General features: G+C 38.1%; 61 protein-coding genes and 1 other RNA gene (2 of these 62 running past the window's edge). 18 read left to right on the top strand and 44 right to left on the bottom strand.

All coding sequences use genetic code 11. From position 1 onward, the window contains the following. The 12 genes from gatB to CDOM15925_RS04485 form a co-directional block, all read right to left on the bottom strand. Nucleotides 1-1,381 carry the 5' portion of an Asp-tRNA(Asn)/Glu-tRNA(Gln) amidotransferase subunit GatB gene (gatB, locus tag CDOM15925_RS04540; protein ID WP_169941539.1) on the bottom strand. The gene continues 38 nt to the left of window position 1, outside the view, so only the first 1,381 of its 1,419 coding nucleotides appear in the window; the start codon lies at nt 1,379-1,381; its stop codon lies off the left edge, out of view. 177 nt (nt 1,382-1,558) lie between these two features. Beyond that, nucleotides 1,559-2,239 carry a F0F1 ATP synthase subunit A gene (locus tag CDOM15925_RS04535; protein ID WP_169941537.1) on the bottom strand — a complete coding sequence of 227 codons (681 nt, stop codon included), beginning with the start codon at nt 2,237-2,239 and terminating at the stop codon, nt 1,559-1,561. 102 nt (nt 2,240-2,341) lie between these two features. Beyond that, a complete protein-coding gene (locus CDOM15925_RS04530; protein WP_169941535.1) occupies nt 2,342-3,103 on the bottom strand; it encodes a TSUP family transporter in 762 nt (253 codons plus the stop codon). A gap of 134 nt (nt 3,104-3,237) precedes the next feature. After that, complete coding sequence (locus CDOM15925_RS04525) at nt 3,238-3,774, bottom strand: superoxide dismutase family protein (protein WP_169941533.1); 537 nt, start codon at nt 3,772-3,774, stop codon at nt 3,238-3,240. A gap of 118 nt (nt 3,775-3,892) precedes the next feature. Continuing rightward, the gene (locus CDOM15925_RS04520) at nt 3,893-4,657 is read right to left on the bottom strand and encodes a TIGR02757 family protein (protein WP_169941531.1); all 765 of its coding nucleotides are present in this window, start codon (nt 4,655-4,657) and stop codon (nt 3,893-3,895) included. After that, entirely contained in the window at nt 4,654-6,510 is a 1,857-nt protein-coding gene (gene flgK, locus CDOM15925_RS04515) for a flagellar hook-associated protein FlgK (RefSeq protein WP_169941529.1), read from the bottom strand. The genes CDOM15925_RS04520 and flgK overlap by 4 nt, the downstream gene beginning before the upstream one ends. 1 nt (nt 6,511) lies before the next feature. Continuing rightward, on the bottom strand, nt 6,512-6,946 hold the full coding sequence (locus tag CDOM15925_RS04510; RefSeq protein ID WP_169941527.1) for a flagellar export chaperone FlgN: 435 nt from the start codon (nt 6,944-6,946) through the stop codon (nt 6,512-6,514). Between the two features lie 41 nt (nt 6,947-6,987). Further along, nucleotides 6,988-7,197 carry a flagellar biosynthesis anti-sigma factor FlgM gene (locus CDOM15925_RS04505; protein ID WP_169941525.1) on the bottom strand — a complete coding sequence of 70 codons (210 nt, stop codon included), beginning with the start codon at nt 7,195-7,197 and terminating at the stop codon, nt 6,988-6,990. Between the two features lie 52 nt (nt 7,198-7,249). Continuing rightward, nucleotides 7,250-7,555, bottom strand: coding sequence for a rod-binding protein (locus CDOM15925_RS04500; RefSeq protein ID WP_169941523.1), 306 nt, complete (start codon nt 7,553-7,555; stop codon nt 7,250-7,252). Beyond that, complete coding sequence (locus CDOM15925_RS04495) at nt 7,555-8,604, bottom strand: flagellar basal body P-ring protein FlgI (protein ID WP_169941521.1); 1,050 nt, start codon at nt 8,602-8,604, stop codon at nt 7,555-7,557. Before CDOM15925_RS04495 ends, CDOM15925_RS04500 begins: the two co-directional genes overlap by 1 nt. 247 nt (nt 8,605-8,851) lie before the next feature. Continuing rightward, the gene (gene rsmD / locus CDOM15925_RS04490; RefSeq protein WP_169941519.1) at nt 8,852-9,430 is read right to left on the bottom strand and encodes a 16S rRNA (guanine(966)-N(2))-methyltransferase RsmD; all 579 of its coding nucleotides are present in this window, start codon (nt 9,428-9,430) and stop codon (nt 8,852-8,854) included. After that, nucleotides 9,427-9,777 carry an ornithine carbamoyltransferase gene (locus CDOM15925_RS04485; protein WP_169941517.1) on the bottom strand — a complete coding sequence of 117 codons (351 nt, stop codon included), beginning with the start codon at nt 9,775-9,777 and terminating at the stop codon, nt 9,427-9,429. The genes rsmD and CDOM15925_RS04485 overlap by 4 nt, the downstream gene beginning before the upstream one ends. A 154-nt stretch (nt 9,778-9,931) precedes the next feature. Here CDOM15925_RS04485 and flaG point away from each other — a divergent pair, with 154 nt between their 5' ends. The 4 genes from flaG to CDOM15925_RS04465 are packed head-to-tail and all read left to right on the top strand — an operon-like array spanning nt 9,932 to nt 12,633. After that, complete coding sequence (flaG, locus tag CDOM15925_RS04480; RefSeq protein ID WP_169941515.1) at nt 9,932-10,303, top strand: flagella length regulator FlaG; 372 nt, start codon at nt 9,932-9,934, stop codon at nt 10,301-10,303. Nucleotides 10,304-10,305: 2 nt separating this feature from the next. Continuing rightward, nucleotides 10,306-12,036, top strand: coding sequence for a flagellar filament capping protein FliD (gene fliD / locus CDOM15925_RS04475; RefSeq protein WP_169941513.1), 1,731 nt, complete (start codon nt 10,306-10,308; stop codon nt 12,034-12,036). A 7-nt stretch (nt 12,037-12,043) separates the two neighbouring features. Then, a complete protein-coding gene (gene fliS / locus CDOM15925_RS04470; RefSeq protein ID WP_169941512.1) occupies nt 12,044-12,412 on the top strand; it encodes a flagellar export chaperone FliS in 369 nt (122 codons plus the stop codon). A 2-nt stretch (nt 12,413-12,414) separates the two neighbouring features. Further along, nucleotides 12,415-12,633 (top strand): hypothetical protein, encoded by a 219-nt coding sequence (locus tag CDOM15925_RS04465; protein WP_169941511.1) that lies wholly within the window; start codon nt 12,415-12,417, stop codon nt 12,631-12,633. A 220-nt stretch (nt 12,634-12,853) separates the two neighbouring features. Here CDOM15925_RS04465 and rnpB read toward each other — a convergent pair. The 5 genes from rnpB to CDOM15925_RS04440 form a co-directional block, all read right to left on the bottom strand. Next, nucleotides 12,854-13,182, bottom strand: an RNA gene (gene rnpB / locus CDOM15925_RS04460) — RNase P RNA component class A. 5 nt (nt 13,183-13,187) lie between these two features. Continuing rightward, on the bottom strand, nt 13,188-13,802 hold the full coding sequence (locus tag CDOM15925_RS04455) for a Type 1 glutamine amidotransferase-like domain-containing protein (RefSeq protein ID WP_169941510.1): 615 nt from the start codon (nt 13,800-13,802) through the stop codon (nt 13,188-13,190). Next, on the bottom strand, nt 13,799-14,149 hold the full coding sequence (locus tag CDOM15925_RS04450) for a hypothetical protein (RefSeq protein ID WP_169941509.1): 351 nt from the start codon (nt 14,147-14,149) through the stop codon (nt 13,799-13,801). Before CDOM15925_RS04450 ends, CDOM15925_RS04455 begins: the two co-directional genes overlap by 4 nt. A gap of 9 nt (nt 14,150-14,158) precedes the next feature. Further along, nucleotides 14,159-15,283: a tRNA pseudouridine(13) synthase TruD gene (gene truD, locus CDOM15925_RS04445; protein WP_169941508.1), complete on the bottom strand. Its 1,125-nt coding sequence runs from the start codon at nt 15,281-15,283 to the stop codon at nt 14,159-14,161. Then, complete coding sequence (locus tag CDOM15925_RS04440) at nt 15,261-16,082, bottom strand: thiamine-phosphate kinase (RefSeq protein WP_169941507.1); 822 nt, start codon at nt 16,080-16,082, stop codon at nt 15,261-15,263. The genes truD and CDOM15925_RS04440 overlap by 23 nt, the downstream gene beginning before the upstream one ends. Nucleotides 16,083-16,169: 87 nt before the next feature. On the opposite strand from CDOM15925_RS04440, the gene CDOM15925_RS04435 reads away from it, so the two are divergent. After that, nucleotides 16,170-17,210 carry an HdrB C-terminal domain-containing protein gene (locus CDOM15925_RS04435; RefSeq protein WP_169941506.1) on the top strand — a complete coding sequence of 347 codons (1,041 nt, stop codon included), beginning with the start codon at nt 16,170-16,172 and terminating at the stop codon, nt 17,208-17,210. 31 nt (nt 17,211-17,241) lie between these two features. Here CDOM15925_RS04435 and CDOM15925_RS04430 read toward each other — a convergent pair whose 3' ends face one another. The 15 genes from CDOM15925_RS04430 to CDOM15925_RS04360 all read right to left on the bottom strand — a co-directional run bounded on the left by CDOM15925_RS04430 (nt 17,242) and on the right by CDOM15925_RS04360 (nt 30,952). Beyond that, entirely contained in the window at nt 17,242-17,670 is a 429-nt protein-coding gene (locus tag CDOM15925_RS04430) for a helicase IV (RefSeq protein WP_169941505.1), read from the bottom strand. Nucleotides 17,671-17,698: 28 nt separating this feature from the next. Then, nucleotides 17,699-18,394 carry an ABC transporter ATP-binding protein gene (locus CDOM15925_RS04425; RefSeq protein ID WP_169941504.1) on the bottom strand — a complete coding sequence of 232 codons (696 nt, stop codon included), beginning with the start codon at nt 18,392-18,394 and terminating at the stop codon, nt 17,699-17,701. Further along, nucleotides 18,391-19,155: an ABC transporter ATP-binding protein gene (locus CDOM15925_RS04420; RefSeq protein ID WP_169941503.1), complete on the bottom strand. Its 765-nt coding sequence runs from the start codon at nt 19,153-19,155 to the stop codon at nt 18,391-18,393. The genes CDOM15925_RS04425 and CDOM15925_RS04420 overlap by 4 nt, the downstream gene beginning before the upstream one ends. Next, nucleotides 19,152-20,183 (bottom strand): branched-chain amino acid ABC transporter permease, encoded by a 1,032-nt coding sequence (locus tag CDOM15925_RS04415; protein WP_169941502.1) that lies wholly within the window; start codon nt 20,181-20,183, stop codon nt 19,152-19,154. The genes CDOM15925_RS04420 and CDOM15925_RS04415 overlap by 4 nt, the downstream gene beginning before the upstream one ends. Continuing rightward, nucleotides 20,184-21,080 (bottom strand): branched-chain amino acid ABC transporter permease, encoded by an 897-nt coding sequence (locus tag CDOM15925_RS04410; protein ID WP_169941501.1) that lies wholly within the window; start codon nt 21,078-21,080, stop codon nt 20,184-20,186. A gap of 29 nt (nt 21,081-21,109) precedes the next feature. Beyond that, a complete protein-coding gene (locus tag CDOM15925_RS04405) occupies nt 21,110-22,228 on the bottom strand; it encodes an ABC transporter substrate-binding protein (protein ID WP_169941500.1) in 1,119 nt (372 codons plus the stop codon). A 251-nt stretch (nt 22,229-22,479) separates the two neighbouring features. Then, complete coding sequence (locus tag CDOM15925_RS04400; protein ID WP_169941499.1) at nt 22,480-24,291, bottom strand: menaquinone biosynthesis decarboxylase; 1,812 nt, start codon at nt 24,289-24,291, stop codon at nt 22,480-22,482. A gap of 19 nt (nt 24,292-24,310) precedes the next feature. After that, nucleotides 24,311-25,018, bottom strand: a complete 708-nt coding sequence (locus tag CDOM15925_RS04395) for a hypothetical protein (RefSeq protein ID WP_169941498.1) — start codon at nt 25,016-25,018, stop codon at nt 24,311-24,313. Beyond that, nucleotides 25,015-25,953 carry a hydroxymethylbilane synthase gene (gene hemC, locus CDOM15925_RS04390; RefSeq protein WP_169941497.1) on the bottom strand — a complete coding sequence of 313 codons (939 nt, stop codon included), beginning with the start codon at nt 25,951-25,953 and terminating at the stop codon, nt 25,015-25,017. Before hemC ends, CDOM15925_RS04395 begins: the two co-directional genes overlap by 4 nt. A gap of 9 nt (nt 25,954-25,962) precedes the next feature. Beyond that, nucleotides 25,963-26,385 carry an FxsA family protein gene (locus tag CDOM15925_RS04385; protein WP_169941495.1) on the bottom strand — a complete coding sequence of 141 codons (423 nt, stop codon included), beginning with the start codon at nt 26,383-26,385 and terminating at the stop codon, nt 25,963-25,965. Continuing rightward, nucleotides 26,379-28,082 carry a proline--tRNA ligase gene (locus CDOM15925_RS04380; RefSeq protein WP_169941613.1) on the bottom strand — a complete coding sequence of 568 codons (1,704 nt, stop codon included), beginning with the start codon at nt 28,080-28,082 and terminating at the stop codon, nt 26,379-26,381. Before CDOM15925_RS04380 ends, CDOM15925_RS04385 begins: the two co-directional genes overlap by 7 nt. Then, on the bottom strand, nt 28,082-29,374 hold the full coding sequence (hemA, locus tag CDOM15925_RS04375) for a glutamyl-tRNA reductase (RefSeq protein WP_169941493.1): 1,293 nt from the start codon (nt 29,372-29,374) through the stop codon (nt 28,082-28,084). The genes CDOM15925_RS04380 and hemA overlap by 1 nt, the downstream gene beginning before the upstream one ends. After that, nucleotides 29,374-30,267 carry a polyprenyl synthetase family protein gene (locus CDOM15925_RS04370; RefSeq protein ID WP_169941490.1) on the bottom strand — a complete coding sequence of 298 codons (894 nt, stop codon included), beginning with the start codon at nt 30,265-30,267 and terminating at the stop codon, nt 29,374-29,376. Before CDOM15925_RS04370 ends, hemA begins: the two co-directional genes overlap by 1 nt. Nucleotides 30,268-30,279: 12 nt before the next feature. After that, entirely contained in the window at nt 30,280-30,702 is a 423-nt protein-coding gene (locus CDOM15925_RS04365) for a hypothetical protein (protein WP_169941488.1), read from the bottom strand. Continuing rightward, the gene (locus CDOM15925_RS04360; protein ID WP_169941486.1) at nt 30,695-30,952 is read right to left on the bottom strand and encodes a DUF2018 family protein; all 258 of its coding nucleotides are present in this window, start codon (nt 30,950-30,952) and stop codon (nt 30,695-30,697) included. Before CDOM15925_RS04360 ends, CDOM15925_RS04365 begins: the two co-directional genes overlap by 8 nt. Before the next feature lie 268 nt (nt 30,953-31,220). On the opposite strand from CDOM15925_RS04360, the gene CDOM15925_RS04355 reads away from it, so the two are divergent. Continuing rightward, the gene (locus tag CDOM15925_RS04355) at nt 31,221-31,943 is read left to right on the top strand and encodes an alpha/beta hydrolase (RefSeq protein ID WP_169941484.1); all 723 of its coding nucleotides are present in this window, start codon (nt 31,221-31,223) and stop codon (nt 31,941-31,943) included. Between the two features lie 130 nt (nt 31,944-32,073). Here the strand turns inward: CDOM15925_RS04355 and CDOM15925_RS04350 are convergent, their stop codons facing one another. Together CDOM15925_RS04350 and CDOM15925_RS04345 are read right to left on the bottom strand one after the other, a co-directional pair. Further along, nucleotides 32,074-32,697, bottom strand: coding sequence for an HAD family hydrolase (locus tag CDOM15925_RS04350; protein ID WP_169941481.1), 624 nt, complete (start codon nt 32,695-32,697; stop codon nt 32,074-32,076). Next, nucleotides 32,694-33,029 carry a hypothetical protein gene (locus CDOM15925_RS04345; RefSeq protein WP_169941479.1) on the bottom strand — a complete coding sequence of 112 codons (336 nt, stop codon included), beginning with the start codon at nt 33,027-33,029 and terminating at the stop codon, nt 32,694-32,696. Before CDOM15925_RS04345 ends, CDOM15925_RS04350 begins: the two co-directional genes overlap by 4 nt. 149 nt (nt 33,030-33,178) lie before the next feature. On the opposite strand from CDOM15925_RS04345, the gene CDOM15925_RS04340 reads away from it, so the two are divergent. Together CDOM15925_RS04340 and CDOM15925_RS04335 are read left to right on the top strand one after the other, a co-directional pair. Then, a complete protein-coding gene (locus CDOM15925_RS04340) occupies nt 33,179-34,453 on the top strand; it encodes an O-acetylhomoserine aminocarboxypropyltransferase/cysteine synthase family protein (RefSeq protein WP_169941477.1) in 1,275 nt (424 codons plus the stop codon). A gap of 342 nt (nt 34,454-34,795) precedes the next feature. Then, nucleotides 34,796-35,086 carry a hypothetical protein gene (locus tag CDOM15925_RS04335; RefSeq protein WP_169941475.1) on the top strand — a complete coding sequence of 97 codons (291 nt, stop codon included), beginning with the start codon at nt 34,796-34,798 and terminating at the stop codon, nt 35,084-35,086. Here the strand turns inward: CDOM15925_RS04335 and CDOM15925_RS04330 are convergent. From CDOM15925_RS04330 to CDOM15925_RS04320, 3 genes are all read right to left on the bottom strand, one after another. Further along, nucleotides 35,083-36,537, bottom strand: a complete 1,455-nt coding sequence (locus CDOM15925_RS04330) for a potassium/proton antiporter (protein WP_169941473.1) — start codon at nt 36,535-36,537, stop codon at nt 35,083-35,085. The two genes, CDOM15925_RS04335 and CDOM15925_RS04330, sit on opposite strands and share 4 nt — an antisense overlap. A gap of 141 nt (nt 36,538-36,678) precedes the next feature. Further along, a complete protein-coding gene (locus tag CDOM15925_RS04325) occupies nt 36,679-37,065 on the bottom strand; it encodes a heat shock protein transcriptional repressor HspR (protein ID WP_169941471.1) in 387 nt (128 codons plus the stop codon). 1 nt (nt 37,066) lies between these two features. Further along, on the bottom strand, nt 37,067-37,972 hold the full coding sequence (locus tag CDOM15925_RS04320) for a DnaJ C-terminal domain-containing protein (RefSeq protein WP_169941469.1): 906 nt from the start codon (nt 37,970-37,972) through the stop codon (nt 37,067-37,069). Nucleotides 37,973-38,155: 183 nt separating this feature from the next. Between CDOM15925_RS04320 and CDOM15925_RS04315 the strand changes: the two genes are divergently transcribed. From CDOM15925_RS04315 to CDOM15925_RS04305, 3 genes are all read left to right on the top strand, one after another. Then, a complete protein-coding gene (locus CDOM15925_RS04315; RefSeq protein WP_169941466.1) occupies nt 38,156-39,559 on the top strand; it encodes a Do family serine endopeptidase in 1,404 nt (467 codons plus the stop codon). Nucleotides 39,560-39,657: 98 nt separating this feature from the next. After that, nucleotides 39,658-40,335 carry a response regulator transcription factor gene (locus tag CDOM15925_RS04310; protein WP_169941464.1) on the top strand — a complete coding sequence of 226 codons (678 nt, stop codon included), beginning with the start codon at nt 39,658-39,660 and terminating at the stop codon, nt 40,333-40,335. Nucleotides 40,336-40,347: 12 nt separating this feature from the next. Then, nucleotides 40,348-41,589 carry an ArsS family sensor histidine kinase gene (locus CDOM15925_RS04305; protein WP_169941462.1) on the top strand — a complete coding sequence of 414 codons (1,242 nt, stop codon included), beginning with the start codon at nt 40,348-40,350 and terminating at the stop codon, nt 41,587-41,589. Nucleotides 41,590-41,602: 13 nt separating this feature from the next. Here CDOM15925_RS04305 and CDOM15925_RS04300 read toward each other — a convergent pair whose 3' ends face one another. Next, on the bottom strand, nt 41,603-42,799 hold the full coding sequence (locus CDOM15925_RS04300) for an ABC transporter permease (protein WP_169941460.1): 1,197 nt from the start codon (nt 42,797-42,799) through the stop codon (nt 41,603-41,605). Nucleotides 42,800-42,880: 81 nt separating this feature from the next. After that, the gene (gene secA, locus CDOM15925_RS04295) at nt 42,881-45,484 is read right to left on the bottom strand and encodes a preprotein translocase subunit SecA (protein WP_169941458.1); all 2,604 of its coding nucleotides are present in this window, start codon (nt 45,482-45,484) and stop codon (nt 42,881-42,883) included. 88 nt (nt 45,485-45,572) lie between these two features. Between secA and lolA the strand changes: the two genes are divergently transcribed. Continuing rightward, nucleotides 45,573-46,085 carry a LolA-like outer membrane lipoprotein chaperone gene (lolA, locus tag CDOM15925_RS04290; protein ID WP_169941456.1) on the top strand — a complete coding sequence of 171 codons (513 nt, stop codon included), beginning with the start codon at nt 45,573-45,575 and terminating at the stop codon, nt 46,083-46,085. A gap of 22 nt (nt 46,086-46,107) precedes the next feature. Here the strand turns inward: lolA and CDOM15925_RS04285 are convergent, their stop codons facing one another. Together CDOM15925_RS04285 and CDOM15925_RS04280 are read right to left on the bottom strand one after the other, a co-directional pair. Beyond that, nucleotides 46,108-46,629 (bottom strand): hypothetical protein, encoded by a 522-nt coding sequence (locus CDOM15925_RS04285; protein ID WP_169941454.1) that lies wholly within the window; start codon nt 46,627-46,629, stop codon nt 46,108-46,110. Beyond that, nucleotides 46,626-47,948 (bottom strand): ATP-dependent DNA helicase, encoded by a 1,323-nt coding sequence (locus tag CDOM15925_RS04280; RefSeq protein ID WP_169941452.1) that lies wholly within the window; start codon nt 47,946-47,948, stop codon nt 46,626-46,628. The genes CDOM15925_RS04285 and CDOM15925_RS04280 overlap by 4 nt, the downstream gene beginning before the upstream one ends. Nucleotides 47,949-47,999: 51 nt before the next feature. Between CDOM15925_RS04280 and CDOM15925_RS04275 the strand changes: the two genes are divergently transcribed. Next, nucleotides 48,000-49,991 (top strand): bifunctional C40 family peptidase/M15 family metallopeptidase, encoded by a 1,992-nt coding sequence (locus CDOM15925_RS04275; protein WP_249934687.1) that lies wholly within the window; start codon nt 48,000-48,002, stop codon nt 49,989-49,991. Between the two features lie 63 nt (nt 49,992-50,054). Here the strand turns inward: CDOM15925_RS04275 and CDOM15925_RS04270 are convergent, their stop codons facing one another. Beyond that, nucleotides 50,055-50,912 (bottom strand): D-amino-acid transaminase, encoded by an 858-nt coding sequence (locus tag CDOM15925_RS04270; protein WP_169941450.1) that lies wholly within the window; start codon nt 50,910-50,912, stop codon nt 50,055-50,057. Between the two features lie 142 nt (nt 50,913-51,054). Between CDOM15925_RS04270 and CDOM15925_RS04265 the strand changes: the two genes are divergently transcribed. After that, nucleotides 51,055-51,564 (top strand): hypothetical protein, encoded by a 510-nt coding sequence (locus CDOM15925_RS04265; protein WP_169941448.1) that lies wholly within the window; start codon nt 51,055-51,057, stop codon nt 51,562-51,564. A 27-nt stretch (nt 51,565-51,591) separates the two neighbouring features. Here the strand turns inward: CDOM15925_RS04265 and CDOM15925_RS04260 are convergent, their stop codons facing one another. Beyond that, on the bottom strand, nt 51,592-51,876 hold the full coding sequence (locus CDOM15925_RS04260) for a hypothetical protein (protein WP_169941446.1): 285 nt from the start codon (nt 51,874-51,876) through the stop codon (nt 51,592-51,594). Continuing rightward, complete coding sequence (gene rsmH / locus CDOM15925_RS04255; RefSeq protein ID WP_169941444.1) at nt 51,866-52,798, bottom strand: 16S rRNA (cytosine(1402)-N(4))-methyltransferase RsmH; 933 nt, start codon at nt 52,796-52,798, stop codon at nt 51,866-51,868. Before rsmH ends, CDOM15925_RS04260 begins: the two co-directional genes overlap by 11 nt. A 62-nt stretch (nt 52,799-52,860) precedes the next feature. On the opposite strand from rsmH, the gene CDOM15925_RS04250 reads away from it, so the two are divergent. The 4 genes from CDOM15925_RS04250 to ftsZ form a co-directional block, all read left to right on the top strand. Then, nucleotides 52,861-53,448, top strand: coding sequence for a class II aldolase and adducin N-terminal domain-containing protein (locus tag CDOM15925_RS04250; protein WP_169941442.1), 588 nt, complete (start codon nt 52,861-52,863; stop codon nt 53,446-53,448). A 123-nt stretch (nt 53,449-53,571) separates the two neighbouring features. After that, nucleotides 53,572-55,035 carry a peptidylprolyl isomerase gene (locus CDOM15925_RS04245; RefSeq protein ID WP_169941440.1) on the top strand — a complete coding sequence of 488 codons (1,464 nt, stop codon included), beginning with the start codon at nt 53,572-53,574 and terminating at the stop codon, nt 55,033-55,035. A 5-nt stretch (nt 55,036-55,040) separates the two neighbouring features. Further along, entirely contained in the window at nt 55,041-56,462 is a 1,422-nt protein-coding gene (gene ftsA / locus CDOM15925_RS04240; protein ID WP_169941438.1) for a cell division protein FtsA, read from the top strand. Nucleotides 56,463-56,480: 18 nt separating this feature from the next. Continuing rightward, a protein-coding gene (ftsZ, locus tag CDOM15925_RS04235; protein WP_169941436.1) for a cell division protein FtsZ crosses the window boundary here: on the top strand, nt 56,481-56,724 show its 5' end (the start). The gene runs 899 nt beyond the window's last position; 244 of the gene's 1,143 nt are visible here — the first part of the coding sequence; it begins with the start codon at nt 56,481-56,483; its stop codon lies beyond the right edge, outside the window.

Here is a 56,724-nt window from a genome sequence, read left to right as displayed (position 1 = left end):
GATTAAAGGCACCTTTACCTTCCTTCATAACCTGACCGACAAAAAATCCAAATAGCTTGTCTTTACCGCTTTTATACTCGGCAACCTTATCGGTGTTTGCATTTAAAATTTCATCTATAATCGCAAGTATAGCTCCATCATCACTAACTTGCTTAAGCCCCAATTTCTCTATCGCATCATCTACGCTTATATCGTTTTCCATAAGAAAATCAAGAATCTCCTTAGCAGCCTTTCCGCTTATAGTGCCGTCCTCTATTCTGGCTAAAAGAGTTGCCATTTTAGCGCTATTTACAGGAGAGTTCTCTATAGTAACGCCGTTTTTAAGCCTTCCTAAAAGCTCCACAAGCAGCCATGTGGAGCAGAGTTTTGGAGATATGTTAGCGCCCACCAAGTCCTCAAAATACTTTGCCATCTCGGCAGAACTTACTAAATTTTTAGCATCCTCTTCTTTGATATCGTAATCTTTTATATATCTGGCCACTTTTTGCTCTGCAAGCTCAGGGATTTTAATCGCCTCATTATACATATCTTCAGGAATTTCTACGGGCAATAAATCAGGATCGGGGAAGTATCTATACTCGGCGCTATCTTCTTTACCGCGCATTGATTTTGTAACCAAATTTACCGTATCAAAAAGTCTTGTTTCTTGATAAACTTCCTCATCGTATTTGCCATCTTCCCACGCTATACTTTGGCGCTGCACTTCGTAATCAATAGCTTTTTGAATAAATTTAAAGGAATTTAAGTTTTTAATCTCAACTCTTGTGTAAAGTTTCGTATCGCCCTTTGGTCTAATGCTTACGTTTGCATCGCAACGAAAGCTTCCTTCTTGCATATTTGCATCGCTTATGTTTAAAAATCTCAAAATAGAATGAAGCTTTTTAAGGTAAGCTACCGCCTCATCGCTACTTCTTAAATCAGGTTCGCTAACTATCTCAAGTAAAGGAGTTCCCGCTCTATTAAGATCGACAAAGCTAACGCTTCCTTCGTGGATGTTTTTGCCGGCATCTTCTTCAAGATGAGCCCTGGTGATGCCTATGCGCTTTTTCTCGCCATTTATATCGATAAAAAGCTCGCCATTTTCTACTATAGGCACTTCAAACTGAGAAATTTGATAAGCCTTTGGAAGATCAGGATAAAAGTAATTCTTTCTATTAAAAACCGATTTTTTATTTATAGTTGCATTTACTGCAGTGCCAAAGCTTATAGCCTTTCTAACGGCTTCTTTATTTAGCACTGGCAATGCTCCGGGAAGCGCTAGACAAACGGGACAGACATGAGTATTTGCCTCATCGCCAAAACTTGTCGAGCAGGAGCAGAAAATTTTCGTTTTTGTATTAAGCTGAGTATGAACCTCAAGACCGATTACGACTTCAAACATAATTAACCTTTTTGTTAAGAATACGCCGTGAATTTATAGCGCAAATTTTAAGCGTTATTTTAGCAATTATTTCTTTTAACTTATCTAAAAACAGCGATTTTATTTGAAATTTGAGGATAAAAATAGTGAGAAATTTTAAATTTTACCGACCGTAGTTTCAGTCGGTAAAATTAAATTTTAATGTTCGTCGCTTATTAAAATAGCGCCCGCAAGATATACATAAGTAAGCATCATAAAGATAAATGTCTGAAGCACGGCCATAAGCGTTAGTAGCGCATATGCAGGAAACGGTGCGATGACAGGTGCAAGCGCAAGCATAACCATAAGAAATAGATCATCACCCTTGATATTTCCAAAAAGACGGAAAGATAAAGAAACTATACGTGAAAGGTGTGAAACAACTTCAACTAAAAACATAAGTGGCGCTAAAACCTTGCTAGGTCCCATAAAATGCGCAAAATACTTAACAACTCCATTTTTTCTAATGCCTTCAAAGTTATAATAAACAAACACGACAAGAGCAAGTGTCAGTGTCAAATTTAGGCTTGATGTAGGCGACTCAAAGCCGGGAATAATACCGATAGCGTTTGAGAAAAATACTACAAAACCTATAGTTGCAACAAGCGGAAGGTATTTTCTGGCTAGCTGCTCGCTTCCTAGCACGTCTTTACCCATAGCTGTAACGCCCTCCAAATACGCCTCAACGACATTCTGGGTACCTCTTGGAACAAGCTGCATATTTTTAGTGGCAAGCTTGGCTACAACTAAAATGATAAGCGTAACAAGTAAAAAATGCGCCGCATAAGTAAAGGAGTGTGAATGTGAAATAAGACCTGAAAAGAGAAACAAATCTTTCATGCATTAACCTTAAATTTATAAATTTTGCTGAGATTTTAGCAAATTTATTGTTAAAAGTTTTTTAACTTTGCCCTATTTTAGCACTTATTTTGATTTTTGAACTTAAGAAGCGAAATAGTCATAAAGAAGTTTTAAGATAGTGGCTCCAACCACAAATAAAAACATCGTTCGTATAAATTTAACCTCTTTTTTGATGACTAAATTTGAGCCTATGAAAGAGCCTAAAATTTGCCCTACTCCCATTAATATCCCAACCTTCCAAAGAACTTGTCCGCCGATGATAAAAACGCCTAGAGATACGATATTGCTAACGAAATTTAAAAGCTTTGTGTGTGCAACAGCTTTTTTCATACTAAGTCCTATCAAAGCCACCATAGTAAAGGTCCAAAACGAACCGGCCCCGGGTCCGAAAAAACCGTCATAAAAACCAAGCAAAAGCCCAAAAGCTATATAGAAAATTTTATAATTCATCCTTGCTTTTTTATCGCTATCTCCAATCTTTGGAGTGATGAGAGTATAGATAAAAATAGCGATTAATAAAAACGGAATTACGATTTTTAAGAAATTTGGATTTAAAAACAGGATTAAAGTTGCGCCGAGACATGCGCCGATAAAAGTAAAGATAATGCCTAAAAACGCTTCTTTATAGTCAATCATACCTTTGCGAGTAAAATTTAAAGTCGCCGTAAAGCTCCCAAAAGATCCTTGAAGCTTGTTCGTACCAAGTGCAAGATGAGGCGGCACTCCCATAGCCATGATAGCAGGAAGAGTTATAAGTCCGCCTCCACCGGCAATAGAGTCTATAAATCCGCCTAAAAACGCAGCGCCAAAAAATATAAAATAAGCTAAGAGATCAAATTCCATAATTTTTCTTAAATTTAAATTCAAAACAGGCAAAAATAATACTAAAAAATTTATTAAATTTTAATGATATTTTGTGATTTAAAGAGTTGGAAGAAAATTTAAAGAGAGCGGCTCCAAAAAAGGAGCCGAGAAAATTATTTTATAACGCCGCAAACTAGTCTTGCACCGCCACCGCCAAGTGGTTTTGGATGATCGTGGTGGTTATCTGCGCCAACGTGAACCATTAGTGAGTGTCCTTTTAGCTCGTCAAGCGATTTGATCTTTGGAGCTAGTACAGGATATACTGCGTTACCGTCTTTGTCAGAATAAAGGATAGGCAAGTCGCCTTTGTGTCCCATATCATCCCAAGGGAATGAGTGTTTTTTAGTATCTGTCGGATCCCAGTGACCGCCGGCTTTCATACCTAGACCTTTTTCAGTAGCACCACAGTCTGCATTCATGTGAACGTGAAATCCGTGAGCACCGCTCTCGATTCCTTTTAGATTTGGGAAAAACGCTACGCCGTAGTTTGTCTCGATAGCTACAACTTCACCTACGTTTGTATTGCCTTTTTCACCAAGTTGCTCCATAGGGATAACGATATGTTTTTGAGCTTTAGGGTCAAAATGCATATGCTCGTGAGCAAATAGCATAGTACCAAGCAACGCGCTAAGTAAAAGAGTTTTTTTCATGAAATTCCTTTAAAATAAAATTTATGCGTAACTATATCAAAACATTGTAAATAAAAATTAATAGTAAATATTAATTTTTCCTTTAACTTCGTTAAATAGCCGTTTTAAATATGTTAAATTATTTTTCTGGATCTAAAATTTTATCAAGCTCTTTGCTCTGCCCTATCCTATAAAGTGCAAAATCATAGCGTATAGGATCAAGCGGATCAAATTCCTTTAGCCTATTTGTAAGCTCACAAACAGCTGTGAAATCATAGCTTTTGCGATTTATCAGCTTTAGTGCAAGCGAAACTCGGTGAGTATGCACATCAAGAGGGATTAAAAGCTCGCTTTTAGGCAAATTTTTAAAAAGCCCAAGGTCGATATCGCTATCTCTTACCATCCAACGAAGAAACATATTATAGCGTTTATATGGTGAATTTGGTTTGTTCTCAAAGCTCTTTCCAAAAAAGAATTCATATCCATCGGATCTATACGAATTTAAAGAGTAAATAAATTTGATAAGCTCGTTTATGCCCTCAACCATAAGCCCGTTTTTATCAAAGCCGCTTTTGATAATCGCCTCAATATCACCGTCTTTTTTAAGGCGAGAGAGCGTGATAAAAATTTGCCTCACATCTTCAACGCTTTGAAATCGGTATTTGAAATTTTGCAAATTTGAAACGATCTTGCTTTCGCTCTCATCAAGCAAGCTAAAGTCAAGCGAATTTAGAAATTTAAGGATCAAATTTGCATTGCCGTAAGCAAACAAAGCGCATATTAAGGCTATGCTAGGCTCTTTAAATTTGCTTGCCGCTTGAAGCGGATCCGAGGCTGAGTAAAGCCCCAGATCGGTATTTTTCTCAAGCGCATGAGCGTCAAGTAAAGATTTTAAATCCGTCATTGTTTAAGTGTTAGTAGAGTATCAAGCATCTTTTCAACAGTCGTTATTATCTTGGCTGCAGCACCGTAGCTTGACTGAAATCTTATAAGAGAGGTTAGCTCTTCGTTTAAATTTACGCCACTAACTGATTGATGCTCGCTCATGGCGGTTTTATTTATCGCTTGGTTTGTGTCATGCAAGTAGTTGTTGCCCTGAGTCTGGCTTGCGATATCGGTTGTGATAAATCGATAAAAGCCCTCTATGGTCTCGATCTTGTCTGCATGCTTGTTTGAATAAAAATATATCTTTTTATATTGAAGCTGAACCATATCGTTTGCTACGTCATTATTACCCGGAGTCGGATTTGAGTAGCCCTTAAGTTTATGCGGATTTTCAGCTAGCTCGGTTTTTACGCCGATATCTTTTGCACTATTTCCATTGAAAAATTTATTTGTGCCGATAATGCCCGGGAAATTTGTTCCCTTATCCACAAACGCTATACTGTATTCGCCCGAGTGCCTTAGAGCCGATACCCCAAATGTGCCTTTTTTAGTCGCTGGATCATACTGATAATAAGCCCTAAAATAATCATTTACGTCGTTGTGTATGTTATTGTCTTTATTATCATCTGTATCGGCGTTAAAGTCTTTGATGATAGAAGTGCCTCTAGTAGGATCATCCATCGTCGTAGTAGCATCTATGGTTATGGTTTTTCTGGCCACCTCTTGACCTTGGTTGTTATAAACTATCACATCAAAGCTTCCATGCTTTATGTCGTCGTTAAAATTCATAAGCGTTCTTGAAGGCTCAAGGAAGCTAAGCTCGTCTGTTGTTATATTTTCTACGGCCGATTTGGCGTAGATGTTATTAGTCTCGGTTATCAAGCCTTTGGCAAAAGTGTTTAGATTGTCTATATATTTTTGAATGATTCCGTCTTGAAATTCTCCGCCCTCGCCAAGATATCTGCCTCTTAGATCAAGGGCTGCTCCTAGTTTGCCGCCTGTAAGCTTAGAGGACATATCCACACGTTTGCCGTCTTCTCTTTCATAGTAGATATTGTGAAAGTCAAATTTATTGGTTGAATTATCAAGCGCAAGCGGATGGAAATTTACGCCATCCACTATAGAAAATCCCGAAATATTAAGATTGTATTTTGAACCTATATCAGTTACCGTAGGGTCGATATAAGCGCTTCCTTGAAGCTCGCCTTTAAAGGCTGTTGCATTAACGAGCTTTGATATCGCAAGCTCAAGCTCATCGCGCTTATCGCGCAGGTCATTGGCCCTTGTAGTGCCTACTGACTCCACGCGCTGAATTTGCTTATTTATCTCGGCTATCTCTTTTGCATATTTGTTTATCTCATTTACCGTTACTTCTATCTGCGAATTTACATCTTGCTGAATTTTATGCAGCATATCAGATGCGCCTTGAATGCTCTTTGCTAAAGTCTCGGCCGCATTTAGCAAATTTATCTTTTGAGAGCCTTCGGTAGGATTTGAAGCAAATTTATTCCATGCATCAAAGTAGTTTTGTATATCTCGCCCTATTCCGACACTTTTTAGATCAGGAAATCTCTGAGTAATCTCTTCTAAAATTCTCTTTTTATATGCTGAAAATTCAAGATTGCTAGAAGAACTTCTAAGGCGGGAAAACACAAATTCGTCATGAATTCTTACTATAGTATCTACTTTGGTGCCTCGTCCGATATCGCCCGGCATCCCGTGCTCAGGCTCTCTTGCGGATTGGATTACACGCTGTCTTGTGTAGTGCTCGTTATCGGCGTTTGTGATATTGTGTCCGGTAGTTGAAATTTGCATCTGAGCCGCATCAAGCCCGCTTATACCGATTCCTAGCGAAGAAAATATATTAGCCATTTTAAACCCTTGTTTTTAGTAGCGTCTCAGGCGTAGGAGTAGCCTTTGCGTATCCGCTATCGTCTTTTGCGTCTTTAAACATATCTTTAACCAAACTGTCAAAAAATTCTTTAACCGTTACTACGTATCTTGCATACTCTTTGTTTTTTAGATGAAGCTCTTCAAGCTTGCTTCTCATATTTACTAAATTTGCCTTTACTTCATCGTCAAGTATGCTTGCTAAATCAGAGCTGTTTTGCTCTTTTGAAATTCTTAAAAGCTCTTTGTCAAGTAGTGATTTTGTGTTTTCAAATTTTTTTATGAGATCGTTTTTTAACTTCACGCTCTCTTCAACGGCGGAGTGTTTTGCCTCTTTGATATTTTCAATATCAGAATTTGTAGTTTTAATAAGTTCATCAAGCACGCCAATCGCGTCATTTAAATAAGTTTTAAGCATATTTGTCCTTTCTGTAAATTCACACAAAGGACAAATTCATGCTACATAATCTCATCGGCAATTGCGCGCGCGGTTTTTGAAAGATCTATCTTATAAATTCCGTCGGCTATCGCTTGCGAAATTTTCGCTACCTTGCTTTCGCTTTTATCCTGTGTGTTTTTAATCTCTTCGCTAACTTCACTTTTTTTAACTTCATTTCGTGAAATTTGCTGAGGGCTAAGCCCAAATTTTGAACCGAGTGTCGATATCATTGTTATGCCTTTTTAAACATTTGATTACCAAATCGGCATAAATGAAATTTTCTTAAGCCCTTTCCTTTAAAAAATTATAAAGTAGCTCACTAAAGCCTAAATTTCCGCTCAAAGCCCTACTCATCGTGTCGTTATACATAGATGAGTAAATTTTATCTCCAGCGTCCTTTGGAAAGAGCGGATTTTCATCTTTAAGCGCGATATCAAGCACGCTTTTAACCAAAAACGCCTCAAAAGCATCTGTTTGCTCTCTTAAGAGCTTATCGTTTTCCTCTTCACTTCTGCCTGCTTTATTCGTGATAGAATTTGTCGCGATACTGTTATATGCGTTTATAGCTAAGTGATTGTCAACGTTCATTATATAATCTCCAAATCAACATGTATAGCACCTACTCGCTTTAAATTTTCAATTATCGCGATGATGTCACTTGGGCTTGCTCCGAGTTTATTTAGAGCTCTTGCTACGCTTGCTACGGTGGTGCGCTCCCCGCTTACCTTTATCAAATTTGCCACCGGATCTATCGCCGTGTTGTCTTTGATATCTATAGCGCGCTCGCCGTCTTCATAAGAATTTGGCTCGATCTTTATCGTGATATCTTTATGCGTGATTACGACGGGATCAACGGTGATATTTACGCCACTTACTATCGTGCCCGTGCGCTCGTCTATTATTATCTTATCAAGCGCTTTATAATCAACATCTATCTCTAAAATCCCGGCAAGAAACTCTACCATACTGGCATTTTCAGGCTTACTAACCCTAACCGTTCTTGGGTCGATAGCCACGGCCACATTGCCTCCCGCATGCAAATTTATAGCATTTTGGATATTTGAAGCGATTCCAAAGTTTGACTCTTTAAGGCTTAAATTTATAGCCTCTTGATTGTAGATATCATACACTATCTCGCGCTCCACAAAAGCTCCGCCAAATACCGTTCCCGCGGTTGCGTGATTGCCGCTATTTCTGCTTGCGCTTTTTCCGCCTATGGTAAGCGAGCCTTGAGCAAGCGCGTATATATCGCCATCAACGCCCTTTAAAGGAGTCATAAGAAGCGTACCGCCTTGAAGGCTTTTGGCATCGCCGATTGAGGATATCACCACATCAAGCTTATCGCCCTGTCTTGCAAAAGCGGGAAGCTTAGCCGTAACCATAACGGCTGCGGTATTTTTTGATTTTATATCGTTTGGATCGATTTTTACATTTACGCTTTGAAGCATGTTTGAAAGGGACTGGATGGTAAATTCAGAGCTTGAGCCGTCGCCCGAGCCGTTAAGCCCCACTACAAGTCCGTATCCTATCAGTTGGTTTTCTCTAACTCCTACGACATTTGCGATATCTTTTATCTGAGCCGCATTTGCAAATACGCCAAGCATACACGCAGCAATCAGTGATGAAGCTAGCTTCATAGCCGTCCTTTTAGTTTTTTATGTCTATTTAATCTAAAGTTTTTCTTTATTTAAGGGGAAAGGGGGCTTAAATTGCGAGGTCGCTCCCCTTCCCCCTTAACAACCCCCATCCTCCGACAACGCTCAAAGTTTGCGTCCTTCGACGCTTTTTCAAATTCCGCTATCGCGAAGGTTATGCTGTTAATATTAATACTTTGTATAAATAGAACTTTTGTTTTTTAGGAATAAAGCAAGAAGCATTCCAAATTTACGAGTAGTAGTTTAAGGAGGTGTTTCCGAATTTTTTAGTTTTTATAAGCGAAAATTTGCCGATATTTTCAGGTAAATTATAAGAGCTTGCATGCTCTATTGCGATTAAAAAAATTTGCTTTTCGTCTAAATTTGATATCAAATTTAAGCACTTTTCATAAATTTCCTTAAAGCCCTCTCTTATATCAAAAGGCGGATCAAGATATAAGATAACGCTTTTTTCGCCAAAATTTTCGCTTTTTAAAATTTCTGGCGTGAGCTTAAAAGTATCTCCGTTTAGCACGCGCAAATTTTGCTCATCGATACTTTTTGCATTTTCGTAAGCTATCTTAAAGGCTGCTTTATCAAGCTCTATAGCATAGGCTTTTTTAGCCTCGTTACTAAGCGCTTCGCATGCCATAAGCGCACTTCCGCCAAAAGCTTCGATGAAAATTTTACCGCGCAAATCATATCTGAAGCTGTCAAAAAAAGAGCCTTTTACTATATTTTTTGTGCTTCTTGTGGTAGTAAGAGAAGGCAAGGTCAGTTTTTTACCTTTAAATTTACCGCTTGAAATAGTTGTAAAAAGCCTTTTCATAGATAAGACTTTATAAGAGCTATGAGATCTTTTTTAAATTTTTCTACCAAATTTGAAATAGCCTCTTCAAGGGCTAAATTTTCATCTTTTTGCTCTATCTTAAAGCTTGCTTTTGGAATTTGGATAGCGGAATAAAACTCTTCAAGCGTATTTAAAAGAGTCTCTTTACTAAAAGGAATTTGAAGATGAGCGGAATTTGCGGCGATTATAAAAACAGGTTTTTTGCTATCTATCTTTCTGTCAGAAATTATAAAATCGCAATCTTTTTTATGCGCAATAAAATCTTTTAAAAACAGTTCAAGAGAGTTTTGAAGCAATATACAATCGCAATCAAATGAGATTTTCATACCGAATTTCCTTTTAAAAAGTAAGAAATATTAGCAAATTTAAGCGTAAATTTTAATTAATTCAAAGAGAGAATTTATAGTATAAAGAAATTTAAAATTATGACGATGTAGGGGAATAATATTGATTAAAACGGCAATCTTTAAAGGAGAAAAGATGGAAATTTTTAAAGTCGCTAGCCAGCAAATGAATACTGTAGCGCACCCTAGCAACGCTCAAGCGCATACTCAAACAAGGGAAGTTGAGCAAACGCACTTACAACAAAACAGCGCGCAAAATAATTTAAGCATAGACAACGAAGATTTAGCAAAAAAATTAAACGAAGCGACCGAAAAATTAAACAGACAGATGGAAGCCCTTGATACCAATGTTCGCTTTGCATATAACGACAAGATAAATTCGCTATATGTGAATGTAATGGAGGTAAAAACGGGCGAAGTTATAAGAAAAATCCCAAGCGAGCAAGTAATGAAACTAAGCGAATACTTCAGGGAGGCTGTCGGGGTATTATTCGACAAGGAGAGTTAAAAATGGCATTAGGTAAGATATCTTCACTAGGTCTTGGAAGTAGCGTTTTAACCCAAGAGGTTATAGATAAGCTAAAAGCCGCCGATCACAAGGGTTTAGTCGATCCGATTTCTAAAAATTTAGAAAAAAACTTAACTAAACAAAAAGATCTTTCGGCGATAAAAACTCTTGTAAGCTCTTTTAAGTCTTCCGTTGCGGCACTTGGCGATGAAACGATGTTTCTTAAAAGAAACGTTAGCACAAACGGCAAAAGTGCCGATTTGCAAGCAGATCCCGGCGTAGGTCTGCAAGATATCGAGATAGACGTAAAACAACTTGCACAAAAAGATATCTACCAAAGCAAAAAATTTACGGCTCCTGAGTCTTTTGTCGGCAAAGAGGGCTCGTTTGCTATCAAATTTGGCTCAAACACATACAAAATAGAGTTAAAACAATCAACTTCATTTGAAGAGCTAGCTACAAAGATAAACGACGCCACAAACGGCGAAGTGCAAGCTAGAGTGCTCAAAGTGGGAGGAGATAAGCCGTATCAGCTGATTTTACAATCCAAAAATACGGGTGCTGAAAACAAGATAGAATTTAGCACCGATGACGGCAGCGGCAATCCGCTAACAAACGCAAACGAAATTCTAACCGAGCTTGGCTGGGATAGCGCAAACGTAGCAAATAATAAAATTTCAACCGCTCAGGATGCTGAATTTACATATAACGGCATAACCGTAAATAGATCTACAAACAATATAAAAGATCTTAACATAGGACTAAATTTAACTCTTAAAGAGACGGGTAAAACGACATTTAGTATAAAAGAAGACAATAAAGACATAAAAGCTGAGATAAACAACTTGGTAAAGACTTATAACTCACTTATGAACAATCTTGACGTAGCTACAGACTATAACAGCGATACGAAAAACGCGGGTACATTTCAAGGCGTTAGCGAGATAACCAGTATCAAATCAACCATAAACAAAGCTCTTTTTGAAAATAAAGCCATAACAATTGACGGCAAAACAAAAAATCTAAATTTGACCGATTTTGGCTTTGAGCTTACTAAAGACGGATTGCTTAAAGTCGATCAATCAAAACTAAGCGAAAAACTTGATAAAAATTTAGACGAAGCCAAGATGATATTTACAGGCTCGACAAGCTACTCTCAAGTTATTACGGGAAGCTCTAAGCCTATAAATAGCGGAGCGCTTACGATAGCAAATGAGGATTTTACAATAAACGGCAAAAAGATAAATTTAACCACATCTGCGCCAAATTCGTCAAAAGAAAACGCAATCGCGCTTTTAAAAGCCATAAATGAAGCAGGCATTAGCGGAGTGCAGGCAAGCCTTAATCAAACCGAAGATAGAATCGTGCTAAAAAGCATAGACGGCACAAATATAGAGGTAAAAGGCGATCCTAATATCCTTGATAAACTAGGACTTGCAAATAGCAACATAGGTGCCAAAAAGACGATGACGGACGGGATTTTTACAAATTTAAACACAAAACTAAAAGATATGGTCGGCAAAGAGGGCTCATTAACGATTTTTGCTCAAAATTTAACTAGCGAAAAGGAAAAATTAGGCAAAGACAAAGAGCGTGCGGTAACCGATCTAAATACCAAATACGACATGATGGCGGAGAGATTTTTGGCTTATGACAAGATGATTAGCAACTTGCAAAATCAATTCTCGACGCTTAAATCAATGATCGATGCCGAACTAAACGCAAAGAGATAGGAAAAATATGATAAATAACACAGCTTACGCGGCATATTCTCAAAATTCGGTAGGAGGCATTGAGTCTCCTCAAAAGCTAATAGAGATGCTATATGAAGGAATTTTAAGATTTATCTTTAGAGCGAAAAAATCGATGCAAGAAAACAACATCGAAAAAAAGGTCTATTTCATCAACCGAGCAAACGCTATCTTTATTGAGCTTTTAAATTCGCTTGATTATGAGCAAGGCGATGTGGCGCACTATCTAAGCGGTCTTTATACGAGGCAAATTCAGCTTCTTTCACAAGCCAATATCTCAAACGATGAAAAGATTTTAGAAGAGGTTGTAAATGTTACCAAGCAACTTCTTGAAGCGTGGAAAGAGGCCACCAATTAGCGATGAAATGGCTGGAAGAATTTAAGATAGCCGTGAGCAATGGCGATGTCGCAAGTCTGGAAAAGCTGATAGAGAATTTTCCGCAGGAATTTGAAAATTTAGAACAGCTCAGCGAGGCTGCAACTCTAACCGAAGGCGCTATAGAGATCATTAAAAGCAAGGTTGATAAGCTAAGCGTGGAGATGAAAAAGCTAAAAGACGCTAGAAATTACATGCAGTAAAAGGCTATTTGAGTAAATTTATAGCTATCTAGCCTTTACTCTTTTCTGTCGATATTTTTTTGAAATTTGCCTATCAAAAATAGCGCAAATTTCAAAATTACAAAGATTACAACAACCCCAAACCAGAAATTTACCAGCTCTTGCTCCAAACTCACAATAAATCCAAAACAGCTACGCTTTGCAAACACAAGATAGTTAAATTTGTAGGATTAAATGCATAAATAAAGGCACGGCGATAAGCCGAGTTCTGTCGTGAGTGATTATTTATCTAATCCAAATTTCGCAATTTGGCTCTAGCGAAGGGTTTAACATAAGACTAAAACCATCCCTTCTTGCTGCAAGTCGGGTTTATATAGCCGCCATGCTTTCGCGTGGCGCTGGTGGGCTCTTACCCCGCCGTTTCACCATCACCGCCGAAGCGGCAGTCTGCTTTCTGTTACACTATCCCTTAGGTTTCCCTAGCCATCCGTTAGATGGGACTTTGTCTTATAGCAGCTCGGACTTTCCTCTTTTAAACCGGAATTTAAAAGCAATCACTTGCCGTGCCGATGAGATTATAGCGACTTTGCGCTTAAAATAACCGCTTCTTCATCCCGAATTAAAATCGCCTCAAAGTTATTTATCGCTTTTAGATCTATTTTCTCGCCAAATTTTGCGATTATATTATTACATGCTTCTTCAAACGGAAATTCGCCCAAGTGAGGCAAAGTATAAAAACTCACCAAATTTAAGCCGCTAAGATCTTTTAGCTCTACTAAATTTTCATCCATTAGGCCTATATACTCGATATCAGGCGATGTTATCACGGCACCTGCCGATTCGCCGATATAAATTTTGCCGCTGTTTACAAGACTCTTTAACTCGCTTATAACTCCCGATTTTTTAAGCTCACTTAAGAGATAAAATGTGTTTCCGCCACATACATAGATGAAGTCGTTTTGGCTAAATTTCTTTAAGATTTGCGCTTTATCACTCGCCGAGATATCAAGCTCATCAACTCTCACGCCGGCACTTTTAAAGCACTCTTTTGCCTCGTCCACGTAGAAATTCACCTCTTCAAATTTGCTCGCCGTTGATATGAAGCAAACACTCTTGCCCTCGCAGTCAAATTTATCCGCAAAGAGCTCAAAGACTCCTGCAAAATAAGAGCACAAAAAGATATTTTTCACGATTTTCCTTTTTGGTTGCTTTTTGATTTTTTAAAATTTTCTTGCTCTTCCTTGATATCGCAAGGATCTTTTATGTATTCGATATTGCCCTCAAGTTCGCTTTCCCACTCAAGCTTACCGTCTTTGTTTTTATCAAATTTTTTAAACTCCGCTTCGCTAAAATCTCCAAATTTAACTCTAAAATTCTCCATACTCTTTACATTTTTCCACTCGTTCATATCAAGTACGCCGTCTAAATCCATATCATTTTCATAGACGAAAGCTTCCGCAGCAGGAGGCGACTCACAAGCCTTTGCAAATCCCAAAAAACAGGATAAACACCCTAAAACAATCACAAAATATCGCATATTCTCTCCTTATTCGAAAATATCCTTATGCAAAATTTCTTCCAAAACCACAGTCGCATAAGAGCCCTTTTGCAAAGTAAAATTTATGCCAAAATGCGCTTTTTCAGGATTGTATTTATATTGAACATTTTCAAGATAGCTCCAAGCAAAACGCCTGCTTCCGCTCATCTTAGCTTCAAATTCACTTGCCTTGCTAAAGATATCATCCTCTATCTTTTTAGCAAGCCCCTCGCTTTTATACGCCCTACTTCCTACGATAAGCCCGCAGCTGGTTCTATCTTTGAGATTAAATTTCTCAACCTCGCTTTGCAAATCCTCACACAAAAAATACTTGCCAAAAGGATAATGCCCCAAAACTTCGCCACGAATTAGCTTAAAAAACTGCTTTTGGCTCTTTAGCTCCCTTATCTCGTCCGCACTCATAAATTTATAAATTTCAGCTAGCTCTTTTGCACTAAATTCATCTGCAAATCGCGAAATTTCGATACGCTTACTAAGCCAGCGGTTAAAAAGATCGCTTTGATAAGCGGAGATTAAAAACTCGCTCATTTTTGGATTTTTAAGCTTTTTGCCATTTAGAGTTCCGTGCTTTAAAATTTCAAATCCACTAGCTGCATTATCGCCAAATTTGCCAAACCTCTGATAGCCAAAATAGTTCGGATATCCGATCTCATCTAGCTTCTTAATAGCCTGCTCAAGCTTAAGAGCATCTGTTGCAAGGACCTTTTTAAGACGGATAAAAAAACTATTGCCCTTTAAATGACCTATTCTTAGCTTATTGTTATGAGCGTTCATATTTAGAATTTTCATTTTATCGTGGCTAAAATTTGCCAAATTCGCCTCAAATTTACGCGGCATAGAGATAAATTGAGTAGTCATCCCCTGCTTATCCTTAAGCCCCGCATAGCCAAATTCTCTTATCTTAATGCCCGTAAAGTCGCTTAAAGCCTTTAAGGCTTCTTGTGTCGTCATATCTTTTTTAGAAATTTCAACGATAAGATGCTCGCCGTCTCCGCTAAATTCGTAAAGCGGTATTTCACGCACCACAAAATCATCCGAATTCTTGCTGAAATAAGCGTTTATAGGAGTGTGAGCTAGTGCGTATAAGGGCTTAAAAGTGGTGTTGTCTTGCATGGGTTTTATATCTTCCTTTTGTGATTTTTCCAAAAATATTTATTTTTACGCGAGCTTTTTTAGCTTCGTTTTTGATCCTGTGCAGATTTTTTTTGCTAAACGTAAAAAGCACCTCGTACTCTTCGCCGCTTAGCATTTGATTTTTAGGGATTTGCTTGATAAATTTCACCGCACAACCGCTTGCCTTGCAAAGCTTAATCAAATCCGCACCAAGCCCATCGCTAATATCCATAGCGGAATTTATAAACTTGCTAGCCGAATAAAAGAATTTATCCCTTAAAATCGGTCTTTTAAAGCGAGAATTTCTACTTACCGCTCCGCCGTTCATCAAGGCTTTTAATCCTTTTAAACTTCCACCAAGCCTTCCGGTAAATGCTATAAAATCGCCTTTTTTAGCACCGCTCCTAAAGATAGGCTTATCGTAAATTCTTGAAACAACGGTTACGCTTATAAAGATTTTATCGCTACTTATCGTATCGCCGCCTATTATCGTTAATCCAAACTCATCGCACGCCTTTTGGATACCTGATTTAAGCAAAGAAATTTCAGCGGGCTTTATCTCCTTAGGAAGTCCAAGCCCCAAAAGCGCGTATTTAGGAACCGCATTCATAACGATAGCGTCTGAGATATTTACGATCATCGCCTTGTAAGAAACCTCATCAAGGCTAAGCCAAGATCTTTTAAAGTGCGTATTTTCGTAAAATAGATCCTTGCTATAGACCCATTTTCCCGCAACCGCACCGTCATCGCCTATAAATGAGTTGCTAAATTTATCGATTATCAGCTGTTCTTTATCCATGCCACATTTTATAAAATTTGACGTTAAAAACTACTTCAAACGTTAGTTAAGCTAAAATTTTATAAACTACTCTTAAAAGGACGGCAGATGCTTGAAGTGAGAATTTTTAGATTTAACGCCAAAAACGATGTGTTAAGATACTACAAACCATATTTTTTTGAAAACTACAACTTTAAAAACTTACAAGATTTACTAGAGGATATTAAAAAAAACGATCCGTATTTTGATTTTGAAGGGGTTAAATTTGTAAAGATAAACGGCGTGGTAGTTAGCCTAGATACTAGCTTTGATCTAATCTTAAACCGTTTTAAGAGCACTCTTATCATAGAGCCTTTAAGCACAAAAAGAGCGGTAAAAGATCTCATCATAAACGATGATGACTTTATGGGGAAAATCAAGCTATTTAGTAAATTTTATACAAAAGAGGATGCTAAATTTTACGAGAGCCTAAAGCCATATTTTTATGCAGGATTTATGAACGAATTTGAGCCAAATTTCATAGGCTCAAGCGCGATAATATTTGCTAAATTTCTATGCGAAAAATATCCTGATAAAAAAGATAAAATTTTAGCCGTCGTAAGCGATAGCAAATTTGGCGTATGGATAGCGGGAGATTTAAAAGAGCGGATATTTTGGAATGATGAAATTTACAAAGGGGCTTTAGAATTCATAAAATCAAATTTAAAAGAGCCCGAAAGAAAACTGCCTGCTCTGAGTGCTGAAATGAAAATAGAAAAACTAAATTTCAAACATGATTTTAAGGATTTTACAATCGCAAGCTACGGTGAAATTTTAGATGATATAAGAAGTCTAAAGGCGAAATTCATCAGCACCGATAGCCAAAATTTGCCTTGCGGATTTGAGTTGATCGGACTAAATGATGAGCTTGCTTTTAAACTTGCCGGCGAAATTTTATTTGACGCGTTTGATAGCGGGGCTGATTTTTTACTGGTTGATAACGAACAAGCCTTTTATATGTTTGATACGCTTTCAAACAAACTGCAAAAATCAATCGGCAGAAGCTTGGAAAAATTTTATATCCTACGCACAGCCGAGCTTGTAAGCCTAGCAAACGGCGAAATTCCAACAAGTATAAAAAATCATAAGCTAAAAGTGAGATTAGTATAAATTTAAAATTCTAATATCTCAAACTTGCTCTTTATGATAATCTAATCTTAAATTTAGCAAATTCCTTTGCAAAAAATTGATTAAGATCCCTTAAACTATCATCATTCATCTCGATTAGCTTGAGGCGGTTTTTCTTGTAAATTTTAATTTTCTTTTTCTTGCGTTTAAGATAAGACGCGGTTTCAAGCCCCCAAAATTCGATATAAACATCATAATCAACCAGATAAAAATCGCTAATCACTCGCTGATTTGCATTCGCCTTTTTCTCGTAGATAAATTTTACTCCGCGATAAAAGAGCCAGTTTGCTATTATAAGCTCCGCCCTACTCTTTACCATATCGCCACTATCGCTTTTATAGTGAGTTTGTTTGATCTTTGTTTTTCGCGAAAGCCTTACTAAAAGAGCTATCAGGATCAAAACAAGTATTAAGATAACGAGAGTTTTTAAGTCTATTTGCAAAAGATCTCTTTAAATTTAAACACCGAATTTAAGCCCCAAGATATTTGCGCCTGATCTCGTCGTTACCTATCATATCTTTTGCAACGCCTTGCATAGCGATTTTTCCGTTTTCAAGCACGTATGCGTAGTCGCTTATCTTAAGTGCTGCAAAGGCGTTTTGCTCGACTAAAAGTATGGTTATACCCTCCTCTTTTAGCCTAACTATGGTATTAAAGACCTCTCCTACTATCTTTGGCGCAAGTCCAAGGCTAGGTTCATCAAGCATAAGTAGCTTAGGCTCGCTCATTAGCGCACGTGAGATGGCCAGCATCTGCGCCTCTCCGCCGCTTAAAGTTCCTGCAAGTTGCTGCTTTTTATCAGCCAAACGAGGAAATAGTCTATACATTTGAGAGCGTAAGTGCTCGTAGTTTTCGTCGTTATTAAAAGCACCCATACGCAAATTTTCATCAACTGTCAAATTTATAAACACCCTCCTGCCCTCAGGAACCAGCGCTATGCCGTGCCTAACAAGAGTATGAGTCTTGTGCCTTCTTGTATCATAACCCAAGAAATTTATCTCGCCTGTCTTTTTTACGCTGTTTAAAAGTGCGTTTAAAGTGGAGGTTTTACCAGCACCGTTTGAGCCGATAAGAGAGACGATATCTCCTGTTTTAACTTCAAAATCTATCCCTTTAACAGCCTCTATAAGTCCGTAATAAACGTGCAAATCTTTAACGCTAATCATTTAATAAAATCTCCCAAATAAGCAGATACGACCTTTTCGTTACGCACAGCATCACTTGGCTTACCCTCAAAAATTACCTTACCGTAATCAAGTACTAAAACGCGCTCGCAAAGGCGGTTTACAAATTTCATATCATGCTCTATAAGCAAAATACTAAGCTTGTATTTTTCCCTAAGCATAAAGATAAGCTCAGCAAGATCTTCGGTCTCTATAGGATTCATGCCTGCCGCAGGCTCATCTAGCAGCAAGAGCTTGGGATTTGTCGCCATAGCTCTTGCTATCTCGACCTTCCTTTGAACCCCGTAACTTAAACTTGTAGCAGGCTCGTTCGTATAACCGCTTAAATTTAGCTCGTTAAGTATATCCATGGCTTTTTCGCGTGCGATTCGCTCCTCTTTATGAAAGCGTCCCATATGCAAAATACTCTCGATAAAGCTATATTTTATATGTCCGTCAAGTCCGATTAAGACGTTTTCAAGCACGCTCATAGAGCTAAAAAGGCGGATATTTTGAAATGTCCTTGCGATACCGTGCTTGACGATCACGTTTGGCTTTTTGCCGTTTAGCGTAACGCCGTTAAATTTAACCTCTCCGCCGCTTGGTTCGTAATTGCCCGTGATGATATTAAAGATAGTCGTCTTACCCGCACCGTTTGGACCTATAAGACCAAAAATTTCACTTTCGTTTACTTGAAAGCTTGTGTCGTTTATAGCAGTTACTCCACCAAATTTCTTGCTGATATTTTTTAGCTCTAAAATCATCGCTTAAGCCTTTTGATAGCCGATCTAGCTACATCCGTTAGCTCTCTTTTGCCAAAAATTCCCTCTCTTGCAAACAGCATAACAAGTATAAGTATGACCGAAAACACAATCATTCTAAGACCTGGCATCGCATCAAATGTATGACCAAACATGCTTATCGGCTCATCTAAAAATCTAAGCCACTCTCCGCCTCCTATCACCAAGATAGTGCCTAAAATAGCTCCCGTCATAGAGCCAAGCCCGCCAAGGACGATGATAATAAGCAGCTGGAAAGTTAGATAAAAATCAAACTCATTCGGCACAATAGAGGCAAATGAGCACGCCCAAAGCCCTCCGCCGACACCTTCTAAAAACGCCGAGGTGCTAAAAGCGGTAGTCTTAACGGCAAAGGTGTTTACACCCATAGCAAGTGCGGCATCCTCGTCATCTCTTACGGCTTTCATCGCGCGACCGAATTTCGAATAAACTATATTTAGCACCATAATAACGCTAATAATAGCAATCCCGCCCGTATAATAAAGCGTAGCGTGCTGAGGTATGGAGCTAAGTCCAAGTGATCCGTTTGTGATAGATGGATAGTTGATAGCTAAAATTTTAATAATAAAACCAAAGCCAAGCGTAACGATAGCAAGGTAATCGCCCCTTACGCGAAATACAGGAAAGGAAAGAATCAAAGCAAGTATAGTAGCACAAACTCCTGCAGCAAGAAGAGCCAGCAAGAAATTTGACGAGTGAAGCCAAAGCACAAATGCTGCAGGACTTTCAAGATCAAACTGATAGTTTTTAGCGTCCGCATCAAGAAGTATAAGAGCCGCTACGTAAGCTCCAACAGCCACAAAGCCGTTTGGCTCAAGCGAAAACTGCCCCGTAACGCCGTTTATAAGGTTGTAACTAACCGCCAAGATAATAAAAATGGCGATATTGTTTAAAACCCTCAAAGAATAATCATCAAAAATATAATGAGATATAACCAAAAAACCCACAGCCAAAGCAAAAAATATGATATGCGTAATCTTAGGAACTCTCATCTAAAACCTACTCTTTTCAAAGTCATAGCCTAAAATTCCCGTAGGCTTAAATATAAGTATAAGAATCAAAAATATAAAAGCAAAAGCATCTTTAAAGCCTGAAAATTCAGGGCTTAAAGATACTACGACAACTTCCGTAAATCCTATGATAAATCCTCCAAGCACGGCTCCGCCAACAGATCCTATGCCTCCAAGAACGGCTGCGGCAAAGGCTTTAAGACCTATCAAAACTCCCATCATAGGCTCGATGGACGGGTAATTTAGCGACCAAAACACGCCGCCGATAGCTGCAAGCATAGAGCCAAGCGCAAATACTATAGCGATGATTAAATTTGCGTCTATCCCCATTAAATTTACGGTATGGATATCAAAGGCAAGCGCTCTTATCGCCATGCCGTATTTAGTTCGGTAAAGTATAAAAAGCGTAATAGCCAATAAAACAAGAGTGATGATAGGAACAAAAACCGCGCTCATAGCCAAAGTAACATCTCCAAACGTTAAAACCTTTTGCAGATATTGTGGTATGACAAAGGCTTTAGCCTCGCTACCAAAAATCACGTTAAATAGATTTTCAAGTAAAAAACTAATGCCAATCGCAGTAATCAGTAGCGAAATTCTAGGCGCTTTACGAAGCGGCTTATAAGCTATCGTATCTGTTATGATACCAAGAGCTGCGCATATGGTTACAGCAAAGACAACCGCCGCGATAAATGGCAAATTTAAAGAAACCATACCAAAAAAGCAGACATAAGCTCCAACCATCATGATATCGCCGTGAGCGAAATTTATAAGCCTTAAAACCCCATAAACCATAGTATAGCCTATGGCAATAAGCGCATACATACTGCCAAGGCTAAAACCGTTCACCATATTTTGTAAAAATAGTGAAAATTCCATCATCACTCCGAGTTTAAAGTATTTAAATTTTAAGGATTAACGTTTGCTTTAAACGTCGGTTTGCCGCCAACTATCTCTTTCATGACGACAGAGCGGATAGCATTTCCCTTAGAGTCTATACTGATCACACCCGAAACGCCTGAAAATTCTTTAGTTTGGTGAATTTGATCATTTACACAAACAGAATCGCTAGGATCTGCGCACTTATCCATAGCCTCAACCATTACAAAATAAGCGTCCGCTCCAAGAGCCGTAAAGCCTGCTATATCTCTTGTACCTTTATCTTTTTCATACTCGTCTAAAAATTTCTTTGAAAGCTCTGTAGGAGGGTTTGAAGCGTCAAACGAATCGCTAAAGATAAACCCGTCTACCGAATCTCCGCCAAGCTCTATGAAGGTTGGATTTGCCACACCGTCTGATCCAAGCATAGGTTTATATAAATTTATTTGCTTGGCTTGGCGCGCTAGCAAAGCCGCTTCCGGATGATACGTAGGCACATAGACGAAGTCTGGATTTTGGCTTTTTATCTGTGAAACTATCGCCTTAAAATCCTTATCTCCGGAGCTTATTCTAAGCTTTGTTAAAACTTTCCCGCCGTTTTTGGTAAATTCAGCCTCAAACGTCTTAGCAAGCCCAAGAGAATACACCTGCGCTTGATCCACGACGATAGCTGCAGTTTTATATCCTAGATCCTTTGCCGCAAATTCAGCCGCAGCCTTGCCTTGAAATGAGTCCATGAAGCAAACTCTGCTACCGAATTTCACATTATCTAGAAGCTTATCCGATGTCGCAGCAGGAGCTATTACGGGAATTTTGTTTTTATCCGCTATCGCCATTACCTGCATAGTGTTAGCTGTTATTAGCTCGCCAATGATACCTACGGCTTTATTTTGCGAGATAGCCCTTGTAGTGGCGTTTGAAGTCTCAACCTTCTCGCCTCTAGTATCAAGCAAAACAACCTTGATCGTATCGCCGTTTTTTAGAGTCGGACGCATTTTATTTGCCAAAGCTACACCCTCATAAGCCGTCTGTCCGTAAGCCGCAACAGCGCCTGTTACCGGCATAACCGCAGCTATGGTTATCTCTTTTGCAAAGCCAAACGAACTGATAGCCGCCAAAGATAGCGCTAAAGTAGTTATCTTTTTCATTTTTACTCCTTAATAATTTATGTGTTACATTATATTACAAATTTAAGAGCAAATGAGTGATTTTGATACTATTATGATAATTTTAAATGCTCATTAGTTAAGAATTTACTCAATCTATATAAAAGTTATTGTTAATTAGTAACATTTTAGTAGGATATCTTATAGCAAAAAGAATTGTAAAAAATAAAAATATAAAATTTTACGCCCGAATTTAACAAATTTACTCAATCAAATTCGGGCAAGGGCGTAATCTATCCAAATATCTCAAATTTTTTAAACAGCTTCTCATCGTTTTCAACGATACCGCGCTCAATGAGGCTTCTTACGACTTCAGGAGTACAATCGGTCTGCTTTGGCCACCCTCTCTCATAGCCATCCTCAATCCCTTTTTGCGTAGCATCCACAAAAACCACGCTTTGTTTTATGTATATATCGCGCATAGCGTCTATGTTGTTAGTAACTCGCCAAACGAGCATATATGGATTTTCAAGATAGTTTTCAGCTCCTACGAAAACAACTATTTTAAAGTACTCTTTAAGCTGCATAAATTTATCAAGCGTCTCTTTTACAGGGCGTTTTTTATCGTATTTGATGACGCAGATAGGAGATTTGGTATCGGTTTTAAACTGCTTAACCTCAAGAACATCCTCATCAATCTCTTTAAATTTCTCAAGTAAAGTATCATCGGCTAAAATTTCCACCTCGCCTTCGCTAAAGTCCGCAGTAGCGTCTATGCCAAGCTTGCCTCCATAGCAAGAATTTGGGCTGGCATGGTCAAGCTGATCACAAACTCCTTCTGTTATCAAAAGCCCTTTTACTCCAAATCTGTTTAAAACATAATCGGTAAATTTATCATACTCGCTAGGATTTGGTGCGCTCTCATCGACAAACACCGCATGCTTGACAAAGCTCATCTGCCCAACACCCCAAAATGCGTGCATAGCCTGCTTGGCATGCCCCGGATATAGCGTCTCAAGCTTTGCTAAGATAAGGTTGTGAAACACTCCGTTTTCAGGCATATCATAATCAATCAACTCAGGCACCGTAGTCTGAAGAAGCGGTAAGAAAATTCGCCCCGTAGCCCAACCCATATACTTATCCTCAAGTGGCGGCTTGCCCACAACGGTCGCATGAAAAATCGGCTCGCGCTTGTGCGTAATCGCCGTAACATCCATCACGGGAAAAGGCTCAATCGGCGTGTAAAAGCCCGTATGATCACCAAAAGGTCCTTCAAGCTCGGTTTTAGAAGTATCAACAAATCCTTCAATAACAAAATCCGCATCATGCGGAATATAAATTTCATTTGTAAGTGATTTTACGAGTTTTGCAGGTGATTTGCGGATAAAACCGTAAAGAAGCAGCTCAAAAATTCCTTTTGGAAGCGGAGCCTGACCGCACCAGATATAAAGCGGATCACCGCCGATCGCTACGGATACGGGCATCTTCTTGCCGGCACGCTTATACTCGTTAAAAAAATTTGCGCCGTCTTTATGTATCTGCCAATGCATTCCAAGGCGATTTTTATCGTAAATTTGCAAGCGATACATACCCAAATTCGCAAGCTCTCCATCAAGACTTTGGGTATAAACTTGCCCCATCGTGATAAATGCGCCTCCATCAAGCTCCCAAGTCTTAAGCACAGGCAAGCTAAAGAGATCAACCTCATCGTCTTTAAATTTCACCTGCTGGCACTCGCCTTCGCCTTTTATGCGCTTTGTAAATACATTTCTTAAGCCAAAAAGATAGCTCATGAAATTTAGCTTTTGCGCAAAACCCTTTGGCTTTTTTGGCTTTAAAAGATTTGAAATTTCCTTAGCCACCTCATCAGGATCTACTCCCATTATAAGCTTGGTCGCTTCAAAACTTCCAAATACATTTGTAATCACGGGAGCAAATTTACGACCCGATTTTTTACAAACAGGATTTGTAAAAAGCAACGCCTTACTATCAGGCTTTTTAACTTCAATGTAGCTTGCATGTGCTATCTCAAGGTCTATATCTACGGGCTTATCAATGATTTTTAAGAGATCATGCTGCTTTAATAAATCAATATACTTTTGCATAAATTTTCCTTGTTTTGTTTTATGTCATCTTAAAAAGATACCATTTGGGAGCAATCTTTTCTATCATTATATAGAGATTTTCATGCATAAGCGGAGCGTCCTCTTCTTTTTCTACTCTAAAAAATCCGACTATATTATCAACCATACCGCCGACTACTATCCTAAAAACATCGTCGTTATTTTCTATATGCGATAGATGTAAGAATTTCAAAATTCGCTCTATTTGCTCATCTTTGTCTGAAAAATTTGAGCCGTAAATTTCAAAAATTCGCTCAAATTTATGCAAATTTTCTTTGCCGAATTTGATAAGCTCACTGTCTTTTTCCACAGTAAGTTTTAAATTTTCAATATCAAGATCTTTCCTCTGCTTATCACTAATCTTTTCATAGTGATAAATCAGATCTTTTATAACGCCTGTCATCGCCAGAGATCTAACTGCATAAATTCCGTCTTCAATCATATAAACATAAAGATCAAAATGCTCGCTGTCGTCATTTGAGCTTAAGCCAACTCTAAAAACATCAAATTCATAACCTCTACCAAGAGGAGTTATCTCGGTTATATAAAAACCTTTAATATTAAAATCATGATTTCGCTTAGCGGCTTCACCTCTAAAATGATTAGCTTTATCAAAATTCGGATTTGTAAAAAGCTCTTTTATGATATCTACATTTGAACTTCCAAAAGCAATAGCAAAGCTTAAACCTAGGGCCGCAAGCGCTCTCATGCCTCGTTTGCCATCTCTTCGGCTCGCCTTAAAAGATCCTTGGCGCCCTTAGAGATAAATTCGCGCGCAAGCTCTTTGCCGGCAGTTGCAAATTCGCTCTTTGCGACGGTTAAGCTCTTTTGTAAAACTTCGCTTCCGTCAGGAAGTCCTACGATGGCATTTATATGAATTTGCTCTTTATCAAGCTTTGCATTTATGCCGATAGGCACTTGACAACCGCCCTCAAGCAGCGTTACGAAGTCGCGCTCTACGGTTGTCTCTATAACGGCTCTTTCATCACGCAAAAACTCTATGGCTTTTAAAATTTCCTCGTTTTCTACAGCCTCTATCCCAAGCGCACCCTGCCCCATCGCAGGTATCATCTGATTTAGTTCAAACGGATAGATAAATTTTACCTCTTCTTTTAAATTTAGGCGATTTATGCCCGCCATGGCTAGGATAATTGCGTCAAATTCGCCCTCTTTTAGCTTTCTTAGTCTGGTTTGGACGTTTCCTCGAAGCGAGATGATTTCTAAATCAGGACGCATTCTTAAAAGCTGCATTTTGCGCCTTAAGCTCGTAGTTCCTAATTTGGCACCCTTAGGCAATTCTTCAAATTTAGAGTATTTTTCGCTTATCATCGCATCTCGCACATCCTCACGCGAGCAAATAGCGGCAAGAACGAGCCCATCAGGAAATGCCACGGGCACGTCTTTTAGACTATGAACCGCGATATGCGTTTCGCCTTTTAGCATACTATCTTCAAGCTCTTTGGTAAAAAGTCCCTTGCCGCCGATCTTAGCAAGCGGAGTATCAAGTATAACGTCGCCTTTTGTCTTCATGCCTACAAGTTCTACGTCTATATCCTTATGAAATTCTAAAATTTTAGCCTTTATATGCTCGCTTTGCCACATTGCAAGGATGCTTTTTCTCGTTGCTATTTTTAAATTTTTCATTTTTTACCTTTATTTATATTTGCGCTCTTCTTCGACAACTTCAACATCTATGATTTCGCCTTCCTCACTGCTTTTTTCATTTTTATAGCTACGAAATTCGCCGCTCTGCTCGCTTTTTAAAGATGGATTTTTAAAATTTGAAAATAGAGCAAAGATCACAAGGATAACGCCTAAAGTATCCGTAGCAACACCCGGAAGAAATAGAAAAAATCCGCCTATAGGCATTCCTAAGACACCAAAAAGATCGCTCGGCTTAAGAAGCAGTATCCTTGAAAAAAGCTGGAAAAATCCAACTCTAAACATAAAAAACATCCCCAAAACAGCCGTAGAGATAACCTCTAAAACAAGAGTTAAAAATCCATACTCGCTAATAAAAAAATAAGCGCATATCGCTTCAATTGCGACATAAGGCATAAAAAGAAATCTTAGCATAACGCCTCTTTGATCTTTGCTAAAATTTCATCTTTTGCAATGGAAGTCTTTTGCAAATTTGCTCGATTTATAAACTCGACTTCGCCGCCTTCAAGACCTTTTCCGATTACGACTGCATAAGGAATTCCGATAAGTTCAAATTCACTCATCTTAACGCCAAATCTCTCATTTCTATCATCAAGCAGAGCCGAAATCCCAAAGCTTTTAAGCTCACTATAAAGCTCGTTTGCAAATTTTACTCCCGCTTCATCTTTTAAATTTGAGATTATGATATGAACATGAAAAGGCGCACACTCCTTTTTCCAGATACAACCCTTTTCATCATGGCTGGCTTCTATCATAACGGCAACCAAACGACTAACTCCGATACCGTAACAACCCATATAAAAAGGCTTGGCTTTGCCGTTTTCATCAAGGAACGTCGCATTCATCGCGGCTGAGTATTTCTGTCCAAGCTGAAAGATATGCCCTACCTCAATGCCTTTGCTAACGCTGAGTTTTCCGCCGCAATGCGGACATCTGTCGCCTTGCTTGACTTCTGCTAAATCCTTAAATCTATCCGAGTTAAAGTTAGTAACGCTAACGCCCACGAAGTGATAATCCTTCTCGTTGGCTCCGCAAATCATCTGCGTTTCGCCCTCTAGCTCTTTATCGATAAAAAACTCCACGCCGCTAAGTCCGACCGGTCCGCAAAATCCCGCCACGATACCAGCTTTTAAAATCTCCTCTTCGTTAGCATCCATTATCTCAAGCGCTGCGCACGCATTAGTAGCCTTAACCTCTTGAAGCTCGTCATCGCCACGGATAAAAAACACTACGATCTTTTCTTCGTCTTTATAAATAGCCTTTTTTATCACCGCTTTTATGGTATAAAATTCGCTAACTCTAAAAAATTCAGCTATGTCCTTTATGGTTGTTGCATTAGGAGTATAAAATTTGCTCGCATCGGCTTCAGGCCTTTGGGCATCGCTAGTTCGCTTTTGTCTTTTGGCAGCTTCTATATTTGCTGCGTATTTACAGCTATCACATACTAAGATATCGTCTTCGCCGTTGTTTGCAAGAACCATAAATTCCTTGCTTCCGCTTCCGCCTATCGCTCCGCTATCTGCTTCAACCGCACGGAAATTTAGCCCCAAACGGGTAAAAATTCTCGAGTAGGTCTCTTCCATAAGATCAAATTCGCGCTTTAGATCTTCTTCGTTTACATGAAAGCTATAAGCATCTTTCATCAAAAATTCACGGCCTCTAAGCAGTCCAAAGCGAGGGCGCGCCTCATCTCTAAATTTGGTATTTATCTGATACAAATTCAAAGGCAGCTGCTTATAACTAGTAACTTTACCACGCACAAGAGCTACAACCGACTCCTCGTTCGTAGGGCTTAGAACAAAGTCGTTTTCTTTGCGATCCTTAAACCTCAAAAGCTCTTTGCCAAATACATCAAATCGCCCACTCTCTTTCCAAAGCTCGCCGCTTGTGACCATACTCATGGAAATTTCTTGTGCTCCTGCGTTATCCATCTCCTCTTTAACGACGCTTTTTATCTTATCAAGCACGATTTTACCAAGCGGCAAGAAGTTATAAAGCCCGCTTCCAGTCTGCTCGATAAATCCGCCCCTAAGCAAGTAGATATGACTTGGCAAGCTGGCGTCTTTTGGCGCTTCCTTTGAGGTAGGTGCGTATAATCTTGAAAATTTCACTACTCGTTCTCCCATTCAAATTCTTCATCTTTTATCTGCGCTTCATCGGACACATCAAATATCGTTCCGACAAGCTTTGCCGTTATATCGGCCTTCGCACCCTCTGAAAGGTGTTTTAAATTCACCGTAGGCTTATGCAAAAACGCCTTAAAAACCTGATGTATCAAGCGATATGCCTCATCCTTGTCGGAATTTTTAAGGTAGCCCTTTTTTATCGCCTTTTCAAGCTCCCTTTGAGCGCACTGCTTAGCCTGTTCTCTTATGCCTTTTATAACGGGCGTTACCGCAAGCTCTCTTATATGCTTATAAAACTCAACTGTATGTTTGCCCACTATACCGTAAGCTACTTGAGCCTGCTCTTCTCTTAGGGCTAAGTTTTTATTTACGATCTCCTGCAAGTCGTCAACCGCGTAAATTTGCACCTTTTCGCTAGGAGTTACGGCGATATCCCTAGGGACAGCGATATCAAAGAAATATCTTGTAAATTCCCGCTCCTTAATCATCGTATCATCTATAATCGGATAAGGCGACGCTGTAGCCGAAAAGATCATCTGATATTTATTTACGTATTCTTTTAAATTTTCTAAACTATCATAGGCGTTATTGCACCCCAGCGACATTGCCAAGCTCTTAGCACGCTCGATATTTCTGCTAAGCACTTTTACTCTGGCACCGTTGCTGATTAAGTGTTTGGCTGCAAGCTCCGCCATCTCTCCTGCGCCAATTATCAGCGCCATAGCTCCGCTTATGTTTCCGCCAAGCAGCTCTTTAGCCTTTGCAACCGCTACACTTGAAACCGATATCGGATTTTTAGAAATTTCAGTCTTATTTCTAACTTCCGCGGCGCACTTAAAGGCATGGTCTATCGCCATATTTAGCTTTACACCGCAACTTTCGTTCGCACAGGCAAATCTAAAAGCCTCTTTAAGCTGACCTGCTATCTGAGTTTCTCCGATAACCAAACTATCAAGCGAGCTGGCTACCGCAAAAAGATGGTGTATCGCACCATTATCCTCGTAAATATCGGCTCTGCTTTGCAGCTCTTCGTAGCCAATCCCGCAAAGCACGGCTATGCACGATAAAATATGCTTGCTTGCCCCATCAAGCTCTTTTACGTTTGCCATGATCTCAACCCTGTTACAGGTACTTAAAACCATGCATTCGTTTATGTTTGAGCTTGATTTTAAAAGCCTTAAAATTTCCGTTTTACGCTCCACATTTGAAAACGACAATCTCTCGCGAACAGAGATGTCTGTATTTTTATGCGTGAAGCTCACACTTGAATAATGCATTAAAATTCCCTATCAATCATACTTCTAACTATATCTTTAAGCCCGTCTAAGCCAAATTCTTCTATGCTTTTTATAGCCTCTTCGCCTAGATCTTTAGCCTCTTTTATAGAGCGTTTTATGATATTAAATTCGCTCATCTTAGCCTTTACCCATTCGTTTTCTTCGTTGCTTAACTCTTTTTTAAAGAGATTTAAAAGCCTGTTTTTGCCTTCTTGGTCTAAATTTTCATAAAGATAGATATAAGGAAGCGTGGTTTTTCCCTCTTTAAAATCGCTTAAATTTGGCTTTCCAAGAGTTTTTGCATCTTGGGTTATATCTAATATGTCATCGATTATCTGAAAAGCAAGTCCTAGATTTTTACCGTAAATTCTAAATTTACTCTCATCAAGACCCGCCAAAATAGCTCCTACGGCAGAGCTAGCCTCTATAAGAACGGCGGTTTTATAATAAATCATCCTTTTATAGGATTCTTTGTCGGCATTAAAAGAATTTGAAAGCTCCACATCCATCATCTCGCCGATACTTAATTTGCATACCGCATCAGATATTACGCTTGCGATTTTCTCGCCGAATTTACAAAGCTCAAAAAATCCCTTAGAGTAAAGTATATCGCCAAGCATTATGGCGTTTTTGGCTCCGAATTTTGCATTGATACTAGCTTTGCCTCGCCTAGTATCAGATCCGTCTATCACGTCATCGTGAAGCAAGCTTGCAAGATGAATCAGCTCAATAACGGCACAAATTTTAAGGCTCTCTTGAGTTTCGCCCGCTATCTTTAAAATCAGCTTTGAACGAAGCTTCTTGCCGGAGCTAATCTCACTAAAAATCTCATCTGCGCGCTCATAGCCAAGCTCTGCTATAAAGCCTCTCATTATTTCATCAATCTTATCCATAAAACCCCTTATTTACTGCCTTTTGGGATCTTTAAATTCGATCTCAAGGCGTCTTGGCTCATCTTTTATATAAACTTTAAAGTTCGCTTTCGCGTCCTTAAAATTCTCAAATTCAAGAAGTAGCCAAGCTATGTCGTTTGGCGGCATTTTGTAATCGGGAATAAGGCTTTGCTTATAAGATCTAAGACCTCTTCTAAGCGAAAGAACAAGCTGTCTTGGATAATTTCTATATCGAGTATGGACTATGATGTTAGTATTATCAAAAAGCGTCCATCTAAAGTCAAAACTATCGCGATCGCTAGTGCCTTTTTCGGTTACAAAAACCCTTGCCCACTCGTCTTTCTTAAGCTCGAAAAGATGCTCTTCTTCAAAGGCGATATTTGCCGCTTGCAAGGGCGCTAAAAAAACAAAAAAAACGAATAGTATTTTACTCATTTTGACTTAAAATATCCCCACTAATCCCGATATAGATATCGTTCAAGCTATCGTGAATTTCGGTTTGATTTTGTGTTATAAAAGCATTTTGCGCAATTTCGTTAAATCCGCTTTGTTCGCAATATATACTCATCGCTACGAATTTTTCAAGAAGTTTTTCTATTTCGTTTTCTACTAAATTTCTGTTTGCGTTAAATAAAATATCAAAAAATTTATCTCTTGGATTTTGAGCAAAGATATCATAATCCATAAATTTCCTTTAAATAAATTTTAAATTTATTATAGCCAAACAAACTTTTATTTTGATTATAAAAGACGCTTTTTTATTATGTATATATTTAAATAAAATAATATTAAATAATAATTTTATATAAATACGAATTAGAAATTTGCAAGCTGATTTTTTGTATTTTTAAAAAGTGCCAGAGCAAATATTAATATTAAATAGATTGACAAAAAATGATATGACAAGTTAAAATAACAATACAAATATTTTTAATATCGGCTTGAGCTATAAAATGAATCTTGCAAGAAGAAAAATATATATCGGTAAAATACCAGCGATTTTATGGGGTCAGTCATGCGAAAAAATATGCATCTACATACACGGACAATACGGCAACAAAGAAGAAGCGGAATTGTTTTCAAAAATAGTATGCAAACACGGCTGGCAAGTTATTAGCGTTGACTTGCCTGAACACGGCGAAAGAGTGTATGAAAAAGATAAGTTTAATCCTTTAAATGTGGTTGCGGAATTAAAATCACTTATGAATTTTATCAAAAATAGATGGTCTAAAATATCTCTGTATGCAACCAGTATAGGCGCTTATTTTAGCATACTGGCATATAAAAATGATAAAATTTATTCTTGCTTATTTGTATCTCCAATTTTAGACATGAAGAAGTTGATTTTAGATATGATGTCCTACGCCAATGTAACAGCTACTCAACTAGAACAATGCAAAATTATCAAAACAGATTTTGGACAAATCCTTTCTTGGGAATATTTTAAATATGTTTTAGACAATCCTATTGAAAAATGGGATTTACCTACCGAAATACTATATGGCAAAAAAGATGAGATGGTTAAAATAGATACCATAATTAAATTCGCCAGTAATTTTAATTGTTCTGTGACGATATGCAATGAAGCAGAACACTGGTTTCATACAGAAAAACAGTTAAGATATTTGAAAATTTGGATATTGGAAAAATTTTGTAAAGACAAGAACTTTTCCTGAAGAAATTTGGAGTGAAATTTTAAAGTTATAAAAAGATAAAAATTAAAATTTGGCTTAATTTTAATATATTTTAAGCCAAATTTATATGTAAAATAATTTGTATTTTTATATGTATTATTTTATGTAGTTACTACAAAGTCTCGATATGTTGCCATGCTTTTTGGGTATCGTATATATTTATAGCATCCTTACTCTTAGCTCCAAACCCCCAACATACGTTTATATAATCCACTTTGGCATTAATAGCCGCAAGCTCATCTTTATAACTATCTCCCACAAACAAAACCTTACTAAATCCACCCATATCCTTAAGCAAATTTATCATAGTCGGATCAGGCTTTTGAGGCACATCCTTACTAGCCCCTATGATATGATTAAAATATTTATAAATATTACTTTTTATTAAAATATCTTTTAATGTTTCGTTGGGTGCATTACTGGCAAGTGCTACGAAATAGTTTGCCTCTACACATTTTTTAAGCAGTTCGTCCACTCCTTGATAAGCTCTTGCATACTTATCATAATTTATCTTAAATTTGGCCTCAAAGCCGTCTCGAAGTCTTGAATTTATGACGTTTAATCCATAAAATTCCTTGCCGAGATCTCGCCCTACTTCGTTTATAGCTCTTAGTATAAATTCCTCGCTCAGATCACTCTCAAATCCAAGCTCTCTACGCACTTCATTTACCGTAACACAAATGGCCTTTGAGCTATCTATCAAAGTGCCGTCCATATCAAAAATTATCGTTTTCAATCTTCATCCTTGTATCTGTTTTTATGTTTATCTTTTTTATATGTTTTGGAATTTTTTAGCTTTTCAAGCGAATTTGCCGCGTCCAAAAGTTCATTTCTATCATTATTTGCGATGATTAAATTTACAAATTTTTCAAGCGCTTTTGAATAAGCCGAATCAAGATAGACAGGCTCTATTTTAGCCAAAATTTCGGCATTTTTAGCTACTCTTAAGCGAAATTGCTCCTCATCATAATCCTCTCTTTTAAGCCCGCTTATAGCCGACTTTGCAAATTTTTCAAGTCCGCGCAAGTACTTTACGCGCCTAAATTTATCATATCCCACATTGTTCATCTAAATCTCCAAACAAAAATACAATTATACCCTACTTTCGCACTTTGAATTTAAGCCTAAATTTTAATTTCCAAAACGAAAGTGTTAATAAAATGTAACCTTTTTATCTGTATAATACCGAAATTTAAATTTACCACAAAGGCAAAAAAATGAAGCAAGAAACTATTGCCACCCACTTTGGCTACGATAGCAAAACAGGTACAGGCTCGATGGCGATACCTCTTTATCAAACTACGGCTTACAATTTTGGCACCGCAGAAACTGCCGCAAATCGCTTTGCGCTAGCGGAACTTGGACCTATCTACACAAGACTAAACAACCCTACCACAGATATATTTGAGGCTAGAGCGGCGGCTCTTGAAAACGGTGTGGCGGCTATAGCTACCGCAAGCGGTCAAGCTGCTATATTTTATGCAGTTTCAAATATCGCAGCGGCAGGAGAAAACATCATCGTAGCCAAGAAAATTTACGGCGGATCAAACTCTTTGTTTCACCACACGCTAAAGAGATTTGGCATAGAAGCAAGAGCTTTTGATAGCGACAACGCGGACGATCTTGAAAATTTGATAGACGGTAAAACCCGCGCGATATTTTTTGAAACGCTCTCAAACCCTCAAATCGCCATCCCAAATATCGAAAAGATAGTCGCTATCGCAAGCAAACACGGCATTATAACAATAGCCGATAATACCGTGCCTACGCCGATATTATTCCGCCCTATAGAGCACGGAGTGGATGTCGTAGTACATAGCGCAAGCAAATACATGAGCGGTCAAGGGCTTAGTATCGGCGGAGTAGTGGTTGCCGGTAAAGGGCTAAATCAAAAGATAATAACAAGCGCAAGATACGCACATTTCAAAGGTCCGGACGAGAGCTATCACGGACTCATATATGCAGATCTTACCGAGAATTTTGATATATATACACTTAGAATGAGACTTTCGCTTATCCGCGATATAGGCGCTACGATTTCTCCGTTTAACTCTTGGCAGCTTATTCAAGGGCTTGAAACGCTTGCTATTCGTATGAAAAAGCACTCGGAAAACACGCTAAAAATCGCTGAATTTTTAAATTCTCACAAAGAGGTTAAGAGCGTAACATACCCTGGACTTAAGAGCGATGCGGGATATGAAAGAGCTCAAAAATACTTTGACGGCGGTATGGCAAGCGGACTGCTTTGCTTTGAGGTTGATAGCTTTGAGAAGGCTAAAAAAGTGCTTGATAAAGTTAAAATTTTTAGCATTGTCGTTAATATCGGCGATTCAAAATCCATCATCACCCACCCGGCTTCAACCACACATCAGCAAATTCCACCTAGCGAACTAACTAAGATCGGAGTGCCTGCAGGACTTATCCGCCTAAGCATAGGCATAGAGGATACAGATGATTTGATCGAAGATCTAAAACAGGCTTTAGAAGCGTAAGTTTAAAATCTACGAGAGAGTTTAAACTCTCTCACTTTTAGCTAATCTTTCATTTTAATCTTAAAAACAAGCTATAATTATTTTATAAACTGAAAACTGTTTCTTAAGTTTTATCAAATATCCAATCAATACACATCACTAAAAATGAAAGAGTGGCAATGCTAACCATTATTTTAATACTTATAATTTCTTTTGCTTGAGGTATAGTGATAAATCAAATTTATAATAGTACTATTTGTTGATATTATCAATCGTAGCATATACAAGTACAAATGCAATATTAGCAAAGACTATGAAATTGTTGTAGTTGATAATAATTTTACTATAAGCAACTTAGAAAGTATGTATGTAAAATTTTCAAATAATCAAAGTGATTTTAAATTTACGCAAAAAATTAATTCTATTAATGTTTACAAAGACACAAACGCAACTAAAATAATAGCTAAAATTTATAACATACACTGCCAAAATTCACTGATTTTATCAAGTATTCAAAGAGAAATATATGGAACTAGCGGTGGTTTATCTTGTGGCTATGTCAAAACCGGATTGCTTAAATACAACTATGAAATAAAGCAAATTTTGAAAGATAACCTACTAAATAATAATGCAAAAACTATATCAAAATTCTAATTCTGCGGAACAAAATAAGTTTTTAGAATTTCGTTGTATTTGTTTTCATCTTCGCATTGAATAAGCAACAAATCTCCCTCTTCGAATACCGATGAGCCCGTAGGCTTGATGTATTCACCCTTGCGTTTGATAAGTAGGATAAGAAAATCACTCGGCAACTCAAGCTCGGCTAAGTTTTTTTCGATGATCTCAGAGCCAAAATGGATAGTATGCTGCCTTAAAGTCTGATAAAAGATAGGCAAATTCGACGCTTCTATGTCTTCTGCCTTTTCGCTATCATCCTCCACTCCGCATTTTTTAGCTACAAATTCAAGCGTCGTTCCTTGGATCACTATAGAAATAAGAACGATAAAAAATATAGTATTAAAGATAAGATCGGCATTTGGCAGCTTGCTTCCGTAAGGATATGTTGCAAGCACTATGGGAACTACTCCGCGAAGCCCGACCCAAGAGATAAATATCTTTTCGCGTATTGCGTATCTTGAAAACATAAGCGAGATAAAAACCCCTATCGGACGCGCGATAAACATAATCCAAAGCGCGATAACAAACCCCATAAGCGCAACCGACGGCAATGCCGAAGGAAACACAAGAAGCCCTAGCGTAAGAAACACAACTATCTGCATCGTCCAAGCGATACCGTCGTGAAAACCTACTAAATTTTTCTTATGTGCAAATTCTTTTTTATTTATGAAAATTCCTGCGATATAAACCGCCAAAAAGCCGTTTCCTCCGACTTTAACTGAAAGAGTGTAAAGAAGCAGGACCCAAGCTATGGAAAAAACGGGGTACAGCCCCCAGTATTCAAGCCTAAGCCTGTTAAAAATAGCGGGCATCAGCACCCCAAATATATATCCCATAACTCCACCCAGCAAAAACTGCTCAAGCAAGACAAGCGCCACATCAGCAGGCGCAGGTATGGTGGCAAGCGATATCATTTGAATGATAGTCATGGTTAAAAATATCGCCATCGGGTCGTTTGAGCCTGATTCTAGCTCAAGTAGCGGTCCTAGGTTGTTTTTAAGCGAAATTTCTTTAGCCTTTAAGATAGCAAACACCGCAGCAGCATCGGTTGAAGAGATAATCGCGCCAAATAAAAACGCCTCCATCCACGAAAAATCAAGCAGATATTTCACTATCACGGCAACGCCGCTAGCAGTTAGCGCAACGCCTATTGTAGCAAGGATTATGCCATTTAGCATGACGGGCTTTATGGCTTTAAATTTCGTATCAAGCCCACCTGCATAAAGTATAAATATAAGTGCGATGGTGCCCACATCTTGAGCTACTTTCTGATTGCTAAATTCAATTCCAAGCAACCCGTCAGATCCGGCCAGCATACCAACGGCAAGAAATACTATAAGTGACGGGATGCCGAATTTATCTGAAATTTTGCTAAATACGATACTAGCTATCAACAAAATAGCAAAAAATAGCAAAAAATTTTCCAACTCTCACCCCGTAACTATACTCAAATTTGGACTTTAAATTTAATTATTACATAAATCAAATTTCAACTCTAGTCTTATATATAAGCCCGCTTACAATAGGCTTTTGCTATAAAAATTATATCAAAAGCAAGCTTATTTTATTTAAATTTTATCCTTTTCTTCGTAAAAGATAAGATCAAAGCTGTTTTTGCGCTTTACCAGAGCTTTTTTAGACAGTACACTTCCCGCACTTGAGAGTCGTTCTATCTCACCTCTCATCTCATCCACGGTTTGCTCGAACTGATCAAGCTGCTCTTTTAGCTGAAGGATGATATCAACGCCTGCTAAATTTACGCCCAAATCACGCGTTAAGCGAAGTATCATCTTGATTCTGTCCAAATCCTTTTCAGAATAAAGCCTCATTCGCCCATCCGTCCTTGAAGGCTCTACAAGCCCCTCACGCTCGTATTGACGCAAGGTTTGGGGGTGTATGCTAAGTACTTTTGCCACTACGCTTATCAAATAAACCGGTTCATCATATCCACGCATTTTATCTCTCCGGAAGTTTTTCTTTCATAAGTTGTATCAAATTTTCATCAAGCGAATTTACGTCAGGAAGCCCCACTCTGGCCCTTAGATACAAATCTCCATAAAGTCCGCTCTTGCGGTTTTTTACTCCATACCCTTTGAGCCTGATCTTTTGTCCTGTCTTTGAATTTTCAGCTATCTTTATCGTCACATCTTTTTGCAGTGTAGAAACAGCGAATTTGCCGCCAAAAAGCATTATTTTAAGCGGAATTTCAACATCTTTATAAAGATCGTCGCCATCTCTTTCATACTCACTGCTTTCATCCACGCTTACGGTTAATATAAGATCGCCGGTGCCAGCGTTTTTAGAAGTTTTGCCTTTGCCTTTTATGCGAAGCTTCTCACCGTCGTTTATACCGTTTGGAATTTTGATTTTTAAGCTTTCGCCATTTAAATTTATCCTATGCTCTCCGCCTAAAACCGCGACTTCAAACGGTATATTAACTCTTGCTTTTATATCTAGATCCTGAGCAAAACTGCCAAACCCGCCATCAAAATCACTGCTTGAAAATCCGCCAAACCCGCCGCGAGAAAAGCTACTAAAGCCTCCTGCCGCACTACCAAATCCGCCGCTAAAGATATTTCTTAAAATTTCGTTAAGATCACCCATATTAGCAGAGCTGCTTGCAAAATCATGGAAATTTTGACCGCCAAACATCGCATCGCCATATTGGTCATACTGCGCTCGTTTTTTATCATCGCTTAAAATTTCATAAGCGGCATTTATCTCTTTAAATTTATCCTCAGCGCCTGCGTCTTTGTTAATGTCAGGATGGTATTTTCTAGCCAGTCTTCTGTAAGCCTTTTTTATCTCTTCACTTGACGCACTCTTTGAGATGCCAAGCGTATCATAAAGACTACTACTCATCTTGTTATCCTTATGTTTAATTAATTTTATAAAAATTGTAGCATAAAACTTTAGTCTATGTCAATCAAGCTTAGACAAATTTACAATTCATCAAACTTATAATTAAAGTATTAACTTTGCGTTAAGCGGGTTATTTTATAATTTCACTTTAAAATTTAAACAATGTAAAGGATGTACATAAAGATGAAAAAGATATTAGCAGTATCTCTGGTAGCGGCTTGTTCTTTATTTGCTACTACGATAACATTTAATGAAGCAAGAGATGATGCAACAAGAGTAAATCCTGAAGAAACTCAAGGCGTAATCCTCTCATATAATAGCTCAATATCAGAAGCTAAAAAATCGGTTGTAAATATCTCGACTACAAAGACATCTACAGTAGATAACGGCATAGATCAGATGTTTAACGATCCGTTTTTTAGAGATTTTTTCGGCTTTAATTTTAGAATTCCGCAAGATAAACAAAAAACCACATCTTTAGGCTCTGGCGTTATCATATCAAATGATGGATATATAGTTACAAACAACCACGTGATCGAAGATAGTGATGAGATAGTAGTAACCTTGCTTGAAGACGATCAAGAATACAAGGCAAAAGTTATCGGAACCGATCCAAAAACAGACCTTGCGATCATAAAAATAGACGCTAAAAATTTAAAAGCCATCAAGATAGCTGACTCATCTAAAATAATGGAAGGCGATATAGTATTTGCCATAGGAAATCCGTTCGGAGTTGGCGGAAGTATCACTCAAGGCATCATTTCAGGTCTTAATAAAGACAACATCGGGCTAAACCAATACGAAAATTTCATCCAAACGGACGCCTCTATAAACCCCGGCAACTCAGGCGGTGCATTAGTAGATAGTCGCGGAGCTTTAGTCGGTATAAATTCAGCTATCTTATCAAGAAGCGGCGGCAACAACGGCATAGGATTTGCGATTCCTTCAAATATGACCAAAGAAATAGCCAAAAAGCTTATAGAAGATGGCAAGATAGAGCGCGGATACATTGGCGTAATGATAGCAAATTTAACAACCGAGCAAAAAGAGATATATAAAAACAAAGAAGGTGCTCTTATAAGCAGCGTAGAAAAGGGTCTTCCTGCCGATGCCGCAGGACTTAAAAGAGGCGATCTAGTAATACAAATAGATGATAAGAGAGTTAAAAACGCAAACGATCTTAAAAATATCATAGGCTCTCTTGCTCCGGATAAAGAAATAACCGTAAATTACGAACGCTCGGGCAAAGTAGAATCTACTAAAATAAAACTTGTAAATATGCAACAAACCACCGACGCAAAAGGAACTTCATCGATTGAAGGACTTAGCGTTACATCAATAACAGACGATATCAGATACAAATACAAAATTCCTCAAGATATAGTAGGCGTGCTGGTAACTGATATCAAAACCAACTCGAAAGCAGATAAATTTGGATTTAAAAAGGGTGATATCATCATACAAATAGGCGAAGAAAATATTAAAAACATCGATGATTTCAACAAAGCCTTATCAAATTCAAAAAACAAAAAAACTCTTGTTTGGGTTAATAGAGGCGGCATAATACAAGGGCTCGTTATAAAATAATTCTTAAGGGCGCTTAAATTTGCGCCCTGCTCTTTTTTGTAACATTTATCAAAATCTGCTATAATCGGGCTAAATTAATTACAAGCTAGGAAGATATTATGGTAGAAATTTTAATGATTGAAGATGATTTTGAACTGGCTGAAATCCTAACCGAATACCTAGAAAATTACGACATAAAAGTAACCACCGCAGAAGAGCCTTATATAGGGCTTTCTACTTTAAATACAGGCAAATTTGATCTTGTTATACTTGATCTTACTCTTCCGGGTCTTGACGGGCTTGAAGTTTGTAAAGAGATAAGAAAAAGACATGACATACCTATAATAATATCAAGCGCAAGACACGATATAATGGACAAAGTAAATGCTCTAGACAATGGTGCTGATGACTATCTGCCAAAGCCTTACGACCCCCAAGAGCTGTTAGCTCGTATCAAAAGCCACTTAAGGCGCCAAAGCGTGTCTGTCTCGCAAGAGAAGAAAATGGCACCAAAAGACCTTGTATTAAACGATTTTGAACACACTATAACATTTAAAGGAGAGGCTTTAAATTTAACCGCGGCAGAATATGACATTCTTAAATACCTTATCAAAAAAGAAGGAGGAGCCATAACTCGTGAAGAGCTTATATACAACTGCAACAGCATAAACGAAGACTCCTCAAACAAAAGTATAGATGTCATAATCGGAAGGATAAGGGCAAAGCTTGGCGAAAATCCAAAAGAGCCTACATATATACATGCAATTCGCGGGATCGGCTATAAGCTGATACAATAAATTTAGGCTCAAATGAAACGTTCGTCGGTATTTTACACTATCACTTTTATATTTATCCTAGCGCTTACAAGTATATTCTTAGCCTTTTTGTGGCTGATGGATTACGACAAGCAAAACTATACCAGAGAGTTAAACGCAAAATACTCTACAATTGCCAGAAACACTCTCTTTTATATGAGCGGGATAATCAATGAAAAAGAGTATGATAGGCAACTTGAGGGCATAAATATGCCTGAGATAACAAACGATACTCAAAAGGAAGAAATTTTAAAAAACGCGATGGTCTTAGAAGAAATTTCAGCAGATATCGGCTCAAGTGCAATCATGCTTTATGACAAACACCATTACCTTAAAATTCAGCATATAGATAAAATTTTGTTGCTAAAAGATAGCGACTATCAGCCATATCGTTATGACATTATAAAAATTATATTTATACTGGTTGCGCTCATACTGCTTGCTGCTTATGTGTTTGTTATCAAAAAACTAAAGCCGCTTAGAAAACTGAAAAGACAAATAGACATTTTCGCTAAAGGCGAGATAGATAAGATAAAAAACGTAAGTAGCGGAAAAGATGAAATTTCAGAAGTTGCAGAGGCATTTTATGATGCGGTATCACAAATAAAAAGCCTAAATAACTCGCGCAAACTTTTTTTAAGAAACATAATGCATGAGCTTAAAACCCCTATCACAAAGGGGCGAATCACTGCCGAAATGATACAAAAAGATAAAAATCAAGAACGCCTTGTTGCGGTATTTCAAAAGCTTGAAAGCCTGATAAACGAATTTGCAGCAGTCGAGCAAGTCACATCAAACATCGCGCTAAACAATACTAAAATTTGCCTGATTGATGACATTATAGACGAAGCGCTTGATATCGCCATAGTAGAAAAAGAGAGTGTAACTATAAACAAGCTTGATGATTTTAGTATAAATGTAGACTTCAAACTCTTTGCAATCGCTGTTAAAAATATGATAGATAACGCGTTAAAGTATTCGCCCGACAAGCATGTAAACATCACGATAAATAAAGGAAGTATTAAATTTATCAACAAAGGCGAACCTCTTAAGCAAGAGCTTGCTCACTACATAGAGCCTTTTACCAAAGGCGAGGATGCGCAAAAAAGCTTCGGTCTTGGTCTTTACATAGTTGATAACATCCTAAGAGCGCATAAGCTAAATTTAGCATACACCTACAAAAACAGCTTAAATATCTTTAGTTTTGAAAATTTAGAAAATATAAGATCTAGTTAAAAAGAAATTTATCTCACTCGTTTCTAAGTGTTTCAAGCACGTTTATCTGAGCTGCTTTTTTGGCAGGATAATATGATGAAAGCGCTACTATAAAGATCGCTCCTACGACTATAGAGATAAAATCAACCGCCGAAAGCTCCATAGGTAGCTTGCTATCGCCATAAACATCGGCAGGTAAATTTATAATATCAAAGCTACCAAGCAACCAAACTCCAAACAACCCAAGTATCACGCCAAAGACAATTCCGCTTCCGCCTATAGTAACGCCAAGCGCAAAAAAGCTCTTTTTTATCTCGTTTTTACTGGCTCCAAGAGAGAGAAGAAGTGCGATTTCTTGACGACGATTCATCACAGTCATCAAAAGCGAGCTTATTATGTTAAGAGAAGCCACAAGAATGATCAGCATAAGCACGATAAAAAGCGCTCTTTTTTCAAGCGCTAGCGCCGAGAAAAAGTTTCCGTTTTGCTGCCACCAGCCGATAGCTCTCATAGAAAAAGGAAGCTCTTTTGTTATATTTTCGATATCGACAAAAGGCTTATCCGAATAGACGTGAATTCCGTCATACCTACCCTCTTCGTAGTCTAAAATTTTACGCAGAGCCTCAACCGATGTATAAAGATAGCTTTTATCATAAGCCACAAGCCCCGAATTAAAGCTTGCATTTACGTCAAATCGCTTCATTTTTGGTATGAGAGCAAAGCCGCTTGGGTCATTTTTAGTAAATATAAGAGTTAGCTTATCGGCTCCGCTTAATACAAAATCGCTCTTTATCCCGCTTCCCACAAGCAACTCGTATCCAATAAGCTCTTTTTGCCCAAGAGCCTCTTTTACTACAGAATTTATCGTCTTTTCAGCCTTAGAATTTACGCCAAAGAGTATCCCTCCATCAAAGCTTCCGCTGTTTTTGATGATAACTTGAGTCATTATATAAGGGCTAAATTTAAGATGAGGAAATTTAACCTTAAGCTGCTCAACATCGCTATCGTCGATATTGCCGCGAATATGAGAAAGGATAGTAATAGGATAGTTCATAGTAAAAAGTTTGCGTTCAAATTCCTTATCAAAGCCGTTCATTAAAGCCATGGCGATTATCAGCACCATAAGGCCGACACTCACGCCAAGAAACGCCAAAATCGCACAAAGCGTTATAAAAGGCTGGCTTTTGTCAAAACGAAGGTATTTAAATAGCAGATATTTTACCACACTCATGAATCTTCCATATTTATTTTACAAAGCAAATTTATCAAATTTCCAAGACGGCCTTAAAGCTTGCCTTGGAAATATCTATTATCAGCCCGCAAAGGCTCCTTTTTTAGGACCGCTCTTACCGCAACACTCTTTGTATTTTTTACCGCTTCCACAAGGGCAAGGCTCATTGCGAGGAATTTTTTTAGCTCTTACCTCTTGTTTTTTATCCTCTTGCTCCTCGTTTGAGTATTTAAGCTGGGCGTTTTGCTCTTCTTGCATAGCTCTTAAAGCTTGTTGCTCAGCCTCGATCTCTTCGGCATTTTTTAGCCTAACGGCATTTAGAATTTTAATTCCTTCAAATTTGATGCGAGATACAAGCTCCATAAAGAGATTAAAGCTCTCTTTTTTATATTCGGTTAGCGGATCTTTTTGGTTATAGCCGCGAAGCCCGATACCTGTTTTTAAGATATCCATTTGATATAAATGCTCTCTCCAAGCCGTATCAACCACCTGCAAGCAAAGTACTTTTTCAAGATACTTTCTTTGCGACTCTTCAAGCACGCTCATTTTTTCGTTATATTGAGCTTCAAATTTATCGGTTATTATTTGAGCCAAATCTTTATAATCAAGCTCTTTTAACTCGCCCTCATCAACTCCCAAGCCGTTTTCTGCGAGTATGGAGACAAGCCTGTTAAGATTAAATTCACTCTTTAAGACTTCAGGGAAAATTTCAGCCTGATCAAGTAGATTTATTACGAATTCATCTCTATTTTGCTTAATCTTTTCGCTTATATCAAATTCCGGATCAAGCAGCTCGTTTCTAAATTTATAAACCGTCTTTCTTTGTTCATTTGCTACATCGTCAAATTCCAAGATATGCTTTCTGGCTTCAAAATGCAAATTTTCGACTTTCTTTTGTGCGTTTTCAACGGCACGAGTTACCATCTTTGAGTCTATACTTTCGCCCTCTTCGATACCGAGCCTATCCATGATACTTTTTATACGATCGCTTCCGAAAATTCTCAGCAAATTATCCTCTAAGCTTAGATAAAAACGGCTCACTCCCGGATCTCCTTGACGACCCGAACGACCTCTTAGCTGGTTATCTATACGTCTGCTCTCATGCCTTTCGGTGCCTATGATATATAGTCCGCCAAGCGCTCTAACCTCATCGTTTATACGGATATCCACACCGCGACCCGCCATGTTTGTGGCTATAGTTACGGCTCCTTTGGCACCGGCTTCGGCTATGATTTGAGCTTCTTTTTCGTGATTTTTAGCGTTTAGCACCGAGTGGGGGATCTTTTCTTTTACAAGCATGGAGTGAAGCAGTTCGCTTCGCTCGATAGAAGCTGTTCCTACAAGCACAGGCTGACCTTTATCGTGAGCTTTTTTGATCTCGGCAATAACTGCTTTAAATTTCTCATCTTGAGTTTTGTAAATTAAGTCATTATGATCAACCCTCACAACAGGCACATTTGTAGGGATTGATACAACGTCAAGCTTATAAATTTGAGCAAATTCCGTAGCTTCCGTTTGCGCAGTTCCCGTCATACCCGAAAGTTTGTTATAAAGCCTAAAATAGTTTTGGAAGGTTATATCGGCAAGCGTTTGGCTCTCCTCTTGAATTTTAACGCCCTCTTTTGCCTCAAGAGCCTGATGAAGCCCCTCACTAAAGCGCCTTCCTTCGCTAAGTCGTCCTGTAAATTCATCAACTATCACGACTTCGCTATCACGCACGACGTAGTGAACGTCTTTTTCAAATAGATTATGCGCCTTAAGAGCCTGATCAAGATGATGGCTTAAAATGGCGTTTTCAAGGTTGTATAAATTCTCTACTCCAAATAACTTTTCAGCCTTGCTAATTCCCTCTTCGGTTATGGCTATGGTGCGGTTTTTTTCATCTACTACGAAATCTCCCGTAGCCTTTTCTTGCGGAGTTTCTGGTGCCACACCTCTAGTTAGCGCCTTAGCCACCTCATTTGCCTTGACATATCCGTCAAGGGTTCTATTTGTAGGACCTGAAATGATAAGCGGAGTTCTTGCCTCGTCGATTAATATACTATCCACCTCATCGACGATTACGAAGTTATGCTCGCGCTGAACCTTGTCTTTAAATTCCATTTTCATATTGTCACGCAGATAGTCAAAGCCAAATTCGTTGTTCGTGCCATATGTTATATCAGAGACGTAAGCGGCCTTTCTTGCCTCATCATCATATTGACCCGAAAGCACTACGCCAACGCTAAGGCCTAAAAAGTTATAAATTTCACCCATTTGCGTAGCGTCACGCTTGGCAAGATAGTCGTTTACCGTAACTACATGCACACCCTTGCCACTCATAGCGTTTAGCACCACAGGCAAAGTCGCAACCAAAGTCTTACCCTCACCCGTCTTCATCTCGGCTATTTTGCCCTCGTGAAGCACCATACCGCCGATGAGCTGAACGTCAAAATGACGCATATTAAGAGTTCTTTTTCCAACCTCCCTAACGATAGCAAAGACATCGTTTAGAACATCATCCATGCTCTTTGAGCCGCTTTTTATCGCTTCTCTTAACTCATTAAAGCTTGATTTTAGCTCATCGTCGCTCATAGCCTGATATTTTGGCTCAAGTGCGTTTATATCCTTAACTCTTTTTGCGTATTTCTTGACCTCTCGATCATTTTTGGTTCCGAAGATTTTTTGCATAATGCTACTTATCATCTATCCGCCTTGTTAGTTATTTATAAAGCTAAGATTTTACCATTTGTTTAATTAAACTTAGCTACAATTCCCGCTAAAAGGAAAAATAATGAGAAAAATAACAGCTATCTTATCGCTATGTGGCGTTGTTTTGGCGAATTCTTTAAGCTTTAAAACTCTTGAAAGCGACTTTGTGCAAACCGTTACAAGCAACGAATCAAATATCCAGTATCATGGCAAATTTTATGCAAGAGACGACAACAAAGCGCTTTGGATATACGACAAACCAACTCCAAAGAAAATTTACTTTGACAAAAACCGTGTAGTAGTTATCGAAGATGAGCTTGAGCAAGCTATCATATCACGCCTTGAAAATACTCCAAATTTAGCAAATATCCTTAAAAAAGCCACTCGCATTAAAGACGACTTATATAAAGCCGAATTTGACGGCATAGAGTATTTTATAGCAATTAAAAACGAGCTTCCTACAAGGATTGATTATCAAGACAAGCTTGGCAACAAGATAAAAATCATATTTGAAGATGCAAAAAAAGATGAGGTCATAAGCGAAGAGATACTCACTCCTGTCATCCCTTCATTTTACGACGTCATAAATCAATAACTTTCAAATTTGGCGAGCATTTTTACTCGCCAAAATCCTTTCCAAAATCCTTAATCGAATTTAAATCAAGCGGTTGTAGCTCTATCTTGCCGCCTTTTTTAATGATTATATCTTCATCGTCCTCCGTTATTTTAGAGCTTTTTGATCTGCTCTTTGAGTCGCTATTTTTTTGATCCCTTAGCAGATCCAGCAGCTCTTCAAGCTTTGGCTCACGCACGATTTTAAGCGAAATGATAAGCACCTCATCAATATCGACCGAGTGCTTTTTGGATGTGTATTTAGCAAAGGTCTCTTTAAATTTCTCCTTACCCTTTGAGGTTAGCAGATCCTCGACATAAAAGCTTCCTATCACCACGTTTAAGCCGTCAAGTATATACGCTTCGCTATCTTGAACATCCCTTCCTGAAACAAGCAAACTAACACTAACTTTTTTTATCGAATTTTGCGTATCTTTAGAGTAAAGATCGGTTTCAAAATCCCTTATATCAAGGCTCTCGCTAAACCCGAAAACCGCTAACAAACACGCTATAAAAATTTTTCTCACTGCTCCTCCTTGATATTTTCAAAGATATTTTCTTTATAAAATTTCTCAACTTCTTCGTCTATTTTAACTACATTTCTTAGATAATCTCTAAAATTTTGAGCTCTTGCGTAAATAAGCTTTAAATTTCTAGGATCGGTCGCTCGTGAAAGCGCCACGTAAAGCTGCCCGTTAGCAAAGATGTGATTTAAATCGCAGACCAAGTTATCTATACTCATGCCTTGAGATTTATGAATCGTAAGCGCGTAAGCCAGCTTAAAAGGAAACTGCATAAACGAAGCTCGCACATTTTGCTCTATATTTTCGCCGACAAGCTCAAATTCGCTAAGCTCAAAGCGATTTGGTTCAACTTCTATAATATCGCCGTTTGATTTTTGTACCATGACGCTTTTTATTACGCCGTCCTCTTTTAAAATTTGCATTATTTCGCCGCGCTCACCGTTATAATATTCGCCCCATTTGTTTGTGACAAATATAACTCTAGCCCCGACTTTCATATGCATGATTTCAGGCACCGCAAGGCTGTTTATCCAGCCTTCAAGCGTCTTTTCGTGCAAATTTTCATCATAAATTTCAACCAAAGCCTCGCTTATCTCAAGCTTGCTTTCAAGACGCTCAAGCATTTGTGCATTTAGTGCGTCAGCCTCATAATTCCTGCCAAAAAGCACGCTTGTCTCGCTTGAAATTTGCACGTTTTTTACACACAAATTCTCGACATATCCTATAGTTTCCTCATCTAGCTTTCCGATTCTAAGATTTGAGAGAATTTCATAAAATTTAAGATCTTTTGTGCGTTTTGACACTACTAGCTCGATATTTTTTAGCTCAAATTTACTCCAAGCGTGCGAGCTAAAAGCATAAAGAAATTTAAACAGCGCATTTTCATTTGATTCCTTTTTAAGCACGGGCGGAAGCTGATAAAAATCCCCTACAAGCATTATGCGACCTACAAATTTAGAGTTTATGATCCTATGATAGATCATCTCCATCAAATTTGCACTCACCATTGAAATCTCATCAATCACAAGCAAATCGCAGCTATCAAGCATGGCTTTTACCTTGCTTACTTTTGACTTTTGCTTGCGATCAAGACCCTTTAACTCCTCCAAATTCGAACAAATTCCGAATTTAAAAAAGCTATGGATACTAACTCCGCCGACACTTACTGCACTTATGCCCGTACTTCCGAGCACGACTACGTTTTTAAGCTCGCTTCTATAGTGCTTTATGATAGCCGTTGTCAAGTAGCTTTTACCGACTCCTCCTCTACCCGTTAAAAAGATATTAGAATTGCGTAAAATTTCTAAAATTTGGTTTAACAAAAATTTTCCTGTTTTTTTGTAAAATTATAACCTAAATCACAGGAGATAAATTTGAAACGAACGATTTTTTTAATTTTTATAGCTATTTTTTTCGCATCTTGCGCCAAAGTTAGCACTCCAAAAGGCAACGAAAAACTCTTTGATCAAAGCAATCCAGGCAAAATTTCATACCTGAATTTTAGCATTCCTCAAACCGCTTCGGCGATGCCTTTAAATCCCAAAAAAGTAAAATTTAACGGGCAAAATTTACTTAAAAAGCGCTTTGGCATACTTCTGCTTAAAGAGCCTCCTTACAGCAAAAAAGAGTCGTTTTGGGCGATTGATGTCTATAAAAATTCAGCCAAAAGGCAGTATTACGGCATGAATTTAAAGCCGATTACCGATGAGTGGTTTAGCACTCAACAAACTAACGCCAACACTGAAGCTTTCGGCTCGCTTTTACTTCCTGCGATCACTACGGCAACGACTTCGCTTAGAAATTTACCTACAGATGAGGCTATCCTCTTAAACCCTGCAAAAGCGGGCGAAGGATTTCCATTTGACTACTTGCAAACTTCCACTTTAAGTATCGGCTATCCGCTTTTGATCTCGCACTACTCGCTTGATAAAGCTTGGGTGTTTGCATTTAACGATAATATCATGGGCTGGATAAGTGCTGAGGATATTAAAATTTTAAGCCAAGATGAAGCAAACAAGCTGCAAAACGCAAAATTTATAACTATCACGCGTGATAAATCGCCTGTTTATGGTACAAACGGCGAATTTTTATTTTATTCTAGGATAGGAGCAATTCTTGCCTTTGAAAGCGAGGATGAGCATAAATTTTACGGGCAAATTCACACTCGCGCAGGAGTTAAAAGATATGAAATTTCAAAAACTGTCGCCTCAAACTATCCGCTTGAATTTAGCGACGCTAACACAAGACTACTAACCCAAAGCCTGCTTAGCGAGCCTTATGGCTGGGGCGGCTTTGCGAGCAAACGGGACTGCTCTTTGCTAACACAAGACGTTTTAAGCGAATTTGGAATTTGGCTTCCGCGTAACTCCAAGGCGCAAAGCAAGATAGGTAGGCAAATTTCGCTTGCAAATTTAACTAACGAGCAAAAGATAAAAATCATCAAAGAGCAAGCAACTCCGTATCTAACACTGCTTCATCTAAGCGGTCATATCATGATCTACGTAGGCGAAAAAGAGGGCAATCTGCTTGCACTTCATGACGCTTGGGGCATAAGAACTAAAGACGCAGGCAGAGCGCTTATCGGCGGTATCACGCTAACCGAGATTGACATCGGAAAGGATCGTAGCGATATAGATGAGAAAGATCTTTTGCTTTCCAAGATAACTTCTATGAATATCTTGGCAGAACCAAGCGCAAAAAACGCGATCGAGCAAGCTTATGGAGTAAAGATAGAGGAAAATATGCTTAAATTTAAGAGCGGAAGCGAGATAGTATTTGACGACGGATTAGTAAAAGGCAAGGAAGCGCTTTTGTCAAATGCCGATATTGAAGATATCTTTGCCGAGCATTATGAGCTCTTTGGAGAGCTTAAAGTGCCTACAACCGATGCAGGAAGATACCGAAACTACGAGCTTTTAGATGAAATTTACGGCAAAGACGAAGCCGGAGTTAGAGCAAATTTGGTTGATGTAGTTTGGCTTGAAAAACATGTAAATAAAAAGTTTAAATTTAACTCGCAAAATGGCGCAGCTAAAGCTCTTGAAGCGGTTTCAAAAGAGCTTGATGAGCTAGTGGATAAAGAGCCTGACATGCTTAAATTTTTAGACAATCCTTCAGGCACGTTTAACTACCGCGTCATAGCCAAAACAAACCGCAAAAGCGCACATGCTTACGGAATTGCAATTGATATAAACACCGATAAAAGCGATTATTGGCAATGGAGCAAAGACGGTATTTATCGCAATCAAATTCCAGCACAAATCGTAAGAATCTTTGAAAAACACGGCTTTATCTGGGGCGGTCGGTGGGCAAGCTTTGACACCATGCACTTTGAGTATCGCCCTGAATTTTTATATATATGGTAGCGATAAATTCGCTAAGCAAATTAAAATTTAAGTAGCCAAATCATCTTGGCTACTTAACCGATACTATAAAATTCCAGCCTCTTTTTTAAGCTTATCTACATACATTTGTCTTAGTTTTGGCACATATTTGCCGACTTCTCCACCGTTTATCGCTCTTCCGTCAGCACTTATGACAGGTAAAAGCAAAAGCGTAGCTGCGGAGATAAAAACCTCATCGGCATTATAAACATCATCCATACTAAAAGCACGTTGCTCTATCTTAAGTCCCGCTTGCTCGGCAAATCCAAGAATTACTTTTCTGCGAATTCCGGGCAAAATTTCATTTGAAAGAGGCTTGGTTATCAAGACATCATCTTTGATGATAAAAGCGCTTGAGCTTGTAGCTTCAGTTACTAAACCATCTTCAACCATAAAACCTTCATAAGCGCCCTTTTTTACGGCTTGCTCCTTTGCATAGCACTGAGCTAAAAGCGAGATAGACTTGATATCTCTGCGTTTCCAGCGGATATCTTCGACACTTACTACGCTGATGCCGTTTATTGCGTCCGGATTATTTACGATCTCCTTTTCGTAACAAAATATAAAGCAGGTAGGCTCTAAATTTTTGATAAAGCAAAAGTCCCTATCAGCCACGCCTCTGGTTATCTGCATATACACTCCGCCCTCTTTTAATGAATTTCTTGATATGACATCGTTTAAAATTTCTTCAAATTTAGATTTTTCACAAGGCAAACTAAGCTCTATCGCAGCCAAACTCTGCTCAAATCTCTGCCAAAATCCATCTTTATCCACAAGCTTACCGCCAAGCACAGGCACCACTTCGTAAATTCCGTCGCCAAATATAAACCCTCTATCAAATGCACTTACTTTTGCCTCGTTTGCATCCATAAATTCGCCGTTTAGATAGACTATGCCTTTCATTTTTATCCTTATTTTTAAATTTCACATAATTTTAACTTAGAGATGTTAAATAATCTATAAAGTTAAAATTTGAGCGGTTTAAACGAATTTATCGCAAGAATTTGATATAATCAGGCTTACAATTTGAATAAAAAGTGAAAATATGAAAGAAAATCAATTAAAAAATATAATTTTGCAAAACATATTCGTAGTTTCAAAACAACCGGTGCTTTTTCGCGACCTGCTTGAGTCAAACTGCCTCTTTAACGAAGGTATGCTGATTGATCCGGCTAAGCTAAATTTTAAATTTCGCTATATAAAAACCTATATCGTATATGCTATTTTTTGCGCTATTGTATTGGGATTTTTGATTTTATTTACGCATCACCTCTTTACCAGACTTGATTTTCACCTATCCATAATCAGTGCCGTCGTAGTAACCGCAGCGGTTTTTATAGGTTTTGATATGTTTAAAATTTGGGCGAGAAAGGCCATAAGCAAAGAGCTTATAAAAAGAGCTTGGGCTATACATTTTCCGTATTTTTCGTATGAAAAATACTCCACAAAAGTCGAAATGATCTATAACGAAGCCATAAAAAACGAAATACCGAAAAAAGATCTTGAAAAGTATGTCCTAGAAAGATTAGTAGCGCAATCAAAAGACGAAATTTAAATTTTATAAACCTAAATTTGACTCGGTTTATTTAAGATGAAGCGGGTCTAAAATTTGATTTTTATATCTCATCTTCTCAAGCTTTAAGCTCAATTCTCTATTTTCCTCAAAAAGCACGTCTCTTTTACCGCTCAGATCGGCTATATCACGGCTAAGATAATAAATTTGGTTGGTGATATAAATTTTAGGCAAAAACAGAGCAAGAGCAACCGCTATAGCAAGATACACGGTTAAAAGCGTTTTGAAGCTTAAATTCTCTTCGCCTTTTTGCTCCTCGTCATGAAGAGCCAGCAGATCGTCTCTATCTTGCATTTTTTCCTCTTGAAATTTTAAAAATTCTCATCTTTGCGCAACTGCTTCTTGGATTTCGTTTTGTCTCTTCTACGCTTGGCATTATAGCTTTTTTTGTGACGATTTCGCCTATAGAGTGGTTATTTCCGCATGTGCAACGCATAGCTTCGTCTGGACAGATACAGCTTTTTGCCCATTTTTTAAATCTATTTTTTACTATCCTATCCTCAAGCGAATGAAAGCTGATTATCGCGACTACACACTCATTAATAGATGAATTTTCAATAGCGTTAAGCAAATTTTCAAGCTCAGCAAGCTCTGCATTTACTTCGATTCTAATAGCCTGAAAAGCAAGTATTGCAGGGCTAACGCTTCTATTTTTAATGGATTTTGTGCCGATTATCCTAGCCAGCTCGCTAGCACTTGAAATTTTTTGTTTCTGTCTTTCGTTAGCTATATTAGCAGCTATTTGCTTTGCGTTAGTTAGCTCACCGTAGTCTTTAAAAATTTGAGCGAGTTTATGCTCGGGATAGAAATTAACAACTTCATAAGCGGTTAGCTCACCGCTTATGTCCATACGCATATCTAGATTATCGCTCTTTATTCCAAAACCTCGCTCGTTTTTATCGAGTTGAAGAGAAGAAACTCCGATATCGGCTAAAATTCCTCTAATTTCTCGAGTATTAACTTTGCTCAAAATTTCTGAAAATCTGCTCTTAAAGATACTAACGCGATCTTTAAATTTAGCAAGCTTGTTCGTTGAAAATTCTATGGCTTCATCATCTTGATCGCAAGCTATAAGTTTTATATTATCATTTTGCTTTAAAATAAGACTGGAGTGTCCCGCGTACCCAAGCGTACAATCAACCACAACGCCTTCTTTTATATCGCTAAAAGCTTGCAAAACTTCACTTGGCAGCACAGGAACATGCGGAGAATTCAAATTTTTCCTTGATGATTTAATTTGATGTATAATAACAAAAAAAGTTTATAAAAGGTTAAAGAATGGATTTAACATACGCCTCTGCAGAGCTTAGCAAAATTTCGTTATCGATGTTTAGAAAGAATTTTTTCGGCGTCTTTCACGGCTCTATTTCTGCTCGCATAGAACACAACCAATTTTTGATAAATAAAAAAAATGCGATATTTGATAATCTTAAAGAAGAAGATTTCATAATGCTAAATTCAAAAAAAGACTATAGATGGAACGATGCAAGCTTGGATTCTGACATCCACTTAAATATCTACAAAAACATAAATGAAGCCAAATACGTATGCTACGCCATGCCCCCTTACCTCACCGCATATACTCTAAATCATACCTTCATACACCCTAGGGATTATTTCGGATATGTAAAGCATCACGAGCTTCCCATATATGATCCAAAGCAATTTGACGACTGGTACGAGCGAGCCGATACTGAAATTTATCGCTATATGATAGAGAACAAAACAAACATAATGATCATCAAGGGATATGGTGCATACGTATACAACAGAACACCTTATCAGCTAGCAAAAGATGTCGCTATACTTGAAAATACTTGTAAATTGTTACATATAGCTCACTCTTATGAGATATATCGTCACTAACAAAACCAAAAATGTTAGTAAAATTGCAAATTTTTCTACTTGAAAACGACGAATTTAAGGTTACATTCACATAAATTCGGTAAAATAATACATAAAATTTTTAGTTAGTTTAAAGGAAACTAAATGATAACTTGGATGCAAAAGCATAAAAAATACCTCGTCGTAACTATCTGGGTAAGCACTATAGCCTTCGTTGGAGCGGGTTTTGTAGGATGGGGGGCTTACGACATGAATACCAACCGAGCAACTTCGATAGCAAAAGTCGGACACAGAAATATAAGCATTCAAGAATTTCAAAACAAATACAGCGAATTTTACTCATACTATAATCAGTTGTTTGACGGAAAGATGTCTGAAGAAAAGGCTAAAGAGTTAGGGCTTGAAAATTTAGCCATAGAAGCTTTGGTGCAAGAGAATTTACTGCTAAATTTCGCAGATGATTTGAGTTTAGGCGTAAATGATGATGATGTGGTTAAATACATCGTAGCGGATACTACATTTCATGTTGATGGAAAATTTGATAAAAATCTCTACAATGAAACTTTAAAAAGAGCTAGGATAAGCCCGGCTGATTATGAAAACGGTCTTAAAAAATCCATACTTCTCGATAAACTAAGACATGCTATAAATCTACCTACAAACCAAAACGATACAAATTTAATGGCCGCAAGTTTCTTGATGCAAGATAGAGTATCTATACAGATAGTTCAAGCTTTAGAAGATGAAATAAAAGTCGATGAAAATGAGCTAAAGAGTCTATGGGAAACTAATAAAAACAGCTACAAAACATTAACGGAATTTAAAATAAAAACAAAATTTATCGAGCCGGTAAATATCGATGTAAATGAGACCGAGCTAATAGAGTTTTATACTGAAAATAAAAACTCATATAAAGACCCGTGGGATAAGATACTAGATTTTAATGATACCAAAGAAGAAGTTTTGCTTGATTACAAACAAAAAAAGACAAAAGATGTAGCGCTTAAAGAGTATTTAAAGATCAAAAAAGGCGAATTAAAGCTAGAAGACGGCTCGTCTGTAGCACTTGAAAACGATACAAGTCTTCCTGTAGATGAATTAAAAAATGCAAAAGCAGGAGAAGTACTAAAGCCTGTTGAGCACGAAGATGGTTATTTGATCGTGCAATTAGAAGAAACTATCCCTTCGCAAGTCATGACTTTTGAGCAGGCAAGAGAGCAAGTGCTTGAGCTTTATAAAACCGAAAAAGAGCAAAATATAGTAGAGCAAAAAGCTAAAAAACTCCTTGAAACCGGCTTTGAAGGAAAAGATATAGGTTTTATCAGCAGAGATGTCGTTAGTGCGATTGATGGCTTAAGCGATACTGAATTTAGCGTATTTGTTAGTAAAGTTTTTGATAGCAATAACAAAAAAGACTATGTTATGCTAAACAACAAAGCCGTTGTATACGAAATTTTGGAACAAAAGTTGCTTGATGGTGAAAAAGAAAATGAGTATAAAGATGTAATAACACAAAATATTAGTTACCTCAAAAATAACGAGTTGATTCAAGATCTAACTAACGCATTGCAAAAGCGTTATAAAGTTGAACATTATTATAAAAGGTAGTGGTTTTGAGCACCAAAATTTTAGGTATTGATGTAGGCTCCGTTCAAATTTGCGCTGTTATAGCGCAACACGACGAGAGCGGACTAAAGATAATAGGCATAGGAACGGCAAAAACTCAAGGCATCAAAAAAGGCATTATAACAAACATCGAATTAGCCTCCAAATCCATAAAAAGCGCTCTTATAGATGCTCAAAGGATTGCAGGAACATACTACGAAAGAGTAGTGGTATCTATTTCCGGAGCATACACCAAAAGTGTAGATAGCAGCGGAGTTGTAAACATACCAAGCCATGAAATCGGCATAAGAGAAATAAATCGCTCGATGTTTGAATCAGACCGCAGAGCGCAAATTCATAATGACTACGAGAAACTTCATATCTTGCCTTACAACTTCAAAGTAGACGATCAAGAACACATAGAAGATCCTCTCGGAATGAACGGAAGCAGGCTTGAGGTTCAAACTCACATCATAACGGCTCAAAAATCATCCCTTAGTAATCTCAGAAAAGCTCTAAATTTAGCAGGTGTTGAACCTGATAATATCGTTCTTTCAAGCTATGCTTCGGCTATTGCTACATTAAATCAAGACGAAAAAGATTTAGGAGTAGTTCTTATAGATATGGGCGGTGCTACGTGCAATATGATAGTTCATTCGGGAAATTCTATAAGATATAATGAATTTTTAGGAGTTGGCTCTGCAAATATTACAAACGATCTTTCTGCGGCACTTCACACTCCGCTTTTAAAAGCAGAGGAGATAAAGTTAAACTACGGCTCACTTATCAATAGAGCTAATGAGCTAGTTGAAATTCCACCAATAAACGATGACGGTAAAGTTCAAGAAGTATCGCTTGACGTGATATCAAACGTGATCTATGCAAGAGCCGAAGAGACGCTTATGATACTTGCAAAAATGCTTGAAGATAGCGGATATAAAAGCTCGGTTGCAGCAGGCATAGTGCTAACAGGAGGTATGACTAAGCTTGAAGGCATAAGAGACCTAGCCTCTGCGATATTTGACAATATGCCTGTTCGAATAGCAAAACCAAAAGAAACGGAAGGGCTTTACGAGATCATGAGAGATCCTGCCAACTCTTGTGCCATAGGACTTTGTATGTATGGGGCGGGATATTTTACTCCATATGAGATAGATTCCGAAAAGAAAATGCGTTATAAAGATGAAAGCATAACGAGAAATAAAAATTTAAGAAACATAGTAGAAGACGGAAAATCAAAAGATACAAAAACACAAGAAGAAAACGGTGAGAAGATATTTCAAGGAAGCGTTTTAGACGATGAATTTGACTTTAACGATTTGAAATTTGACAATCCAAAAGAAGAGTTGGCCAATATCGCAGACATCAGCAACGAGAAAAAAGAAAGCTGGTTATCTCGTACTTGGCATAAGATGACACAACTATTTTAATTTAGAAGAGAGGATAAGATGGGTGGCTTTACGGTAGAAGAGAAGAGAAATACTTACGGCGCTAAAATAAAAGTCGTAGGTGTTGGCGGCGGCGGCGGTAATATGATAAATCATATGATAAGAGAAAACGGTGGCGATGTAGATATAGACCTAATCGTTGCAAATACCGATGTCAAGGCTCTTGAAAATTCTCTAGCCTATACCAAGCTTCAACTTGGCGAGAAAAAAACCAAAGGTCTAGGCGCAGGCATGATGCCTGAGA

The organism is Campylobacter sp. RM15925 (assembly GCF_012978775.1).
Lineage (GTDB): Bacteria > Campylobacterota > Campylobacteria > Campylobacterales > Campylobacteraceae > Campylobacter_A > Campylobacter_A canis.
Note: the sequence above shows the minus strand (reverse complement) of the source record. Positions and strands in the feature narration are given on the sequence as shown.

Bases quoted from the DNA above. Each gene is read 5' to 3' on its own strand.
- secA (WP_169941458.1), bottom strand. From the start codon at position 45,484: ATGATAAGTAGCATTATGCAAAAAATCTTCGGAACCAAAAATGATCGA.
- CDOM15925_RS04320 (WP_169941469.1), bottom strand. From the start codon at position 37,972: ATGAGTAGTAGTCTTTATGATACGCTTGGCATCTCAAAGAGTGCGTCA.
- fliS (WP_169941512.1), top strand. From the start codon at position 12,044: ATGATAAATAACACAGCTTACGCGGCATATTCTCAAAATTCGGTAGGA.
- CDOM15925_RS04340 (WP_169941477.1), top strand. From the start codon at position 33,179: ATGAAGCAAGAAACTATTGCCACCCACTTTGGCTACGATAGCAAAACA.
- CDOM15925_RS04305 (WP_169941462.1), top strand. From the start codon at position 40,348: ATGAAACGTTCGTCGGTATTTTACACTATCACTTTTATATTTATCCTA.
- CDOM15925_RS04355 (WP_169941484.1), top strand. From the start codon at position 31,221: ATGAATCTTGCAAGAAGAAAAATATATATCGGTAAAATACCAGCGATT.
- flaG (WP_169941515.1), top strand. From the start codon at position 9,932: ATGGAAATTTTTAAAGTCGCTAGCCAGCAAATGAATACTGTAGCGCAC.
- CDOM15925_RS04525 (WP_169941533.1), bottom strand. From the start codon at position 3,774: ATGAAAAAAACTCTTTTACTTAGCGCGTTGCTTGGTACTATGCTATTT.
- CDOM15925_RS04415 (WP_169941502.1), bottom strand. From the start codon at position 20,183: ATGAGAGTTCCTAAGATTACGCATATCATATTTTTTGCTTTGGCTGTG.
- CDOM15925_RS04435 (WP_169941506.1), top strand. From the start codon at position 16,170: ATGCTTGAAGTGAGAATTTTTAGATTTAACGCCAAAAACGATGTGTTA.
- CDOM15925_RS04420 (WP_169941503.1), bottom strand. From the start codon at position 19,155: ATGATTTTAGAGCTAAAAAATATCAGCAAGAAATTTGGTGGAGTAACT.
- CDOM15925_RS04245 (WP_169941440.1), top strand. From the start codon at position 53,572: ATGATAACTTGGATGCAAAAGCATAAAAAATACCTCGTCGTAACTATC.
- hemC (WP_169941497.1), bottom strand. From the start codon at position 25,953: ATGAAAAATTTAAAAATAGCAACGAGAAAAAGCATCCTTGCAATGTGG.
- CDOM15925_RS04410 (WP_169941501.1), bottom strand. From the start codon at position 21,080: ATGGAATTTTCACTATTTTTACAAAATATGGTGAACGGTTTTAGCCTT.
- CDOM15925_RS04510 (WP_169941527.1), bottom strand. From the start codon at position 6,946: ATGCTTAAAACTTATTTAAATGACGCGATTGGCGTGCTTGATGAACTT.
- CDOM15925_RS04405 (WP_169941500.1), bottom strand. From the start codon at position 22,228: ATGAAAAAGATAACTACTTTAGCGCTATCTTTGGCGGCTATCAGTTCG.
- CDOM15925_RS04495 (WP_169941521.1), bottom strand. From the start codon at position 8,604: ATGAAGCTAGCTTCATCACTGATTGCTGCGTGTATGCTTGGCGTATTT.
- CDOM15925_RS04450 (WP_169941509.1), bottom strand. From the start codon at position 14,149: ATGCGATATTTTGTGATTGTTTTAGGGTGTTTATCCTGTTTTTTGGGA.
- CDOM15925_RS04315 (WP_169941466.1), top strand. From the start codon at position 38,156: ATGAAAAAGATATTAGCAGTATCTCTGGTAGCGGCTTGTTCTTTATTT.
- CDOM15925_RS04465 (WP_169941511.1), top strand. From the start codon at position 12,415: ATGAAATGGCTGGAAGAATTTAAGATAGCCGTGAGCAATGGCGATGTC.
- CDOM15925_RS04425 (WP_169941504.1), bottom strand. From the start codon at position 18,394: ATGATTAGCGTTAAAGATTTGCACGTTTATTACGGACTTATAGAGGCT.
- CDOM15925_RS04265 (WP_169941448.1), top strand. From the start codon at position 51,055: ATGAAAGAAAATCAATTAAAAAATATAATTTTGCAAAACATATTCGTA.
- CDOM15925_RS04365 (WP_169941488.1), bottom strand. From the start codon at position 30,702: ATGAGTAAAATACTATTCGTTTTTTTTGTTTTTTTAGCGCCCTTGCAA.
- CDOM15925_RS04440 (WP_169941507.1), bottom strand. From the start codon at position 16,082: ATGGATAAAGAACAGCTGATAATCGATAAATTTAGCAACTCATTTATA.
- CDOM15925_RS04520 (WP_169941531.1), bottom strand. From the start codon at position 4,657: ATGACGGATTTAAAATCTTTACTTGACGCTCATGCGCTTGAGAAAAAT.
- fliD (WP_169941513.1), top strand. From the start codon at position 10,306: ATGGCATTAGGTAAGATATCTTCACTAGGTCTTGGAAGTAGCGTTTTA.
- CDOM15925_RS04250 (WP_169941442.1), top strand. From the start codon at position 52,861: ATGGATTTAACATACGCCTCTGCAGAGCTTAGCAAAATTTCGTTATCG.
- CDOM15925_RS04400 (WP_169941499.1), bottom strand. From the start codon at position 24,291: ATGCAAAAGTATATTGATTTATTAAAGCAGCATGATCTCTTAAAAATC.
- CDOM15925_RS04385 (WP_169941495.1), bottom strand. From the start codon at position 26,385: ATGCTAAGATTTCTTTTTATGCCTTATGTCGCAATTGAAGCGATATGC.
- CDOM15925_RS04360 (WP_169941486.1), bottom strand. From the start codon at position 30,952: ATGGATTATGATATCTTTGCTCAAAATCCAAGAGATAAATTTTTTGAT.
- CDOM15925_RS04500 (WP_169941523.1), bottom strand. From the start codon at position 7,555: ATGAACGTTGACAATCACTTAGCTATAAACGCATATAACAGTATCGCG.
- CDOM15925_RS04530 (WP_169941535.1), bottom strand. From the start codon at position 3,103: ATGGAATTTGATCTCTTAGCTTATTTTATATTTTTTGGCGCTGCGTTT.
- CDOM15925_RS04505 (WP_169941525.1), bottom strand. From the start codon at position 7,197: ATGATATCGACACTCGGTTCAAAATTTGGGCTTAGCCCTCAGCAAATT.
- rsmD (WP_169941519.1), bottom strand. From the start codon at position 9,430: ATGAAAAGGCTTTTTACAACTATTTCAAGCGGTAAATTTAAAGGTAAA.
- truD (WP_169941508.1), bottom strand. From the start codon at position 15,283: ATGCAAGACAACACCACTTTTAAGCCCTTATACGCACTAGCTCACACT.
- CDOM15925_RS04310 (WP_169941464.1), top strand. From the start codon at position 39,658: ATGGTAGAAATTTTAATGATTGAAGATGATTTTGAACTGGCTGAAATC.
- CDOM15925_RS04300 (WP_169941460.1), bottom strand. From the start codon at position 42,799: ATGAGTGTGGTAAAATATCTGCTATTTAAATACCTTCGTTTTGACAAA.
- flgK (WP_169941529.1), bottom strand. From the start codon at position 6,510: ATGGCTAATATATTTTCTTCGCTAGGAATCGGTATAAGCGGGCTTGAT.
- CDOM15925_RS04535 (WP_169941537.1), bottom strand. From the start codon at position 2,239: ATGAAAGATTTGTTTCTCTTTTCAGGTCTTATTTCACATTCACACTCC.
- CDOM15925_RS04270 (WP_169941450.1), bottom strand. From the start codon at position 50,912: ATGAAAGGCATAGTCTATCTAAACGGCGAATTTATGGATGCAAACGAG.
- lolA (WP_169941456.1), top strand. From the start codon at position 45,573: ATGAGAAAAATAACAGCTATCTTATCGCTATGTGGCGTTGTTTTGGCG.
- CDOM15925_RS04345 (WP_169941479.1), bottom strand. From the start codon at position 33,029: ATGAACAATGTGGGATATGATAAATTTAGGCGCGTAAAGTACTTGCGC.
- hemA (WP_169941493.1), bottom strand. From the start codon at position 29,374: ATGCATTATTCAAGTGTGAGCTTCACGCATAAAAATACAGACATCTCT.
- CDOM15925_RS04335 (WP_169941475.1), top strand. From the start codon at position 34,796: ATGTATGTAAAATTTTCAAATAATCAAAGTGATTTTAAATTTACGCAA.
- CDOM15925_RS04395 (WP_169941498.1), bottom strand. From the start codon at position 25,018: ATGAGAGCGCTTGCGGCCCTAGGTTTAAGCTTTGCTATTGCTTTTGGA.
- CDOM15925_RS04325 (WP_169941471.1), bottom strand. From the start codon at position 37,065: ATGCGTGGATATGATGAACCGGTTTATTTGATAAGCGTAGTGGCAAAA.
- CDOM15925_RS04260 (WP_169941446.1), bottom strand. From the start codon at position 51,876: ATGCAAGATAGAGACGATCTGCTGGCTCTTCATGACGAGGAGCAAAAA.
- CDOM15925_RS04485 (WP_169941517.1), bottom strand. From the start codon at position 9,777: ATGAAAATCTCATTTGATTGCGATTGTATATTGCTTCAAAACTCTCTT.
- CDOM15925_RS04370 (WP_169941490.1), bottom strand. From the start codon at position 30,267: ATGGATAAGATTGATGAAATAATGAGAGGCTTTATAGCAGAGCTTGGC.